The organism is Sphingobacterium bambusae, assembly GCF_033955345.1.
Lineage (GTDB): Bacteria > Bacteroidota > Bacteroidia > Sphingobacteriales > Sphingobacteriaceae > Sphingobacterium > Sphingobacterium bambusae.
On record NZ_CP138332.1, the window covers coordinates 2,363,487 to 2,421,157 of the forward strand.

Annotated in this window: 55 protein-coding genes (1 of these 55 only partly in view); 11 read left to right on the forward strand and 44 right to left on the reverse strand. The window is 44.6% G+C overall.

Annotation, left to right across the window (positions count from 1 at the left end; translation table 11 throughout):
• The 5 genes in view from SCB77_RS09750 to SCB77_RS09770 are tightly spaced (at most 53 nt apart) and all read right to left on the reverse strand, a layout consistent with a single transcriptional unit that may run on beyond the window.
• Positions 1-229, reverse strand: partial view of an acyl-CoA dehydrogenase family protein gene (locus SCB77_RS09750; protein ID WP_320186242.1) — the start only. Its footprint begins 1,550 nt before the window's first position; 229 of the gene's 1,779 nt are visible here — the first part of the coding sequence; its start codon is at positions 227-229; the stop codon falls past the left edge of the window.
• Positions 230-282: 53 nt separating this feature from the next.
• The gene (locus SCB77_RS09755) at positions 283-1,455 is read right to left on the reverse strand and encodes an acetyl-CoA C-acyltransferase (RefSeq protein ID WP_320186243.1); all 1,173 of its coding nucleotides are present in this window, start codon (positions 1,453-1,455) and stop codon (positions 283-285) included.
• A 32-nt stretch (positions 1,456-1,487) separates the two neighbouring features.
• Complete coding sequence (locus SCB77_RS09760; protein ID WP_320186244.1) at positions 1,488-1,880, reverse strand: four helix bundle protein; 393 nt, start codon at positions 1,878-1,880, stop codon at positions 1,488-1,490.
• Positions 1,881-1,915: 35 nt separating this feature from the next.
• Complete coding sequence (locus tag SCB77_RS09765) at positions 1,916-4,342, reverse strand: 3-hydroxyacyl-CoA dehydrogenase/enoyl-CoA hydratase family protein (protein WP_320186245.1); 2,427 nt, start codon at positions 4,340-4,342, stop codon at positions 1,916-1,918.
• A gap of 31 nt (positions 4,343-4,373) precedes the next feature.
• Positions 4,374-4,820 (reverse strand): MarR family winged helix-turn-helix transcriptional regulator, encoded by a 447-nt coding sequence (locus tag SCB77_RS09770; RefSeq protein WP_320186246.1) that lies wholly within the window; start codon positions 4,818-4,820, stop codon positions 4,374-4,376.
• 283 nt (positions 4,821-5,103) lie between these two features.
• Between SCB77_RS09770 and SCB77_RS09775 the strand changes: the two genes are divergently transcribed.
• Positions 5,104-6,066, forward strand: coding sequence for an isopenicillin N synthase family dioxygenase (locus SCB77_RS09775; protein WP_320186247.1), 963 nt, complete (start codon positions 5,104-5,106; stop codon positions 6,064-6,066).
• Between the two features lie 125 nt (positions 6,067-6,191).
• Here SCB77_RS09775 and SCB77_RS09780 read toward each other — a convergent pair whose 3' ends face one another.
• Positions 6,192-6,575 (reverse strand): hypothetical protein, encoded by a 384-nt coding sequence (locus SCB77_RS09780; protein ID WP_320186248.1) that lies wholly within the window; start codon positions 6,573-6,575, stop codon positions 6,192-6,194.
• 125 nt (positions 6,576-6,700) lie between these two features.
• Between SCB77_RS09780 and SCB77_RS09785 the strand changes: the two genes are divergently transcribed.
• Together SCB77_RS09785 and SCB77_RS09790 are read left to right on the forward strand one after the other, a co-directional pair.
• Positions 6,701-8,518 (forward strand): sensor histidine kinase, encoded by a 1,818-nt coding sequence (locus SCB77_RS09785; RefSeq protein ID WP_320186249.1) that lies wholly within the window; start codon positions 6,701-6,703, stop codon positions 8,516-8,518.
• A 21-nt stretch (positions 8,519-8,539) separates the two neighbouring features.
• Entirely contained in the window at positions 8,540-9,226 is a 687-nt protein-coding gene (locus SCB77_RS09790; protein ID WP_320186250.1) for a response regulator transcription factor, read from the forward strand.
• A gap of 37 nt (positions 9,227-9,263) precedes the next feature.
• On the opposite strand, the gene SCB77_RS09795 is transcribed toward SCB77_RS09790, so the two are convergent.
• The 4 genes from SCB77_RS09795 to SCB77_RS09810 form a co-directional block, all read right to left on the reverse strand.
• On the reverse strand, positions 9,264-13,826 hold the full coding sequence (locus SCB77_RS09795; RefSeq protein WP_320186251.1) for an efflux RND transporter permease subunit: 4,563 nt from the start codon (positions 13,824-13,826) through the stop codon (positions 9,264-9,266).
• Positions 13,827-13,853: 27 nt separating this feature from the next.
• Positions 13,854-14,957 carry an efflux RND transporter periplasmic adaptor subunit gene (locus tag SCB77_RS09800; RefSeq protein ID WP_320186252.1) on the reverse strand — a complete coding sequence of 368 codons (1,104 nt, stop codon included), beginning with the start codon at positions 14,955-14,957 and terminating at the stop codon, positions 13,854-13,856.
• A gap of 122 nt (positions 14,958-15,079) precedes the next feature.
• The gene (locus SCB77_RS09805) at positions 15,080-15,451 is read right to left on the reverse strand and encodes a hypothetical protein (protein ID WP_320186253.1); all 372 of its coding nucleotides are present in this window, start codon (positions 15,449-15,451) and stop codon (positions 15,080-15,082) included.
• Between the two features lie 212 nt (positions 15,452-15,663).
• Positions 15,664-15,837, reverse strand: a complete 174-nt coding sequence (locus tag SCB77_RS09810; protein ID WP_320186254.1) for a hypothetical protein — start codon at positions 15,835-15,837, stop codon at positions 15,664-15,666.
• 335 nt (positions 15,838-16,172) lie between these two features.
• Here SCB77_RS09810 and SCB77_RS09815 point away from each other — a divergent pair, with 335 nt between their 5' ends.
• Together SCB77_RS09815 and SCB77_RS09820 are read left to right on the forward strand one after the other, a co-directional pair.
• Positions 16,173-17,342 (forward strand): alpha-hydroxy acid oxidase, encoded by a 1,170-nt coding sequence (locus SCB77_RS09815; RefSeq protein WP_320186255.1) that lies wholly within the window; start codon positions 16,173-16,175, stop codon positions 17,340-17,342.
• Between the two features lie 108 nt (positions 17,343-17,450).
• Complete coding sequence (locus SCB77_RS09820; protein ID WP_320186256.1) at positions 17,451-17,876, forward strand: 6-pyruvoyl trahydropterin synthase family protein; 426 nt, start codon at positions 17,451-17,453, stop codon at positions 17,874-17,876.
• 9 nt (positions 17,877-17,885) lie between these two features.
• On the opposite strand, the gene SCB77_RS09825 is transcribed toward SCB77_RS09820, so the two are convergent.
• The 5 genes from SCB77_RS09825 to SCB77_RS09845 all read right to left on the reverse strand — a co-directional run bounded on the left by SCB77_RS09825 (position 17,886) and on the right by SCB77_RS09845 (position 22,007).
• Positions 17,886-18,650 (reverse strand): exodeoxyribonuclease III, encoded by a 765-nt coding sequence (locus tag SCB77_RS09825; protein ID WP_320186257.1) that lies wholly within the window; start codon positions 18,648-18,650, stop codon positions 17,886-17,888.
• Positions 18,650-19,414, reverse strand: a complete 765-nt coding sequence (locus tag SCB77_RS09830) for a peptidylprolyl isomerase (protein WP_320186258.1) — start codon at positions 19,412-19,414, stop codon at positions 18,650-18,652. The genes SCB77_RS09825 and SCB77_RS09830 overlap by 1 nt, the downstream gene beginning before the upstream one ends.
• A gap of 9 nt (positions 19,415-19,423) precedes the next feature.
• A complete protein-coding gene (locus tag SCB77_RS09835) occupies positions 19,424-19,771 on the reverse strand; it encodes a hypothetical protein (RefSeq protein ID WP_320186259.1) in 348 nt (115 codons plus the stop codon).
• 157 nt (positions 19,772-19,928) lie between these two features.
• Entirely contained in the window at positions 19,929-20,372 is a 444-nt protein-coding gene (locus tag SCB77_RS09840; protein WP_320186260.1) for a low molecular weight protein-tyrosine-phosphatase, read from the reverse strand.
• 84 nt (positions 20,373-20,456) lie between these two features.
• Positions 20,457-22,007 carry a Do family serine endopeptidase gene (locus SCB77_RS09845; protein ID WP_320186261.1) on the reverse strand — a complete coding sequence of 517 codons (1,551 nt, stop codon included), beginning with the start codon at positions 22,005-22,007 and terminating at the stop codon, positions 20,457-20,459.
• A gap of 218 nt (positions 22,008-22,225) precedes the next feature.
• On the opposite strand from SCB77_RS09845, the gene dapF reads away from it, so the two are divergent.
• On the forward strand, positions 22,226-23,008 hold the full coding sequence (dapF, locus tag SCB77_RS09850) for a diaminopimelate epimerase (RefSeq protein WP_320186262.1): 783 nt from the start codon (positions 22,226-22,228) through the stop codon (positions 23,006-23,008).
• 108 nt (positions 23,009-23,116) lie between these two features.
• Positions 23,117-25,993: a DEAD/DEAH box helicase gene (locus SCB77_RS09855; protein WP_320186263.1), complete on the forward strand. Its 2,877-nt coding sequence runs from the start codon at positions 23,117-23,119 to the stop codon at positions 25,991-25,993.
• Between the two features lie 32 nt (positions 25,994-26,025).
• Here SCB77_RS09855 and SCB77_RS09860 read toward each other — a convergent pair whose 3' ends face one another.
• The 28 genes from SCB77_RS09860 to SCB77_RS09995 form a co-directional block, all read right to left on the reverse strand.
• On the reverse strand, positions 26,026-27,333 hold the full coding sequence (locus tag SCB77_RS09860) for a phenylacetate--CoA ligase family protein (RefSeq protein WP_320186264.1): 1,308 nt from the start codon (positions 27,331-27,333) through the stop codon (positions 26,026-26,028).
• A gap of 144 nt (positions 27,334-27,477) precedes the next feature.
• Positions 27,478-29,007 (reverse strand): phytoene desaturase family protein, encoded by a 1,530-nt coding sequence (locus SCB77_RS09865; RefSeq protein ID WP_320186265.1) that lies wholly within the window; start codon positions 29,005-29,007, stop codon positions 27,478-27,480.
• Entirely contained in the window at positions 29,004-32,651 is a 3,648-nt protein-coding gene (locus tag SCB77_RS09870) for a 1-acyl-sn-glycerol-3-phosphate acyltransferase (protein WP_320186266.1), read from the reverse strand. The genes SCB77_RS09865 and SCB77_RS09870 overlap by 4 nt, the downstream gene beginning before the upstream one ends.
• The gene (locus SCB77_RS09875) at positions 32,651-33,832 is read right to left on the reverse strand and encodes a DUF2062 domain-containing protein (RefSeq protein WP_320186267.1); all 1,182 of its coding nucleotides are present in this window, start codon (positions 33,830-33,832) and stop codon (positions 32,651-32,653) included. Before SCB77_RS09875 ends, SCB77_RS09870 begins: the two co-directional genes overlap by 1 nt.
• Positions 33,833-33,843: 11 nt before the next feature.
• Positions 33,844-34,329, reverse strand: a complete 486-nt coding sequence (locus SCB77_RS09880; protein ID WP_320186268.1) for a hypothetical protein — start codon at positions 34,327-34,329, stop codon at positions 33,844-33,846.
• 2 nt (positions 34,330-34,331) lie between these two features.
• Positions 34,332-34,706: a hypothetical protein gene (locus SCB77_RS09885; RefSeq protein WP_320186269.1), complete on the reverse strand. Its 375-nt coding sequence runs from the start codon at positions 34,704-34,706 to the stop codon at positions 34,332-34,334.
• 9 nt (positions 34,707-34,715) lie between these two features.
• A complete protein-coding gene (locus SCB77_RS09890; RefSeq protein WP_320186270.1) occupies positions 34,716-35,339 on the reverse strand; it encodes a hypothetical protein in 624 nt (207 codons plus the stop codon).
• On the reverse strand, positions 35,317-35,943 hold the full coding sequence (locus SCB77_RS09895) for a LolA family protein (RefSeq protein ID WP_320186271.1): 627 nt from the start codon (positions 35,941-35,943) through the stop codon (positions 35,317-35,319). The genes SCB77_RS09890 and SCB77_RS09895 overlap by 23 nt, the downstream gene beginning before the upstream one ends.
• Positions 35,933-36,664 (reverse strand): polysaccharide deacetylase family protein, encoded by a 732-nt coding sequence (locus SCB77_RS09900; protein WP_320186272.1) that lies wholly within the window; start codon positions 36,662-36,664, stop codon positions 35,933-35,935. The genes SCB77_RS09895 and SCB77_RS09900 overlap by 11 nt, the downstream gene beginning before the upstream one ends.
• Positions 36,665-36,699: 35 nt before the next feature.
• Positions 36,700-37,761 (reverse strand): beta-ketoacyl synthase chain length factor, encoded by a 1,062-nt coding sequence (locus SCB77_RS09905; protein WP_320186273.1) that lies wholly within the window; start codon positions 37,759-37,761, stop codon positions 36,700-36,702.
• The gene (locus SCB77_RS09910; RefSeq protein WP_320186274.1) at positions 37,758-38,957 is read right to left on the reverse strand and encodes a beta-ketoacyl-[acyl-carrier-protein] synthase family protein; all 1,200 of its coding nucleotides are present in this window, start codon (positions 38,955-38,957) and stop codon (positions 37,758-37,760) included. The genes SCB77_RS09905 and SCB77_RS09910 overlap by 4 nt, the downstream gene beginning before the upstream one ends.
• Positions 38,957-39,214 (reverse strand): phosphopantetheine-binding protein, encoded by a 258-nt coding sequence (locus SCB77_RS09915; protein ID WP_320186275.1) that lies wholly within the window; start codon positions 39,212-39,214, stop codon positions 38,957-38,959. The genes SCB77_RS09910 and SCB77_RS09915 overlap by 1 nt, the downstream gene beginning before the upstream one ends.
• Before the next feature lie 48 nt (positions 39,215-39,262).
• On the reverse strand, positions 39,263-39,856 hold the full coding sequence (locus tag SCB77_RS09920; protein ID WP_320186276.1) for a beta-ketoacyl-[acyl-carrier-protein] synthase family protein: 594 nt from the start codon (positions 39,854-39,856) through the stop codon (positions 39,263-39,265).
• A gap of 11 nt (positions 39,857-39,867) precedes the next feature.
• Entirely contained in the window at positions 39,868-40,971 is a 1,104-nt protein-coding gene (locus SCB77_RS09925) for a beta-ketoacyl synthase N-terminal-like domain-containing protein (protein ID WP_320186277.1), read from the reverse strand.
• Positions 40,968-41,414, reverse strand: coding sequence for an acyl-CoA thioesterase (locus SCB77_RS09930; protein ID WP_320186278.1), 447 nt, complete (start codon positions 41,412-41,414; stop codon positions 40,968-40,970). The genes SCB77_RS09925 and SCB77_RS09930 overlap by 4 nt, the downstream gene beginning before the upstream one ends.
• Complete coding sequence (locus SCB77_RS09935) at positions 41,389-42,657, reverse strand: ABC transporter permease (protein ID WP_320186279.1); 1,269 nt, start codon at positions 42,655-42,657, stop codon at positions 41,389-41,391. The genes SCB77_RS09930 and SCB77_RS09935 overlap by 26 nt, the downstream gene beginning before the upstream one ends.
• A gap of 7 nt (positions 42,658-42,664) precedes the next feature.
• Complete coding sequence (locus SCB77_RS09940) at positions 42,665-43,417, reverse strand: ABC transporter ATP-binding protein (RefSeq protein WP_320186280.1); 753 nt, start codon at positions 43,415-43,417, stop codon at positions 42,665-42,667.
• Positions 43,414-44,409: a BtrH N-terminal domain-containing protein gene (locus tag SCB77_RS09945; RefSeq protein WP_320186281.1), complete on the reverse strand. Its 996-nt coding sequence runs from the start codon at positions 44,407-44,409 to the stop codon at positions 43,414-43,416. Before SCB77_RS09945 ends, SCB77_RS09940 begins: the two co-directional genes overlap by 4 nt.
• On the reverse strand, positions 44,409-44,813 hold the full coding sequence (locus SCB77_RS09950; RefSeq protein ID WP_320186282.1) for a hypothetical protein: 405 nt from the start codon (positions 44,811-44,813) through the stop codon (positions 44,409-44,411). The genes SCB77_RS09945 and SCB77_RS09950 overlap by 1 nt, the downstream gene beginning before the upstream one ends.
• A 5-nt stretch (positions 44,814-44,818) precedes the next feature.
• The gene (locus SCB77_RS09955) at positions 44,819-45,280 is read right to left on the reverse strand and encodes a hypothetical protein (protein ID WP_320186283.1); all 462 of its coding nucleotides are present in this window, start codon (positions 45,278-45,280) and stop codon (positions 44,819-44,821) included.
• Entirely contained in the window at positions 45,281-45,709 is a 429-nt protein-coding gene (locus SCB77_RS09960) for a hypothetical protein (protein WP_320186284.1), read from the reverse strand. It abuts the gene before it with no gap.
• Entirely contained in the window at positions 45,709-46,842 is a 1,134-nt protein-coding gene (locus SCB77_RS09965; protein ID WP_320186285.1) for a beta-ketoacyl-ACP synthase III, read from the reverse strand. Before SCB77_RS09965 ends, SCB77_RS09960 begins: the two co-directional genes overlap by 1 nt.
• Position 46,843: 1 nt before the next feature.
• On the reverse strand, positions 46,844-47,749 hold the full coding sequence (locus tag SCB77_RS09970) for an NADPH-dependent FMN reductase family protein (protein WP_320186286.1): 906 nt from the start codon (positions 47,747-47,749) through the stop codon (positions 46,844-46,846).
• Between the two features lie 9 nt (positions 47,750-47,758).
• Positions 47,759-48,646, reverse strand: a complete 888-nt coding sequence (locus SCB77_RS09975; RefSeq protein ID WP_320186287.1) for an LpxL/LpxP family acyltransferase — start codon at positions 48,644-48,646, stop codon at positions 47,759-47,761.
• Between the two features lie 8 nt (positions 48,647-48,654).
• Complete coding sequence (locus SCB77_RS09980; protein WP_320186288.1) at positions 48,655-48,906, reverse strand: phosphopantetheine-binding protein; 252 nt, start codon at positions 48,904-48,906, stop codon at positions 48,655-48,657.
• Positions 48,899-50,125 (reverse strand): beta-ketoacyl-[acyl-carrier-protein] synthase family protein, encoded by a 1,227-nt coding sequence (locus SCB77_RS09985; protein ID WP_320186289.1) that lies wholly within the window; start codon positions 50,123-50,125, stop codon positions 48,899-48,901. Before SCB77_RS09985 ends, SCB77_RS09980 begins: the two co-directional genes overlap by 8 nt.
• Before the next feature lie 8 nt (positions 50,126-50,133).
• Complete coding sequence (gene fabG / locus SCB77_RS09990) at positions 50,134-50,865, reverse strand: 3-oxoacyl-ACP reductase FabG (RefSeq protein WP_320186290.1); 732 nt, start codon at positions 50,863-50,865, stop codon at positions 50,134-50,136.
• Positions 50,866-50,867: 2 nt separating this feature from the next.
• Positions 50,868-52,385 (reverse strand): HAL/PAL/TAL family ammonia-lyase, encoded by a 1,518-nt coding sequence (locus SCB77_RS09995; RefSeq protein ID WP_320186291.1) that lies wholly within the window; start codon positions 52,383-52,385, stop codon positions 50,868-50,870.
• A 123-nt stretch (positions 52,386-52,508) separates the two neighbouring features.
• On the opposite strand from SCB77_RS09995, the gene SCB77_RS10000 reads away from it, so the two are divergent.
• Positions 52,509-53,768, forward strand: coding sequence for an NAD(P)/FAD-dependent oxidoreductase (locus tag SCB77_RS10000; protein WP_320186292.1), 1,260 nt, complete (start codon positions 52,509-52,511; stop codon positions 53,766-53,768).
• 56 nt (positions 53,769-53,824) lie between these two features.
• Here SCB77_RS10000 and gltX read toward each other — a convergent pair whose 3' ends face one another.
• Complete coding sequence (gltX, locus tag SCB77_RS10005; protein WP_320186293.1) at positions 53,825-55,345, reverse strand: glutamate--tRNA ligase; 1,521 nt, start codon at positions 55,343-55,345, stop codon at positions 53,825-53,827.
• Positions 55,346-55,441: 96 nt separating this feature from the next.
• On the opposite strand from gltX, the gene SCB77_RS10010 reads away from it, so the two are divergent.
• The 3 genes from SCB77_RS10010 to SCB77_RS10020 are packed head-to-tail and all read left to right on the forward strand — an operon-like array spanning position 55,442 to position 57,618.
• Entirely contained in the window at positions 55,442-56,686 is a 1,245-nt protein-coding gene (locus SCB77_RS10010) for a sensor histidine kinase (RefSeq protein ID WP_320186294.1), read from the forward strand.
• The gene (locus SCB77_RS10015) at positions 56,667-57,209 is read left to right on the forward strand and encodes a DinB family protein (protein WP_320186295.1); all 543 of its coding nucleotides are present in this window, start codon (positions 56,667-56,669) and stop codon (positions 57,207-57,209) included. The genes SCB77_RS10010 and SCB77_RS10015 overlap by 20 nt, the downstream gene beginning before the upstream one ends.
• Positions 57,190-57,618, forward strand: a complete 429-nt coding sequence (locus tag SCB77_RS10020) for a hotdog fold thioesterase (protein WP_320186296.1) — start codon at positions 57,190-57,192, stop codon at positions 57,616-57,618. Before SCB77_RS10015 ends, SCB77_RS10020 begins: the two co-directional genes overlap by 20 nt.
• Positions 57,619-57,671 lie beyond the last annotated feature (53 nt).

Consider the following 57,671-nt stretch of genomic DNA (forward strand, 5'->3'; position numbering starts at 1 on the left):
TGGACACGCCAAGCATACCCAATTCCCCCGCCTTGTTCAAGAGATCCTGCATCAAGCCCTCTTCCTGGGCATCAATGCGCTCCAATTTATTCAACACCTCGCTATCAAGAAAATCACGACATGTCTGGCGTATCATCTTTGCTTCTTCATCAAACTCTTCAGGGATAAATACGTCGGTATAGGGAGTTTCTCGAATAACAAACTCTCCTCCTTTGATTGCGTTGCTCATATTTATTTGTTTAGCTAAATTTCAATATTATTTTACGGTGACCTTGGTGTAGGTTACAAGATTTCAAAAATACCAGCTGCCCCTTGCCCGGTTCCCACACACATGGTCACCATTCCGTAGCGCTCGTTTCTTCTTTTTAAATCGTTCAACAACTGCACGGTCAACTTCGCACCGGTACAGCCTAGAGGATGCCCCAACGCGATTGCTCCACCGTTGATATTAATTTTCGATTCATCCAGCCCCAACTCCCGAATGACGGCCAACGATTGCGATGCAAAGGCCTCATTAAGCTCAAAAAGATCAATATCTTCCTTTTGTAAATTGGCCATAGCCAATGCCTTTGGAATGGCGGCGACCGGACCAATGCCCATGATACGTGGAGGAACGCCTGCAGCAGCATAGCTCACCAAGCGCGCGATAGGCTCTACCTGCAGCTCTTTCAGCATCTTCTCGGAGACCACCAACACGAAAGCGGCTCCATCAGATGTCTGGGACGAGTTTCCGGCGGTGACACAGCCGTCAGCAGCGAATACCGGACGTAACTTAGCCAAAGCCTCCGCCGAAGAATCAGCCCGCGGCCCCTCGTCTTTATCGACAATATATTCGCGGGTGGCAATCTTACTGTCTTTGATATACGTTTCTTCTACCTTAATAGGTACAATGCCGGCCTGCAAATGTCCGCTCTGCTGTGCCGCAACCGCTTTTTGATGGGAGCGTATTGCAAAAGCATCTTGATCCTCACGCGAAACGTTAAACTCCTTGGCCACCGCCTCGGCCGTCAAACCCATCCCCCAATACCAATCGGGATTCTCTTTAGCAACCACGGGGTTAGGGACAATCTTCCATCCACCGAAAGGCATGCCCGACATCACTTCGACACCTCCAGCAATGATGCAGTCTGCCATACCAGCCTTGATCTTGGCAACAGCCGTTGCAATGGTTTCCAACCCCGAAGCACAGTATCTGTTCACTGTAACACCGGGCACTTTATCCGTCTGCAATCCCATAAGGGATATCAATCTACCTATATTCAACCCTTGCTCAGCTTCAGGCATGGCGTTGCCCACAATCACATCATCGATCTTGTCGACATCCAAGCTTGGTATCGTAGACACCATGTGCTTGATCACCTCTGCGGCCAAATCGTCGGCACGCATAAAACGAAAAACTCCTCGCGGGGCCTTGCCCACCGCGGTACGATATCCTGCTATAATGTATGCTTCCATTTTTCTAGTATTTAGTATTTAGATTTTAGTACTTAGACATTGTAATTTCCTTCTTTAGTATTCGTTGCTTCCGCATTGCGTAAACTACGCTGTAGCGCATAGTTAATTTTTTGCAGCTCAGCAATTTTACCCAATAAAACATCCAAATGCTGTGCCGATAAATAACCAAGCTCTTTAGCAATGATTAACTGAGTTTCAATTTCAAAAGTAGATCCATGCGCTATAGCTAAAAATTGAACAAATTCGCGGTCTGAGTTACGTCCAGCCCCCTCTGCAATGTTAGACGGCACAGAAACTGCCGCTCTATTTATCTGGCTAATCAGATTGAAACGCTCTTTATCGGGAAAGTTAGCGGTCGTCTTATAAACATCCGAGACCATCTCCATTGCTTTTTGCCATAATTTCAATTCCTTATACTGGTGCATATCTACCTACTAAGTACTACCTACTATAATCTATTTTAATTTCTCAAAGCCTTTCCTTTAGTTAACATATGTTGTATGCGTTCCAGCGTTTTACGTTCGCCACAAAGCTCTAAAAACGCTTTCCTTTCCAGATCCAGTAAGTATTGCTCAGACACCTCCGTTGGAGCCGACAGATTACCGCCACACATCACCCATCCCAATTTTTCCGAGATCTTCTTGTCATGATCGGAGATATAGTTACCAGCGCGCATCGACGATGCGCCGACATAGACGATGCCCAATCCTTGGTTGCCGAGCACTTTGATATCCTTTCGCGGAGCCGGCTGCACATAACCTGCATCGGCAAGCTCCAAGACCTTCGCCTTAGCGTCGGCCAATAGGCGTTTTCTGTTCATCGTTATCGCGTACTTACCTTGTTGCAGATAGCCCAACTCTGCAGCTTCAACCGCCGATGTCGATACTTTCGCCTGACCAATAGTTAAGAACCGCTCTTTTAGCGTGTTCTGTACAATCTGATCGGGTTGGTAATCATCCGAAGCACGTAAGGCGAACTCCTTTGATCCACCACCACCAGGGATAACGCCAACACCAAACTCCACTAGCCCCATGTAAGTCTCTGCATGCAGCTGTACAAAGTCAGCGTGCATGGAGAATTCACAGCCGCCGCCAAGTGTAAGCTGGAATGGTGCCACGACGACAGGAATAGACGAATAACGAATCCGCATTGCGGTATTTTGGAACATCTTAACAGCCATATTAAGCTCGTCATAATCCTGTTCTACAGCCATCATGAAAATCATCCCAATATTAGCCCCGGCCGAGAAGTTCTTACCGTCATTGGTAATCACTAATCCTCGATATTCTTTTTCAGCTAGGTCGATCGCTTTGTTAAGTCCTTGGATTACCTCGCCTCCTATAGTATTCATCTTGGTGTGGAAAGCACAATTGATCACGCCGTCACCCAGATCGGTAATCGTCACGCCGGCATTCTTCCATACTGTCTTGCTCTCACCTAGATGATCAAGCACAATAAGATCGGCAGCACCCGGAATAGGTTTATAGCTTTTGGACGTGATATCGTAAAAATTCTTTACGCCATCTACGATGCTGTAAAACGATTCGAATCCCGCATCCAACATCTCCTGAACCCATGTCGCAACTGCGCCACGCTGTCCGGGTAAACGCTTTTCCTCACTTGCAATTTTAGCTATCGTCTCCCGCACCCCCAAGGCATCCCACACCTCAAAAGGCCCCAATTCCCAACCGAAGCCGGCACGCATGGCATCATCAATTCGATAAAACTCGTCGGTGATTTCTGGAACCCGATGTGATACATATTCAAACAAAGGATAATGCATTGCCCGAAAAAGGACGGCGGCCTTGTCGGTACCTTGCTCATAAACTTTCATTCGCTTCCGGATATCCTCCACCGGCTTGGTGGCTTCCAGCGTGCTAGATTTAATTTTTTCCTGCTCTTTATAACTTAACGATTTAAGATCTAGCGACAGGATCACGGAGTTCCCTTTATCGTCTTTTTCTTTTTTATAAAAGCCTTGTTTTGATTTCTCGCCCAACCATTTATTTTCTACCATCTTGCTGATATACGCAGGCAGTTGGAACACGCCTTTAGCTTCGTCGTTCGGCGCATTTTGGTCCAAACCGTTAGCAACATTGACCAACGTATCAAGTCCCACCACGTCCGCTGTACGGAAGGTAGCCGATTTAGGGTGCCCCATTGCTGGCCCCGTATATTTGTCAACCTCTTCCACGCTTAGATCTAGTTTCTCCACCAGATGTGTCAAAGCCAACATGGAATAAACGCCTATACGATTACCAATAAACGCTGGCGTATCCTTACACAGCACCACCGTTTTCCCCAACATCTTGTCACCGAAATGTGTCAGAAAATCGATCACCTCAGCCTTCGTTTCCGCTGTTGGGATAAGCTCAAAAAGCTCGAGGTACCGAGGTGGATTGAAAAAATGGGTGCCACAGAAATGCGCTTTAAAGTCCTCGCTGCGCCCCTCGGCCATAAGGTGAATGGGAATACCAGATGTATTTGATGTAATCAGGGTGCCTGCCTTGCGGTACTGTTCAACCTGATCAAAAACAGTCTTTTTGATATCCAATCGTTCAACGACCACCTCAATAACCCAGTCGCAAGCAGCGATATCTTTCATGTTATCTTCAAAGTTTCCAGTGGCAATACGGGATATATAACTCTTGCTATAGATAGGTGAAGGGTTTGTCTTCAAGGCCGTCTCCAGCGATGTATTGACAATACGGTTTCTGACCAATGCACTTTGCAAGGTTAGTCCTTTTGCTTCTTCGGCAGGCAGCAACTCACGCGGAACAATGTCCAACAGCAAGACCTCTACACCAATATTAGCAAAGTGACAAGCTATTCGTGACCCCATCACCCCGGAACCCAGAACAGCTACTTTTTTAATACTTCTATTCATGTTATCCTATTTATTTTCAGTTTATAATCTTCTACTTGTCGATCTCGACTTTCGGCGCATAGCTCGCCGCCAAGGCGTTAATCTTCTGCAGCGACTGGATTAACTGTCGCCGTTCTTTCGCGGGAAGCTGTGCATCCAAAAATTCATTAAACTCCCGCACCACATCCTTCGCTATTTTACGCTTCTCCTGACCTAGCTCGGTCAGGTAAACCTTCACTGAGCGCTTATCGGAAGCATTTACTTCTCGGTAAATAAAGCCTAGTGATTCCAAATTATTCAACACCCTGGATAGCGAAGTGGTCTTAACACCTGTTAAATTTGCAATTTGGGAAACCGGAGTTCCTTCTTTGTGGATATTGATTAATATATACCCCGCAGCCTGCGTGAACCCAAACTCAGAGGCTATCACGTTATATTTGTTGGCTACCGTCTGCCAACAGGCTTTCAAAAAATAATCAATCGTATTTTCCTGGCTCATAATCTGATCTCTATTTTGCTATGCAAGCATAACAAATCTACAGGATTAGATTGATAAAACAAACTGTTTTACCATTTTTCTTTCTTCAACTTGACAGCGCTTAGCCTTAAGTCAAAAAAAAGCCCATATCTGTTAAACAACGAATTCCAAAAAAATATTTCGATGTTGAAAACTTTTAGACACTGATTTCCTTATATTTAGAAAACAAAGAAGCTTCATTATAAACAGGAAGGAGCTTGTTGCTAGTAATATTGCATTACCTTTGTAATCTAAACATACACATATGGCATTAGTAAATATCCCCCGCTTAGATCTTTTACAATACACGGAAGGTTCTGCCGAGCAGCGCCAACAGTTTGTTCAGGATATCGGAAAAGCATTTAACGAAACTGGATTCGTGACCATCGCTAACCACGGTTTGAGCCAGGAGCTTATTGATGAGCTATACCAAGTGGTCAAGTCTTTCTTTGAGCTTCCAGATGCGGTAAAAAGAAAATATGAATACCCCGAGCTTGCAGGACAACGTGGATACACGTCGAAAGGCAAAGAGAAAGCCAAAGATGCAAATACGCCAGACCTCAAAGAGTTTTGGCAACGTGGCCAAACGATTGTTGGTGAAGAATATTCAAAAGCCGATTTTCCAGATAATATAATTGTAGAAGAATTGCCCCGTTTCAACGAGGTAACAGCAGAAGTTTACACCCGCCTGGAAAATGCCGGCCGCGATCTGCTCCAAGCAATTGCTTCTTACCTAAATCTCGAAAAAAATTACTTCGAGCAGTTCGTGATTAATGGTAACTCCATTTTACGCGCTATCCATTACTTCCCTATCGAAAATCCGGAAACTATATCGCCTGACGCAGTACGTGCTGGAGCGCATGAAGATATCAACCTAATTACCCTCTTGATCGGCGCAAGTGCCGACGGGCTGGAAGTGCTCACAAAAGAAGGCGACTGGTTCCCAATAAAAGCCAAAGGTGAGGACATTGTGGTTAACGTAGGTGATATGTTGCAACGTTTAACGAACAACAAGTTGAAATCCACAACACATCGCGTGGTCAACCCACCACGTGAGCTGATGAAGACTTCCCGTTTTTCGGTACCATTCTTTCTACATCCAAAATCGAGCATGAGCTTAGCGAGTCTAGACTCTTGCATTTCGGAAGATTACCCTAAAGTGTACGAAGATTACACGGCTGGCCAATATCTGGATGAACGCCTTCGAGAAATCGGGCTGAAGATGTAAGGTGCCTAGCAAGCTGTAAAAACTAGAATTTAATATAAAAAATCCACCGCCGATATACGGAAGGTGGATTTTTTATATCTCTCAAGCGCGCCTTGAAAAGGCTACCGATAAAGTAGCAGTTTTTACTATTTAGCGGGTATCACTTTATTGTAAAAATAGAGCGGGTTTGCTAGTAAAGAATCTGCTTTAGCTTTTTCGTATGCATCTAGCCGCGCTGTTCCTGGCATAGGCGCTAGTCCTTGTCCGGAAAGCGTCTTTACAGGAGTCGTGTATTGCACGCCCATACGAGGGCTCGCCACGGGGATAGGCACTGGATGAATCTCCACTACAAATGGTCCCTTTGTCGTATTAGTCGGATAAAACGACGTGTCGATAGGTGTGAATTTCCATGCCGTATCTGGCTTGGTAAATTGAATATTTCTAATCGTACGATCGGACAATTTGTCCGTTTGCCCATAGAGCAAGCCATTGCACAAACTAAATGCTAGTATAAAGAGGGCTGTCTTCATAATCTAATAAGCTGATTTATTGATTACTATAAATATACTTGTTTCTATTTGTTTTCTAACAAAACCCTTGTTAAATTGTGTTAAATGCACATTTAGAAGCATTTGCATCCCTATTTTTGTAACAAATGAAAAAACGGAGTATTACCCTTATAATCTGGTTGATGTCTATTGCGCTATTGGGTGTCATGGCAATGCAGTATTATTTTGTCCGGGAATCTTACAAACAAAAGTCACAACTGTTCGATGAGGCTGTCACAGCTTCACTCCTGACGGTGGCAAGCAAGATCGAAAAAAGGGAAGTTTACGATTTCGTGAAGGACCAACAAAAGATCGATCGAGAGAAATACCGTAAGGAACAAGCCAAACAGAAGAATCTGGCGACGCAACTTGCCTTGCGAAAACGCATCGAAGAGTTACGCATGCAGCAGTACGAACTTGAACAACAGTTTAAAGATGAGGAAGATCTGCTACGCTCACGCTTTCCACTTATCGCGTACATCGAAAACCCGTTTTATGAAACATATGTTAAGCGCACAAGATACAATGATCTCGTAACCATCAGAATTCTTCCCGGCGAGATCGATCGCGAGGTGCAGAACAATATGGTGGAAGTGTATGCTACAAAAAAAATACCGACTGTTCCTGCCAAAGATGATAGTACGCGCTACCTCGCTTTCTCTAACACCTACAATGTTATCAACTGGGTTGTCCGTGCATTACCGCCACGCGCCGATCTGAAAATTGCTTTTCAGATTCATGCTTTGGAAAAACAGCTACAGTTGAATACTGCGCAAAACATTATAGACAGCGTTGCTGTAATTGGCGGAAAAAACAAAGAATTGGTAACGAGCATCGCTGCAGCGGAAGAACTATCAAAGCGCCCGTTCCGGGATCGTGTGAATTTTGCCTATCTACAGCGAGAGCTGGAAATTGAATTTAGCAAGCGCGATATTCGCTCGCCTTTCAATATTGAGGTGCGTGATGACCAAAGCTTGTTGATCTATGAGACGTGGCGTAAGAAGGAAGGCGATAGAGATGTGCAAAAAGCCGTCTACAGCACACGATTGTTCGAGAACGACCTCGGTCGGTCGCCTGGGCGTGTATCGATTTATTTCCCAGACAAACCTTCCATTATCCGCGATAATATTAGCTACATGCTATTGCCCATGGCCGCGCTATTGGCTTTGCTAATCGGTGCCTTTGCCTACACATTGAGCATTATTTTCAGGCAGAAAAAGATATCGGAAATGAAAACCGATTTCATGAACAACATGACCCACGAGTTTAAAACGCCGGTGGCCACGATCATGATCGCTAGCGAATCGCTTCGCGACCCCGAGATATCGTCGGACGAGCGTCGTGTAAATCGATTGGCCAACATCATTTATGATGAAAATGTACGCTTGGGGAACCATATCGAGCGTGTGCTAAACATTGCCCGATTGGAAAAAGAAAATTTAAAAATCGAAAAAGTCAACGTGCATATCAACGAAGTCGTCAGCGGCGTGTTAGATAGTATGGCCCTCCAATTGCAGAAAGCGGATGGTGTATTGACCACCGATATCTCCGCATTGGATGATCTTGTTGTGGGTGATGAATTGCATCTATCAAACGTATTCTTTAATTTAGTTGATAACGCGATTAAATATAGCCACGAAGCACCCGACATTACGGTAAAAACCTTCAACATGAAGCACAGTATTGTAATCACTATTGCCGATAAAGGAATGGGTATGACAAAAGATCAAAAAGAGAAAATATTTGATCAATTCTATCGCATCCCTACGGGCAACATACATAATGTCAAAGGGTTTGGCTTAGGCTTAAGCTACGTAAACGATATTATTAAACGACTTAATGGCAAAATTCAGGTAAAAAGCGAAAAAGACAAAGGCACGACCTTTGAACTAACGTTCCCGCTGAAAAGCGCTAACCTGAGCTAGAAAATTAAATGTATTATCTATATGCAGAAAATATTATTAGCAGAAGACGATCCTAATTTGGGCGAGCTTCTTAAAGACTATCTGGAATTAAAAGGAAAATTCGATGTAACACTTTCTCAAGATGGCGAGGAAGCGCTCGTTGCATTTCGGAAAGATAAATATGACCTTTGCATCTTTGACGTCATGATGCCCAAAAAAGATGGTTTTTCCTTGGGCAAGGAAATTAGAAAAATGGACAAAACCGTGCCGATTATTTATGCCACAGCAAAGGGCATGATGGAAGATAAGACGCAGGCTTTTGAACTGGGCGGCGATGACTACATTACCAAACCTTTCCGTGTCGAAGAGCTGCTGTTGCGCATAAATGCATTATTGAAGCGAGTATCGAAAGATAAGGAAGAAGATATAGCTGACAAATTCGAAATTGGCGAATACTTCTTTGATTATACCAGCCAAATTATCTCTTACAAAGGACAACAGCAAAAGCTCTCCACCAAGGAAGCGGAATTATTACGTCTGCTGTGTTTGAATAAGAACGATGTACTCACGCGCGAAGAAGCGCTCGTGAAAATCTGGCACGATGACAACTATTTTACGGGAAGAAGTATGGATGTTTTTCTGAGTAAGCTCCGGAAATATCTTAAAGAAGATCCTAACGTAGAAATTGTCAATGTTCACGGAAAAGGATATAAGCTATTAGTTAGTTAACGAAAAGAGGCCTGCTAAATTAGCAGGCCTCTTTTCGTTAACGCCAACCTCCGCCTAGCGCTTTGTAGATCACAATTTCATTGAGCAACTCCTCTTTTTGTATCTCAACCTCATCGAGTTCGGCAGCCACGGCATCTTTCTGCGCCGTAATTATTTCCAAGTAGGAAATCCTACCAGCAACGAAAAGTTCATTCGCTGCATCAACCGCACTACGTAGTGCCGTAACCTGATCCTGAATATACTGTTCTCGATTTTGGATATGCTCTTGAGTATTTATCGCATTTGACACTTCATTGTAAGCTTGTAAAACACGCTTTTCGTATTCCAAGAAGCTTAATCCATATGTCGCTTTGTACGTCTCGTACTGGCTCTTCAATTGCCGCTGGTTAAATAGCGGAGCCGTAAGGCCGCCTAGCAATCCATAGGTCAGGGACTTATCAAAATCCACCAACTTGCTGAAGCTAAATGTCTGTAGTCCCATGTACGGAGACAGCACCACGGTTGGTAAAAAGGCTGCTTTCGAAGCCGTCACGTCATTCTCCGCACTGAGTAACAAGAAAGAAGCTTCCCGAATATCGGGACGACGCGCCAGCATTTGAAACGGCGCCCCCACCTCCAGCTTCTCGAACAGGCGTTTTCCACCTAAAGCATCTTCCGGACGTTCCACAGGTGTATCAAATCGTCCAACTAAATAGTTGATGTGATTTTCCAACAGTGTAATCTCTTGTTTAACTTTCTCGCGCTCGGCCTTTGAACCAGCAAGGAATGCAGCAAACTGCTGCACGCCCAACTCGGATGTACGACCGGCTTCCTTTTGTAGGATAGTCATCTCCAAGGCACGCTCGTTAAGTCTGATGTTGTTATCAAAAACTCGAATTTTAGCATCCAAACTCAAAAGCTCATAATATGCCGACGCTATATTGGTAACGAGTTCGGTTTCCACCAGTCGTCTTGCCTCATTCTCGGCCAATAAAGAGTTGAAAGCGGAATTTTTTTGGTTCCGAATTTTCCCCCACAAGTCGAGCTCCCAAGAAGCGCGTACGCCTATAAAATAATCGGGCACAGCAGGCTCCGGTATCTTTTCGTCATCGTTCAGATTTCCCGAAAAATTGGTATCATAATTACCGATGCCAGCTTCCGTATAGAATCCGTATTTACGCAACCCCGCTTCTGCAGCCAAATCTAAGCTAGGAAGCAACGCTGCTTTACGTTGTTTGAAGCTCGCCTGCGCTATTTCGATGCGCTTGATCGCCTGCTGCAAATCGTAGTTGTAAACCAAAGCCGAATCGATCAGTGTTTTGAGTGCGGGATCCGAAAAAACCTCCTGCCACGGACGATGTGCAATGGTTGACGTGTCAACCGTCGTTACCGAATCTTGCGCGAATGCTGCTGGTACTTCCGCCGGCGTCTTCTTCTCCAGCTTGCGAGGTACCGAACAAGACATCACTAGGGCAATCACAGCCAACATGGTCACTACAGGTACCGCTTTCTTTACATTGTCCTTTCGATCTTTCGAAAACAGCACATACAATCCAGGGATAACGAGAACTCCCAAGAGCGTACCGATAACCATCCCTCCCACCGAAGCAGTACCAATCGTGCGGTTACCGATTGCCCCGGCTCCAGAGGCCATCATCAGAGGAATCAACCCTGCCACAAAAGCGAACGAAGTCATCAAGATCGGACGCAAACGCGCAAAAGCGCCCTCGATAGCGGCCTGTATAACATCCATTCCCTGCTTGCGTTTCAACACGGCATACTCCACGATGAGAATAGCATTCTTTCCCAAAAGACCGATCAACATCACAAGGGCTACCTGCGCATAGATATTGTTTTCCAAACCAAACACCTTTAAAAACAGGAAGGATCCAAAGATTCCGGCTGGTAAACAGAGAATGACGGGTAAGGGTAACAGGAAGCTTTCATACTGCGCCGCAAGCAACAGATACACAAAAACAAGACAAAGAGCGAAGATGTAGATCGCTTGATCGCCAGATATAACCTGCTCACGGGTCATACCCGACCACTCAATAGCATAGCCTTGAGGCAGCTTCGCCGCCAACTGTTGCACTGTTTCTATGGCCTGTCCTGTACTGTAGCCGGGTGCCGGCTGTCCATTAATCATGGCCGAAGTAAACATGTTATATCGTGTGATCTGCTCAGGACCATATATACGTTTCATGGTAATGAAGGCCGAATAAGGAACCATTTCGCCATCTTTCGTTTTCAGAAACAGGTTCAGCACATCTTCAGGGCGTTGACGATAATGCGGGTCTGCCTGCACCATCACCTTGTACATCTGTCCAAAGCGAATAAAGTTGGTAGCATAGAAACTTCCCATTAACGTTTGCAGGGTGTTCATGGCATTTTCCACGGAAATCCCCTTCTTTGCCGCCAAATCATAGTCGATTTCTAACATATACTGTGGAAAGCTGACATCAAAACTTGATGATGCGCTTTCGATAGCATCGGTTGCTGCTAGATCTTTTAGAAAGGTCTGTAGCACCTCCGCCGTCTTGCTCAGATCTTCATTACCACTCCTATCCAACAGACGTAGTTCAAATCCAGAAGCATTACCAAAGCCGGGCACCGTTGGCGGAGGAAAGAACTCGATCTCGGCATCGGCGATATGTGCTGTCTTTGCCCTCAACTCGGTCATGATCTCTTCCAAGCCTTGGCTACGTTCGCCCCAGCTCTTCAAGTTGATCATCCCCATACCGTAGGAAGCCCCCGAAACCTCGGTTAAAATACTATATCCGGCAAGCGTAGAAACTGTTTCGACGGACTCCAGACCGCGAGAGATTTCATCAACCTCGTCCAAAGCACGTTCCGTTCGATCTACCGTTGCTCCCGGAGGTGTTGTCACACTCACATAGATCATCCCTTGGTCTTCTGTGGGTATGAATCCCGAGGGCAATACACTACTTGCCCCCCAAGTGGCGACAAAGAACAACAGCAACAGACCTACGGTAATCAAGCGTCGGCCAACTATTTTAGCCAACAAGCTCCGGTATTTACCGGCTGTCTTATCATAGGACGCGTTGAACTTTTTGAAAAACTTAGCCAACCAACTGTTGGACTCCTTTTTGTCGTGCGGTGAACGTAAAATAAGTGCGCATAAGGCTGGAGTCAACGTCAAGGCATTAATACCTGAGATCACAATCGCGGATGCCAAAGTCAGGGAAAACTGTCTGTAAAAAATACCAACAGGCCCTGACAAGAAAGCTACGGGAATAAATACGGCAGACATCACTAATGTAATTGCAATTACCGCAGCCCCAACTTCTTTAATAGCGGCCAAGGTAGCTTCCATCGGTTGCAGATGCTCTTCCTCCATCTTGGCATAAACAGCCTCGACCACTACAATACCATTATCCACCACAATACCTATTGCTAGAACCAATGCAAAAAGAGTCAATAAGTTAACAGAGAAACCTAACATCTGCATAAAGAACAATGCACCAATCAAACAAACCGGAACCGCAAGTATAGGGATAATCGTAGCGCGGAAATCCTGCAAAAAGATAAACACCACTAAAAAAACCAAAATAAAAGCTTCAATCAGGGTCTTCACAACGCTTGATATGGAAGCGTCTAGAAATCGGGAAACATCGTACCCCATAGTGTAGGTCATTCCTGGGGGGAATGTCGCCACTTTTAGTTCCTCCATCCGAGTTTTTACGCTTTCAATCACATCCTGCGCATTGGATCCGGGCAATTGCTTCAACATGATCGAAGCAGACGGACGTCCGTCGGTCTTTGACACCATTTCGTAATCCAACGATCCAAATTCAACATCGGCGACATCACGTATGCGGATGATAGATCCATCGGCATTTGCGCGAATGGGCACGTTGGCATACTCTTCCGGTTCGGAGAATTTACCAGGATAACGCAATACATATTGCTGCATGTTCACCGTTTTATCAGAACTAATTCCCGTTTGTCCGGGGGCGGCTTCAATATTTTGACGTCGAAGCGATTCTACAACCTCATCGGTAGATATCTGATAGGCGGCCAAACGATCGGGCTTTAGCCAAACGCGCATTGCATAATCGCGCATCCCCATAATCTGAGCGAAGCCCACTCCTTCGATACGTTTTAGTTCCTTTAGGATATTGATATCGGTAAAGTTGTAGATAAAGCGCTCGTCGGCGGTTTTATCCGAGGTGTAAATGTTTAGGTACATCAACATACTGTTCACCTCTTTCTCGGTGGTCACCCCGGCGCGGATAACTTCTTCGGGAAGCTCATCCAATACCGTCGTCACCCTATTTTGCACGTTGACGGCAGCAATATCGGGATCCACACCGACTTTAAAGGATACTTGGATGAGGGTTGTCCCGTTATTGGTTGTCACCGTATTCATGGAGGTCATACCTGCAACACCATTGATCGCTTTTTCCAAAGGAATAGCTACCGCGTTAGTACTCACCTCGGCATTCGCACCGGTATAGTTCGCCGTAACCACTACCGAGGGCGGGACAATATCCGGAAATTGGGTAATAGGCAAAGTAAATAGGGCCAGCAATCCCAGCAAAGTAATAAAAATAGATATTACCAAAGATAGGACAGGCCGCTTTATGTAGGTTTCAAACATAATCAAACTGTTAAAAATGTAAAACGCTTATTTTTTTATCGGACGAACTTTCATACCATCACGAAGCGCTTGTGCACCTTCGTAGACGATTTCTTGGTCCGGACGCAATCCCTCTTCTACGATGTAGTAGTGTCCGACACGTTGGCCGGCACGAAAAGGCTGCATTTTAACCGTTTCATCTTCATTTAACACATAGACATATGTTTTGTCCTGAATTTCAAAAACCGCTTTTTGAGGTACAAATTTCGTGCTTCCTGTAGAAATGGGAACGGCGATTCTTCCAGAAGCACCGTGTTTTAGTAAGCCATCGGTGTTTGGAAATCTTGCGCGCAACGAAATAGATCCAGTATTGGGTTCAAATTCGCTCTCCACGATTTGCGCAGTACCCGTATGCGGATATTCTTGTCCATTTGCCAAAATTAGTTTAACTTCTTGGTTGAAGCTGTTGCTACTAAAGTTCGAATCACTCGCCAAGGTAAGGTATTCCGATTCGGATATGTCAAAGTAAACATTCAAGGCACTTAGGTCAGATATACTTGTTATTAACGCACCCTCTTCCAGTAAGGAACCCGTCTTCAAAAGGATGCGGTCTATACGACCATTAAAAGGTGCTCGAATTAAGGTTTGGGATAATTTTGTTTTTGTTTGGTTGACCACTGCCTTTGCTTCCTCCACCTTCGACAATGCTGCTTTGTGCTGCACTCCAATCAACTCTTGTTCTGTTTTAGAGACAATATTCTTTTCAACAAGCTTCTTTGTCCGCTCTTTTTCAAGCTCTACTTTCTTAGCTTCGGCAATGGCATTATTTAACGCTGCTTCCGCCTTAGCATGGTCGGCTCGATATTCCTCGTCATTAACCTGGAAAAGCACTTGTCCTGCCTTTACGATAGCACCCTCATCTACATATACTTTCTCTAAAAATCCACTTAAGCGGGAACGTAACTCTACGTTTTTACGCGCTTGAATATCTGCGATGTATTCTTTGTAAATCGTGGTGTCCATTACGGTCAGACTCACTACAGGAACCTGGCGTTCAACGGTTTTTGCCGTATTTTCTGTGCTCTTTACGGTACAACTGCCAGCTAGCAGCGCAAATCCCATATAAGGGAGTACCAATGAAACTATTTTCATGTACTATATACTGTTTAAACATATGATAAAAGGGCATGCGACCTCATTTCATTCTTCTCTGCTTAGGCAGGATGAACGAAGATATCCCTAGATTTGGGAAACTATTGGGAAAACAGAATATATTAAAAGGGTTTTAACCGATACAGGAAAGAATAATAACCGGGAATAATCTGCCGTTTTTTGGCATCGTAAACGGGGTGTTTTTGATCTTTCGTGAGCGGCCTAAATAGAAAAAAGGCGCCCAACACCAAAACAAACAACGGGAGAATATAATCTGGATAAGGAATAGCACGATATTCCTCATAGCGAATTTCGACATCATCGGTTTCCTTATTGACGGGCAAATCGAGCACGTCGTCCAGCACAAATTCCAAAAGCGATTCTCCATTCATTAGGTAATCGTCCTCAATTTCAGGAATATTTGCGCTGGCCTCATAACCGAGAATATTGAGATAGCTCAGCAAAACAAAGTAATGAACCAATCTAAGTAACATGCTTAACAAAGCTAAGAACCTCCGCGTAAGCAGACAATGCACAATTGTAAAAAACCTGTTAAAAAAAACCGCTACTCGTCAAAAAACTGTTACATCGTGGTTGCAGCTATATTCATAGCCACAACCACGTGCCTTGCAGTACTGTTTACAAGTCTTTGCACCAAAAAGATTCGTTAATAAAAACCTCTTTTCGCTGCATTATGTGCGATGTGCTATTTTCTTCCACCAGCAATTTTGGCTATAATCCATACAACCACAGCAACCACCAATACGACTAGAATGATACCCGACCAGACCCCTGCCTTAAAAATACCGCCAATAACTTCACAACTTGTCAACATCGTGATTGCAAGAGCAAACACGGTAAAATAAGAGAATCTTTTCATAATGTGTTTTTTTTAAGAGAACAACGCTGCTGGAAAAATGTTGATCGTTAAAGGGAATTTGTTGGATAAAATAACCAAATTTACCCAAAGTTGTTCTGTCGGCATAACAGCTTTTGCCTTACGCAATAGGTTGACCATCTCTTCAGTGAGCGGTTGTTAAGGCTCCCGCGGATCTATTCCTTCGGCCTTTCGCTATAAGCGATTATATGCTAGGGATAAAAATTTAATATTGTAAGCGACATCTCAAGCAAACAGCCCAATCACCCTTATGTACAGGATGGTAATCTCGCTAATAGTGTGTATCTTCGGCTATTAAATTTTAAACCGTAATTTAAATGAGCAAGAAAATCCTATATAGATATAACGCTAAATACCCCTCTATAGCAGATTTAAAAACTAAAGCGAAATCCCGAATCCCGAAATTTGCCTTTGACTACCTACAGGGAGGCTGTAACGAAGAGCTTAACTTGGCACGAAATGAATCTGATTTCGATGACATCTTGTTAAAACCGCAATATCTACATGTCGCAGGCGACATCGATATGTCGGTAGAGCTCTTCGGACGTCGTTACAGTGCTCCTTTCGGCATTTCTCCTATTGGCCTACAAGGACTCATGTGGCCTAATGCTCCCGAGATATTAGCTAAGGCTGCCGCAAAACACGACATCCCATATACCTTAAGTACGGTTTCTACCAGCAGCATTGAACGTATCGCCGAAGTATCCGACGGGAAGGCGTGGTTTCAACTGTACCATCCAACAGAAGATAGACTACGTGATGACCTGCTCCGCCGGCTTAAGGAGGTCGAATGCCCCGTATTGGTGGTTCTAGTGGACGTCCCTTCTTTCGGACTTCGTTATAGAGAAATAAAAAGTGGATTATCCATGCCCCCAAAAATGAACATCGCCAATGTCGTACAGGCTATGTTAAGACCCCTGTGGGGAATAAAAACGCTGCAGCATGGCATCCCCTCTTTTGCTACACTGAAACCCTACATGGAAAAAGGGCTGGATCTGAGTCAACTCGGACAGTTCATGAACAAAACGTTCACTGGAAAAGTAAACATCGAGAAAGTAAAAGCAATCCGTGATATTTGGAAAGGCCCTTTGGTGCTTAAAGGAATTACTACCGAAGAGGATATGGATGCTTCCATAGCACTAGGCGTTGATGGCGTTATAGTGTCTAACCACGGTGGTCGTCAAATCGATGCCGGCGAATCATCCATTCAATCGCTCATTCATTTAGCGCAAAACCCTGCTTACAAAGATAAAATCAAGATCATGCTCGATGGCGGAATTCGCTCGGGTGTTGATCTAGGGCGAGCTTATGCCGTAGGTTCCGATTTCAATTTTATGGGTCGACCGTTTATGTATGGCGTGGGTGCCCTTGGCGATGAGGGTGCAGAACATACGATAAACTTATTCAAAGCACAGCTTTATCAAGTAATGCAACAGTTGACCTTGGAAAAGATCGATCAATTTCCGGGACGTCTAATACATCGGTAACCAAAAAGGTTCCTGGTAAAAAAGCACTTTCCTTCCACGAAAATCTGACAGTGGGGAAAGTGCTTTTTTTGATGAACATCCTCCAAAATCTATTCTTATCTTTGCAGCATGATAGTTGCTGAAAGATACCATGATATATCCTGCGGACACCGCGTTGTAGGCCATGAAGGAAAATGCCGCTACTTGCACGGGCACAATTATCGCATCCATTTTACCGTCGCCGCCGAACAACTTGACGACATTGGACGCGTAGTGGATTTCTCGGTCATCAAATCAACACTATGTCAGTGGCTGGAAGAGCACTTCGACCATAAATTTCTGATTTGGGAAAAAGACGAGCTGCTCCCCGCCTTGCAAAGCATTACAGCAGATAGCTTGGTCGTTGTGCCATTCAATCCAACGGCAGAGAATATTGCTCAATATTTGGTTGAACAAATTGGCCCAGCACAATTAAAAGATTACGCGGTGAAATTGCTTTCCTGTAAAGTAGAAGAAACTGCAAAATGCTCAGCAAGCTATACGCTATCGATTTAAAACGGTTAACTACTTAAGCTCCACCAATACCGGACAATGATCGGAATGAATTGCCGTCGGAATGATCTCCGCAGCAACCAAACGTTCTTGCAGGGGTTTGGAAATCATATTATAATCAATACGCCAGCCTAAGTTTTTGGCGCGAGCGCCGGCGCGATAGCTCCACCAGGTGTAATGATGCGGGTCCTCATGCAGATGCCTAAAAGAATCAACATAACCCGAATTGATAAAATTTTCCATCCACTCTCTCTCGGCAGGTAAAAACCCAGAGCTATTAGCATTGGACTTCGGGTTATGAATATCTATTGCGCGATGACAAATATTATAGTCGCCAGAAACTACCAAATTGGGTTTCTCAAGTAGCAAAGCGTCGCTATATGACTGAAAATCGGCCAAAAACTTGTATTTAAAATCCTGCCTCACGTCGCCCGTAGTGCCAGACGGGAAATACACGCTCATCACCGATAGGTCTTCAAAATCCACACGAATCATGCGCCCTTCGAAGTCGTAGTCTTCATGTCCGCATCCATACTCAATATGCTTCGGCGTTATCTTCGTAAAAATAGCCGTACCACTGTATCCTTTTTTCTGCGCAGGATACCAATAATGTTCGTACCCCATCTGCTCCAAAAATAATATTTCGGGAACCTGATCGGGCGTAGCCTTAATTTCCTGCAGACAGATGACATCTGGATTCACATCCTTTAACCAGCCTAACCAATCTTTTTTCAAAGCAGCCCGCAAGCCATTGACGTTATAGGTAATGATTTTCATTAGTATTTTTGAGAAGAAAAAAGATCCGCAATTTTAGTAAAAAATCCGCTTTTAGGTGCCAATCCGGCAGCCTTTCGCTCCAAGTTCAGGGCTTCCCGCTTCGGTAGCACAACCATCGACATCCGCACATTGCTGATCGGACGATCCCGCTCATCCGTTTTAACCTCAGCAATACTATCGACGGTTTCTAGGCCTTGCAAAAGCTCCCCAAAAACGGTATAGTTTCCGTCAAGGTGTGGAGTTCCTCCAATAGTCGTGTACGCTTGTCGTTGTGCTGCTGTGAGCTTCTTGCCTTTCATCCGTATCTGCTCTAATGAATCTAATCCTGCGTTGGTGAACACCCTTCCCTGCACCAAATAAAACTGTGACGCCGAAGACTGCTTGGCAGGATTATCATCCCTTGCTGCGCCAATCGTCCCTTTCTTATGAATCAAGCCTTCCTGTATTTCCGCTGGAATAGTGTAATCCGGACCACCATTTCCCAATGCTTGTTTCTCCGCAGCATGCCTTGAATCGGGATCTCCACCTTGCACCATGAAATGATCGATCACCCGATGGAAAAGCAAGCTATCGTAATAGCCTTCCCGAACGAGGCGCACAAAGTTATCTCGATGTTTTGGTGTCTCATTATACAACTTCAGCAAGCAGGTTCCCTTATCGGTCGTTATCCGCACATAATGGAAAATCGGCGTTTTCGCACCGACCTGTCCTGCCAAAAACACCACGCAACAAAGCAGGATAATTTTTCTACTAATTTGACTCATATGAGGGTTTTAAAATGTGTATGTATCTTCAAAATAATCAACAATCAACGATTTCATGATGAGCTCCTGCTCCAATAAAGTGTAGTTGGGTATAGGTTTTACCAGTTCCCAATGTGGCCAGCCCTCTGCATCTAGGCCTTTCAGTTCATAAAAGCCCATGGCGCTGAAAAGCCTGCAGGTAGCGATATGCATCAACTCCTCTTTCTCCCTTTTGGAAAAAGTTTGCGGCCCTTTGCCCAGTTCTTGAACACCTATCAGAAACAAGACGACTTTGATATCCGGTTGTTCCATATCGAACTCCCGGGCGAGTGTACGCTGCAACTCAGCCCACTTCTTATTTACCTCTGCTATTTTCATATGTTTGCTACTTGTCCTGCTGCATCCCGTATTTTCACATTCCGCATAGAAAAGTGCTTGTACCTGCAGCAGCTAACAAAAGTAGGAAATAATTAAAGACTTTCTTTTTCTGTACCGTCATAATCCAGCTAAAACGATGCAACAGCCAAAGACGGCCTTAGCCTTCTTTTTTTAATTCCTCGATGAGATCTTGACAACGATCCGCAATCATATGGTACACCGGCTCAAACTGAGTAGCATCAAAATACGGATCAGGAACAATGCCATCGAGCAAAAACATGTGCACTTTCTTTTGGTCGTCTTCATTACGTGCCAAGGCGAGCACGTCCCAATAGTTGTTCTCATCCATCACGAAAATATGGTCGTACTGATCGAAAAAATCGTAAGCAAACAATCGAGCACGCTGTGCTGAAATATCAACGCCATACTTTTTCGCGACCGCTACCGAGCGCTTATCTGGGCCCTGCCCGATATGCCAATCTCCAGTACCTGCCGATTCGATCGTCCAATCGAGCCCCTGCTCCTTGACCAAATGTGCCAATATACCATGAGCCAAAGGGGAACGACAGATATTTCCCAAACATACCATTAAAATCTTCATGCCCCTAAAATAGGGTATTCTCCGAAAAGAAAAAAGGCAGATCGCGTGAACGATCTACCTTTTCCTAATCAACCATATATTCAATTAATATTCAACCGGAAAGTTGAACTCAACTGTTCCTCCTTCAGAAACACCTGTGATACGCACGATGTTGCGTTTTGTCGCCGCCAATGCTGATTCAACATCATCAACATTGTTGACCGGCTTACCGTTGACATGGGTAACGATAAGTCCTTTTTCCACGCCAAAGTATTCAAACATCCCACCACGATGTACCTGTGTAATTACCACGCCCGAGTTTGCACCAAATTTCTTCTTCTGTGCATCGTTAGCTGGGGTAAAGCTTGCACCGAGCTTATTGAAAATCTCCGTTGCGCTCTTGCTGTTTTCGATTTCTTCGGCAGATTTCTTAGCTTCCTGTGCTTTCAAGGTGACCGTAACCTCTTTTTCTTTTCCTTCTCGTTTGTAGGTAAGTCTCAACTTATCGCCAGGACTAAGGCGTGCTACGCGTTCCTGTAAATCTGAAGATGAAAAGATTGTATTACCTTCTACCTTGGTGATGATATCACCTTTTTTGATACCCGCTGCCGCTGCCGCACCGTCTTTAACAAGATCTGCCACATACAAGCCATTCACATCATCTACATTTAACTCTTTACGAGCGGTTTCATCCATCTCGCGGAAGTTAACGCCTACGTAACCGCGTTGCACCGCACCAAACTTCTTGAAGTCGTTAACAATCTTCTTCACCAGATTTACCGGGATGGCAAATCCGTAGCCTGCATACACACCCGTAGGTGAAGCGATAGCCGCATTGATTCCGATTAGTTCTCCTTGTGCGTTAACAAGCGCACCACCACTATTTCCCTTGTTAATTACCGCATCCGTTTGGATAAATGATTCGACGGCTGTTCGTGCAATAGACTCTTGCGGCTGTCCATAGCCATAAGGAGATCCCTGTCCCTGTCCTTGATCACCCAAAATACCAATCTGACGTCCTTTTGCACTTACGATACCTGCCGTAACGGTTGATTGTAAACTCAAGGGATAGCCAACAGCTAATACCCACTCACCGATACGTACGTTGTCCGAGTCTCCAAACTTCACGAAGGGCAAATCCTTCGCATTTACTTTCACTAATGCCAAGTCAAAATCTGGATCGCGACCGATAACTTTGGCTTCCAACGTACGCTGATCCGTCAGCTGCACCTCAATCTTGTCAGCGTCTTCCACCACGTGATTATTCGTGACGATATAACCATCAGGAGACACCAAAACGCCCGAACCGGATGCCATAGCTTGGCGTGGTTGCGACCTACGCTGTTGAGGCATCCCAAAAAATTCCTCAAACATATCGAATGGTGATCCGCTACCCCCGCCACGCTGCGAGTTACGAACCGACATCGTGACCTTAATATGCACAACACCCGGCGATACTGCCGCCGCTGCCTGCGTAAAATCCGGATTCCCGGTAGATGACAAAATTTCTGCGCCCGGATTATTTGCAAAATAAACCTTTTGCTGATCTTCGAAGGTCATTTTCTCCAACTGTTTATTCTCGAAGATCTTATACCCTCCGATAGCCACCGCACCTCCGACGAAGGCTGTTAATAAACTTACTCCTATCTTCTTCATGTTACTAATTGCTATAAATCTCTATTTTAAAAAAAATCTTTAGTTTTACACTGTTGTTAAAGGTTAAGTCAAATGTAATACCATTAGAAATGCCTTGTCAACTTTTGGCAGTTAAAAAATGTTAACTAAATTGGTTATCTATAGTTTTTTAACATCATTTAACAATCGGAACAACTTTTGTAACAAGAATATTAATTTCAATCCAACTTTTCAAGTAAATGAGTGAAAAATTATTTTTTTCAAAATATCAAGGCGCAGGGAATGATTTCATTCTAGTGGACAACAGGACAGGTTTTTTCGATCGTTCCAACGTTGATTTAGTTAAAAGTCTTTGCGATCGGCGATTTGGAATCGGCGCAGACGGTCTTATGCTACTTCAAGATATAAAAAACTTTGATTTCGAGATGGTGTACTTTAATGCTGATGGCCGCGAAGGAACAATGTGCGGAAACGGAGGTCGATGTATCGTAGCCTTTGCTCGTGACCTTGGACTGATTAACGATAACACTGCCTTTTTGGCAGTAGATGGCAGCCATGAAGCCAAAATACAACGTGAACAAGTAGATTTGGGCATGATAAACGTCAGCACGACCGCCCGCGATGGTGCTGCATATATCATTAACACCGGCTCTCCTCATTATATTCAATTCGTGGAAGACCTGAAAAATCTATCCGTATATGATGCTGGCTATGCTATCCGCAATAACGACACTTATCGTGAAGCAGGCATCAATGTGAACTTTATCGAACAAGAGTCCGACGGCGGTTACTTTGTACGCACCTTCGAACGTGGCGTGGAAGATGAAACGCTAGCCTGTGGAACAGGAGCAACTGCTGCAGCCATGGCCGTCGCGCTAGCAAACGGACTTGAAGGGCATTTAGAAATTCCCATTCGCGTCCTTGGCGGACAGCTTTATATTAGCTTCCACCGAGCCGGAGACTTGTTTACCGATGTGCGCCTGAAAGGACCAGCACAGTTTGTTTTTAGCGGAAAAATCTAATTTTTTCACATTTAATCCCACTATCGGCTCACGCGAGCCGATGAAAAGACTAACTATATTACATTTTATGTATATTAGAGCCTTTTTTTAGGCGCTCTAGAAACTTGCATGCAACAAATTGACACAAAATTACCATTCAAATTAGTTTATTCGCTGGGAGAACATCCTTACTTGGGTTTCCTGATTGAGCCACATGTGGTTCAACTTAACCCAAACGGTTCTTATTCACTCAGCTACAAACGAATCTTCACCAATACCGTTGGTGATTTTGCGTCGGCCTTGCAAGATGACGATTATCAGATCATTAAACTGCTCGACGAGATCGAACAAACCAATATCATTAAGCGGTATAACAAAAAAGCGATGCGCCCTGTAGATTTCTTCGGAAAAATCTTTGATCAGAAGATCTATGATTATATCCGTCCGAAGATTGAACAAAAGATGCTGTCGGTATTGGAAAGAATAAAAGGGAAGCCGTTATTTTTGATGAGTAAAGATGGCTACCCCGCCGATCAGGAGTTAAAACTCGCCGAACAGCCGATGTCTATCCTTTTCCATTTTCGGAGAAACGAAGAAGAAACACGCTACTTTCCAACGTTGAAATATGACGGACAGCGGATAGATTTCATGTACAAAGGGGCGCAGGTAGTCGTCAACAAACAAGCTTGGCTTTTGCTAGAAAATACGCTCTATCATTTCGATCAAGAGATGGACGGCAAAAAGCTAAGCCCTTTTCTTCATAAACGATACATCGCTGTTCCACGATCCACAGAGCGGAAATATTTTGAAGCCTTCGTCACTGGCCTTGTCGAAAAGTACAATGTATATGCGGAAGGCTTTGAGATTAAGACCCACCGCGAAAATGCTTCTCCCGTACTAAAACTATTCTATGTAGCGTCTGGGGAATCATTTGTGCAGCTGTCTTTCAACTACGGCCCCTACGAATTTTCCGCCGGATCCCAACATCCTGTCACCGTTCGTTTGGAGCATCAAGAAGAAGTTGACCACTATATCTTTCACCGTATAAAACGATCGCTGGAATGGGAGCAGCGACAAGCCAACTACTTGGAAGGGCATGGCCTCGAAAAAAAGGACGCCCTATTTGGCAGCTACGTCTTGCCGGAAGGCAATGCTTCTATACTGGAGTGGCTGAACAACAGCAAAGAGCAATTGATCGAACAAGGCTTCATCATCAAACAGGCCAAGGGGGAGAAAACCATATTTATCGGAAAAACTTCTTTGGAGATAACCATTGAAGAGAGCAATGACTGGTTTGACATTCAAGCAGTGGCCTACTTCGGTCCCTATGAAATTCCATTTCTAGATCTACGAGAGCATATTCTCAACAGAAACAGAGAATTTATATTGCCGAATGGCGAGATAGCCATCATTCCTGAAGAGTGGTTTTCGCAATATGAGCATCTTTTTCAGTTTGCAACCAAGAAAGATAGCTTGAAACTCAGCAAAACACATATCGGACTTGTTTATGAACTGTCAGAAAATACGCAGGTGTCTTTTCACCGCAAGCTGGAGCAGCTTTTAAACTTCGAGCAGATCGAGGATGCAGCACTTCCTGAGGCATTTCAAGGAGAGTTGCGCCCCTATCAACGAGCAGGCTACAATTGGTTTCACTTTCTCCAGCGTTACAAATTCGGGGGATGCCTAGCTGACGATATGGGTCTCGGAAAAACCGTGCAAACCTTAGCGCTGCTGCAACAGCAAAAAGAAGAATTGAAAGGTAGTGATCATGCAAAGGTATCTCTACTGATTCTCCCTACCTCACTGATTTACAACTGGCAAAAAGAAGCCGAAAAATTTGCACCGCAACTCCGGATACTACTCCATACGGGTAGTAACCGATTAAAAGATCCATACGGATTCACACATTTCGACTTGGTTATCACCACCTATGGCATCGCACGTAGCGACGAGGAGATGTTGGCAAAATCATTCTTCAACTATATTATTTTGGATGAAAGCCAACACATAAAAAATCCGACATCCAAATCATTCAGAGCCATTAAAGGTTTAAAAAGTCGACATAAGTTGGCCCTCAGTGGTACTCCTATAGAAAACTCGGTGGCCGATATTTGGTCGCAGATGCATTTTTCCAATCCCGGTTTACTTGGTTCTTACAGCTATTTCCAAAAAGAGTTCGTAACGCCCATTGAGAAAAAGAAAGATGAAGACAAAGCTGCTCGACTGCAGGCCATCATTAAACCCTTCATCCTACGCCGCACGAAAGATCAGGTAGCAAAAGAACTTCCGCCAAAAACCGAGCAGACCATCTATTGCGAAATGTTGGACGAACAAGCAGAGCTCTACGAAAGCACAAAGTCGGAATACAGAAATGCCATCTTGGACAACGCCTTAAAACAACAAGGAAAGGGAAACCAAATCATCCTTCTTCAAGGCTTAACCAAGTTAAGGCAGATAGCCAATCATCCGCTCATGTTGGATCAACAGCGGGACATGCCCTCGGGCAAGTTCGATGCTGTCATCGAGATGATAGATTCCGTATCTTCGGAAGGCCATAAAGTGCTTATTTTTTCGCAGTTTGTGAAACATTTGCAACTGTTTAAATCCTACTTTGAAAGAAAAGGAAAAGCTTATGCTTATCTGGATGGAAGCACTCGCGATCGTGCAGAAGCCGTTTCCACATTCAAGGAAAAAGCAGACATCAACCTGTTCCTTATCTCTATAAAAGCAGGGGGTGTAGGATTAAATCTAACCGAAGCTGATTATGTTTTCATCTTGGATCCATGGTGGAACCCAGCCGTTGAGCAGCAAGCTATCGATCGATCGCACCGCATTGGACAGACGAAGAACGTTTTCATCTACAAATTCATTAGCAAGGATACCGTTGAAGAAAAGATCTTGGCATTACAAAATAGAAAACGTGCCATATCTTCCGCGTTGATCACCACCGAGGAAAGCTTTGTGAAATCGCTATCCACTGAAGATATACAAGAACTACTGCGTTAGAAAGCTACTTACTTTCTTTAAAAAGTAACGAACTAACCCGTAGAAGCGCGCTTATCGATAAAGGTGATGGGCTTTCTGCTTAATGGGTTGAAGATAATCTTTTGCAGCTCTTCCGTGGACCTCCATTCTATACGAGGGCTAACGCGCAGCTTTGCTCGGAAATGATCCTTTACTTCAGCTAACATTTCTTCCGACTGCTCCTTGGCACTTATATAAACTACAATTTCATCTGTTCCGATATCGTTATCAAATATCTCGATGACGTGATGTTCAATATTCGCAAATCCTGCCAGCAGATCGTGCATCGCCGGCGGATACAATGTTGTCCCCTTGTATTTCACCATATGTTGCTTGCGTCCCTCTACTGGACCTATGCGGTAGGTATGTCGACCGCAGGCGCAAGGCTCACTGTGACGCCGAACAATATCTCCCGTCTTAAAGCGCAACAAAGGAACACCCTGCACGCCAAGTGTGGTAATCACAAGTTCTCCACTTTGCCCGTCGGCAACGGGCTGTTCGAGCTCATCCAACACTTCTGTAATGATGAGATCCTCATGCACATGCCCCCCTTGAAAGAAGGCACATTCGGTAAAGGCAGCTCCCATTTCCGTTGACGCATACGTAGAATGCAGCCGAATAGGCCATTTCTCCCTGATACGCGAGGTCAACAACGAATCCTGAAATTGCTGATCGCGAAGTGACTCTCCGATACAAAGTACCGTCTCCACGCCCGAGTTGCGGTAGTCTATCCCATGTTGCTCGGCATATTCAATCATCTTTAACAAAAATGAAGGCACCGCAATTAAAAAGCGCGGTTTATATTGCAATATAGCATCCCATTGCATCTGCGGCACACCAGATCCGACACGCAGGATAGCAGCTCCCATTTTTCGTAAGCCTAGAAAATAAGCTAGTCCCGCCATAAAACGACGGTCCATCGTGGTCATCAGCTGCACAAGATCGCCTTTTTTTATGCCGATGGTTTCGAAGGAACGCATCTCATTGTATGCTAAACGTTCCAAGTCAGCCTCCGTAAGACCAAAGGATACCGGCCTACCTAAGGTGCCCGACGTAGAACAGTAATCTACAATTTCAGAACGTTCTACACAGAAAAACTCTTCGTTATGTTGTTGAATATCGTCCTTACTCGTTGTGGGGATTACAGACAAGTCCTCGATAGTAGAAATGGCATGCACATCAATGCCATGTTTAGCGAACAATCGACTATAATACGGTGACTTTTCCTGTAGGTAGTGTAACTGACGACGTAAAAGCTCTTCTTGATATGCTTTGATCTCTTTCGCGGTCTGTCTCTCCATTACCAATTTTTGTTCCATCATTATTTACCATTTTCTCTTAGGGACTTTGTCTAACGCTTATACTCCTAAGCTTTCTAGATCAAAAAGAAAGCATGAAGATATAAAATTATTCACATATTAATCCCCTTTTGCGACAGCCATGTCTTTTTCGGTTCCTAGATATGTTTAATCGTTATCCTGAGCAGCCTTAATCTTTTCCAAAAGCGTTGGCTTGCCAACAATTTCCGCACAGGTTGCAATAGCGCCTACCGTCACGCCCAAAATACCGTGCATATAGATTCCATGTCCCGTTAAAAACAGGTTTTCCACTTTCGTTTTTGGTGATATAAACGTTTTCAGTGGGTCTTCGACGTCTTTTACGTGGCCGTATAAATTTCCTTCATGCATACCAATGTAATCCCGGTACGATAATGGTGTCGAAACATGGACATGCATCGTCGCTTCGCCTAATCCGGGAATGAACTTCGTTGCTTTTTCCAAAAGTAAATGGGCTCTATCGGCTTTAAAGCAACTATACTCCTCGCCTCTTGATCCCGGCTTTACCACGGTATTGTGTGTATCTCCCCAAGGTGCAACTTCCTCAAAATGCATATAGCTGAGCAGCGTCAGCGTATCTGCATAGCCCGGGTTTTGTGGATCGGCAGTCATCGATAGCATAAACATACTAGGCCAATCTTCGAGCGAATACCGAGCGGCGCCCCATACAGATGCTATACTATCGTGATAATACAGATTGCTCGCTTCGTAAGGAATACTATTGGGCTTAAGCACAACGTGTACACTACAAGCCGATGTCGTCACGGGCAGCTGTTGCACACGATCGAAGAACGGCTTCCTGAAGTATTCACGACCGACCAACTTCAGCGCGCGCTTGGGATCAATATTCATGACAAACAAGTCCGCAACAAATTGCTTCCCACTACTTGTACCGACCTGTGCTATTTTTCCAGCCTCCATAGTCACCGATCGTACTTCTTCACGCTTGAATGCCACTCCCCCAAGTCTTCGTAATTCCTTAATCAACGCTTTACTGATCTGACTTCCTCCACGCGGACAGCGATAAGCACCCAGCAAATATGAATTCAGCGCCAACGCATGCACATAAAACGGAGTCTTATCGTCTTCGCCTGCATACAGAAAATTATTGCCTACCAATACCGCGCGCAACTTCTCATCTGCTGTCAAATCAGCGAAATATGCTTTTACACTGCGGTGCAAGACTTCCGTTTTATACCCATCGCCATCTTCTACATAATACAGCGGAAAGGCATGGCAAACATAGTCGAGATCTTCTACATATTGTTGCAGCGCCTTTCGTTCTTTTGGAAAATAGGGCAATAAATAATCGACAAATGCAGAGTATCCCTGTGCAATAGGAAAAACAGCTTCTTGATCGCCAAAGGTGATACGATCGAACACCGTGGGCATGCGCTCCACATCCAATTGCTGCATGATGCCCAAATAGGAAAAATACTGATACAGGTTCTGCCCTTTCCCCAATCCGCCGATATAATGCACACCGGTGTCGAAGAGCTTTTTGTGACGCGCAAAAGTCTGCAAGTTACCACCAAATTGGTTGTTTTTTTCGAGTACACATACCCGCATGCCTTCTTTGGCCAATGTGACGGCAGTAACGAGCCCCCCAAGACCGCTACCAACGATTACTACATCATATTTGCTGGAATCAGGGCTCATCTTACATAGCGTATAACAAATTCAGAGAGCCTAACGGCCTTCCAGCCATCCCTATCCAGAAGGGGCTCTTCCTTAAAGGTATATATTTCTTGAAAAAAACTCAACTTTTCTACCTGAAAATCTGAAAGCAGAAGTGTAGGATGAACAACAAGCACATTATCTGCTGCATCCATCGTTTCCGTAAAGTTTACCTGCCTATGCTTCCGCCAATAAATACTCTCGGCAACTGCACGCTTTTCAGCATCCGCAATTATCCCAACCACCTTACGTTGTCCTTTTTGAAGGGACAAGAGGTAGTCAAATTCGCCATAGCTATCCGACAAATGATTTATTTTTACAGCTGCTGCAATTACATCCCTAAGGCTGTGGTAGTGCGTTGCATAGGCGTTGATATGACGTTTCACGGCATCTACGATCTCTTCATCCTTGAATAGATAAGCCAGCACGATCTTTTTTGAGAAGTAATGTACTCCTTCAAACTTATGCCGCAGCTTTTCGTAGTTCGATCGGTAATGTTGTGTAATTTGTTTGGTTCTGCTACCGTAATCCACACCAAAATTCGTATCGTTAGCGCCGATACGTTCTCCAATCACAGGGTTTAAAGCACCTCCAAAAATCAGAATATCTCCCTTGGGAAGTACATCGCCATTACCGAGAAGATAAACAGGCACCACATCAAGGTCAAATTCCTGCGCCAAGAAAAATGCTCCTTTATGGAAGCGCTTTACGACATTGTCATAAGAGCGCGTACCTTCCGGGAAGACGATCAACGAATATCCGTTTTTTACTTTCTCGCGTAAAACATCCACACCATTATCCAGTCCTTTACTAACAGGATAAAAGCCCAAGGCCTTTACCGCCCTCCCAAAAATAGGTGAATTCCAAACCCAATCGTTTACCAAAAAAATGCCTTTTGGTACCAGCATCCCCATAGATAGTGTGTCCAAGAAAGAGCTGTGGTTCGCGATGACGACTGCCGGTCGATCAAAGGTTTCCCTGTACTCGTTCCAGTTCTTATGCTTTGTACGCGGATCCATACACAATACAGACTTCATAAAAAGAGCCATCATACGTCTGAAGATATGATCTTTTCGAGCACGACTTATCGGTAAAATCATCAACGCTGTTCTACAGAGGAAAGATAAGATAATAGTTCCCAAGCCGTAATACAGAAAAAAGAGCATCGAAAAAAAGGCGATACTGACCGTGAACGGAGATTTCCCTTGCTTGGCCCTATTGGAAATAAAAAAACGGAACAAAATCGGGTAGAATACAAAAGTGATGATGACGGCGGCAAAAACACCAATAAGTGATACCGAAGCAATAGAAAGTAGAGCCGGATGTTTAGCAAAAACGAGTGCCCCGATTGCCAGAACCGTGGTGAGCACCGCCAACAAGATAGAGGTTCTGTAGGTCTGCAATTCGTCCTCTCCTGTGCTGTATTGCTTCTGTAAAGCCGCTGTCATGAAAATACTGAAGTCTACGCCATGGCCAAAAACCAACGTACACACAATCGCGCTAAAAATATTGAACTCCAATCCAAGCAATCCCATCAGTCCTGTTGTCACAAGTCCGGTCAGAGCAATCGGAACTGCGCTAAGCAGGACCAATTCCACACGACGGAAGAAAACCCACAGGATGAGCAGCACTGCAAAAAAGGAATAGCCCACCAGTCTATTAAAATCGTCGCGAAGCTGACCTAAGAAGTGCTCATTCAAATGTTGACGATCGATCACCAAAACGTCATTGGTTTTATCGATCTGTTTCAAAAACTGATCACGTTTCTCCGGTGCTACTTTTACCAACGTGGAAATTGTATAAAAACTATCGCGTGATGCTAGGAAGTCGGCGGTAGACAAGAGTTTGGCTCCCATGATCTCTTCCATCCCCATCGGTGTATGCTGTTGCGCGATGCGCTCATAAAACATATCGTGCGTATGCGGCGAGAATCCATATTTTTCTCCTTCAGACACCAACTTTTCGCGAAGGTCATTTCTTCTTTTTATATTCCAAAATTTATCCCACCGCTGGAGATACGATGCCTGCGCCTCACTGGATAATGGAAACATCGTTAAACCCGTGTAGTGAATAATCTGATTGCTTGCCTTGGCACGCTCCAACGAAGCGAATAAGCTATCAGCCTTTCGAGCAGCCTCGTCAAAACTCTCGCCCGAAGAAACCAAGTACAGCGACTTTGATGAAGTGTTTAACAAGGTATCTAGCTTCACCTCTGTTTCACGCAACGCTTTCGGCACAAAATTTAAAGAGGCGAGGTTATTATTATACCCTACCCGACCACTGGTGAAACAGCTGATCAGCAGTAACAAGACACACATTGCTATTAGTGGTTTACTCCGTTCAAAAGAAAACCCAGCGATTTTGTCGATCAATGAATTGTATCGTATAGCCTCCCTAGGACGATACAGGTGCGGTATTAGAAGCAGTGTGAATACCGAGGATGAAAATATACAAATGGAAGCGAAAATTCCCAAATCGATCAATGCCGATGAATGTACAAAAAGAAGACATAGAAAGGCTACGGCGTTCGTTGCACCACTCATCAAAAGCGGCCTTGTCAACTCCTTATACAAGGCACGCACGTCTCCCGACTTTTTGAAATGCGTCAGTACATGCAGGGAATAATCTATTGTGATACCAAGCAACACCGCCGCAACACTCAACGATATGGCCGAAATGATAGGCTTATACAAATAAAGACAAGCGAGAGAAAGTGCGACGGCAAAAATGGTTGGGATAAATACCAACACGGGTATATAAATGCGTTTGTAGAAAAGCACGAGCAAGACCATCAATATAGACATCGACAGCAATACCGTCGTGGAGATATCCGTTTTTATCTGCTTGGCGTTGGCAACCGCCACAAAGGTTGAACCATAGTAGGATAGTGATTGTCCAAGAAACTGCTTTTCTAGCTTTTCACGGATAGTTTCCAAATGGTCTACAAACCTCGTGTTGTGTTCCGTATCCGCGCCTCGAAAAATTGGATCCACAAAAAGAAGTATCTTACTACTATCGCTACTCGCAACAAAACCATCCATCAGGATAAATTGATCACCTATACCTTGCTGTCTAATCTTTTCTAAGCCCAAAAATCCGAGACCCAAAGGATCTTTTTGTATAAATCGGCTCGTAACGAAGCCAGTTGGCGACAAAAGTGTACGGTAATTCTGTGCCATGCGTACGGCGATGGAATCTGGGGAGAACCTCTTTTCCATCTCCGCATAGGCTGTGGAATCTAGAAAAAATGGCAAGTTTCGGTATACAAAGTTGTAACTGTCTTCGAGATCCTGCTGCCCTACCTGTCCAGAAATACCCTTTACAAAAACGGTATCTCTTGCTAGTGAATCGACAAAAGCCGTGGCCATCGCCGACAACCTTTGAGGCGATACAGTATCCGTTTTCTCTAAAAGTACCGTGATCTTGTCCGCGAAGTTCATCTGTTTAATGGCGCGGGAAAGCTCATCAGCATCATCGTTTTTTGGAATGATCTGTGTAATATCTTCTTCAAATCGGATCTTGCTGGCTAAAAAACCGCAGCCTACCAAAAAGGCCAGTGCGATCGAACACGATAGCAACTTGTACCGTTGCACCAACAGATAAATATGGTAGAACATTCTTTCCATTATCGTGTTGATACGCCCCTTTGCTGATTAATCTTCAAAAAAAAGTAACTGGAGAAACCAATCAACAACGACATCACAGCAGCTAAGAGCAAACTTCCGACAACATACTGCCACACATGTGATTTTATAGTATCCAACGAGATCCGGTCGAGTTCGAGCGAAGCATTGGAAGGATACAACAATCCTCCGACAAGCAGAGAGGCATAGATAACAAAAGGAATCAGTGGCGCGAAGCTGATATTGGAGAAGGCAAAAGCCAATACTTTGTTCAATCGCAAGAAAACCGCCAATGTGATGGTAAGGGCTGTCTGAAATCCCCAAACGGGGGCAATCCCCATGAATACGCCGAGTCCAATGGATAATGCTTTCTTCTCTGGAGAGTCTTCACTGCCGAGAATGTTTTGCTTAATGAAATCTACTAGATTTTTTTTTTTAAAGTTGCGAAAGAAATTGCGCGGCAAAATATAGAAGAACGTTAGCAATACCAATACCGTATTTAAAATGCTTATACGAGTAAAGTCCTTGAAAGGACGAAAATGAGATACCCGTTCCGTGGGGTCATACAGCACACGGATCGGAATATTTGCGACATGTACACCAGCCCATGCGGCGCGCACAATAATTTCTATTTCGAATTCGAACTTACGCGTATAAAACTTTTTGCCAATCGCTGCCAGCGGATACGCACGAAATCCCGATTGTGTATCGGTCAGCCTCACGCCCGTTTCAAACCAGAACCAAAAATTAGAAAACCGGTTTCCAAAGCTACTTTTACGCGGGACGGAATCATGCGTCATGTTACGACTGCCGATCAACAATACGGGCTCCGTAGATTCCGCAAGATGACGTACAAACGACGGAATATCATCCGCATAGTGCTGCCCATCGGAATCTATGGTTATGGCATAGCTGAAATTACGAGATCGGGCGCGTTTAATTCCTGCGCGGAGCGCCAATCCTTTTCCGCCGTTCTTTTCGCGCGTAATAACATCCAAGGTCGGATATCCCGCCAAAATTTGAGCGGTTCCATCTGTTGCTCCGTCATTCACCACGATAATATCCTCGGTGTAGCTTAAGACAGCATCCAAGACACGCTTTAACGTCTTCTCGTTATTATAGGTGGGAACGATCACCACAATCCCCAATCGCTTCATTTCCGCCGCAGTTGTTTGGTGCTCCATATTCCCCTTGTTTATTGGTTTAACGTACGCTGTTCTTCAGCCGTAAAAAGATGAGACTGCTTCACATAACGTTTCACTAATGATTTTACGGCCGTAGGCTGTGCCGAAGTGTTCGACAATATCATCTGCTTATCTTCGGCAATATTCATCTTGTATTTCAGTATCTTTGGCGAATTTTCCTGAATCGCCAAACGTATCAAGCGAACCTCCACTTGTTTGGGTGACAATTTGATAGCTCGCTCCAACAGGGCAATTCCTTGCGACACCATATCCTTTTTTGCCGACCGCTCGTTCAGGTAGCGCGCACGCAATGTTAGAGCCGCACCCTTATAGGCGAGCAAAACGGGATCATCTTTTTGATAGTCCTTCAACAGTTTGTAAAGACTTTCCGTCGCTTCTTTCGAAGCCTTGGCTTCTTCAAATTGCTTGCGTACGGAATCGAGCTCGATTCCCCAAGAAGAAAACAGGGTCAAAAATACAAGCAATAAACCTTTCATAACTACTTAATTTTATAGACGTTCGTCAATTTCAATGCCACAGTATCACCAAAAGTAGTCACATTTTTAACTTTAATAGTTTGTTCATCTCCAGGCTGCAACTCAAGCAGCAAGGTTAACACGGGGTTTATTTCGGGATTTATGAGCGCCATAAATTTCACATTAGACGACCGTGTCATAAAAAGGGAATGCGTAGTGATCTGCTCTGTCAAGTCTTTAACAATCTGCATCATGCATACTCCGGGAGTTACGGGGTTATCTGGAAAATGTCCTTTAAATATAGCGTGTTTTGGATTCAAGCGGATGCCAACGACATATTTGTTATCCGTTTGTTTGTCAAAATGCTCAATAGTGTAAAAATCTTTTAATAAACTCATTCTAATAGGTTATAGTACCGACTGCTTCTTGTCCAAGTTTAACTGCATCACCAGCGGATATTTTTTATGTTCTATCATTACCTTTTTTGGTAATTTACCCTGCACATCATCAAAAGAAATAAGGAACCGTTCTTTCCCACTTTTGGCGACGGCAATACGGGCAAGATGCCGCTCTTCCATGCTGTAGAAACGGTCATCAACCGTATACACCGGATAATGTTGTTTATCCATAAAAATCAATGCCTGCTGTGCATAGCGACGTTCTGTCAGTGCTCTAAATATATGTACTACCTCTTTGACCAACATTTTCTTGTTCAAATCTGCCATAGCAGTATGAAGCACATATCGATCTGGAAAAACACTCACATCCAACAAGGTTTGTCCAAAATCACTGAGTAGCGCAACACGGTGCACATCGGGTGCTACTGTGCGGATCACGAGGTTACCGTTAACATCCTTGCCAAAAGCCTGTACCTGCGAGCGGTAAACATAGGTATGCGTGCTGTCCACGTAATAGCTATTCAGTTCCTGTTGGTGCGATTCCCGAATACCTACCGCATTCGGATACTGATAGGACCGACAACTCCCAAGGAATAAGACAACAAACGTGCTATAAATTAAAAACCGAGTCATTGATCTGTGCATTAACTTTTCTATTCTTTAAAACAAATCGTGTATAGTCGTTCGAGGGTTCGACCAAGGTCACCTCTTCTACCTGCGTATCGCTGCTTGAAAAAACGAGTATAATTTCCTTGATATACTTTTTCGTATCGTTCAACTTGGGCAATAACTTCAATAAGTTGACTTCCCCTTTCTTGAAATAAGAAACCGTAAACTCTTTCTCGTCATACACCGATCCACGCATACTCGACGACACCAAACGGCTAATTTTTTCAAACTGTTTGCTATTGCCTATGTCCATGCTCGTCTTCTTCCCTTGGTCATCGATGAAAATTTTATTGTTCCGGAAAACCATTTTGTACTGAAAAGGAGCGGTGTAAGACCAGCTGAAACGATCGGGCTGTTTGAGGTATATCTTTCCCGATGAGGTTATCGGTTGCTTGACAAAACTCATATGCTTATACTGCACAAAATCGGCAGACAGCGTCTTGATCTGTGCAGATCGCTTTAGCGATTGCTGAAAGGCCGTCACTTCGCCCGTGGTCATTTTTCGTGTTTGCGCATTACTTAAAAAAGGAAGCATAAACAACAACATGTAAAGTATCTTAAGCTTCATATGCTTGCAAATTTAACAAATCATCGACAGAAACACAGACATAACCTTCAGCTTTCAACATAGGCAATATCTTCCGAAGCACGTTCACCGTCCGCTGTGTGGTGTCGTGCAACAGAATAATGTCTCCAGATTGCAGCTTCCGTAGCACCCGACGGAGGATGCGATCTTCATCTTTGATAACCGTATCCAACGAACGATTGCTCCATCCGATAGTCTGTAATCCTAGTCTTTGGACTGCCTTGGCGACCGAAGGATTAGTGACCCCAAATGGAGGACGAAAGAAAGTTGGCCGTCGGTCTACTGTCGCCGAGATGATGTTGTTGCATGTTTCCAGCTCCGCTATGACCTGCTCCGTCGATAAGAACCCAAAATTGGTAGTATGGGAAAAGGTATGATTAGCTATTGTATGTCCATCGCTAAGGATCCGATTGGCAATGTCAGGAAAATGCTGCACCTCTTTGCCAATGCAGAAAAACGTCGCCTTAAAGTCAAAGTCGCGCAGCAGATCGAGAACCGGCGGCGTAAAGACAGACGGGCCATCGTCAAATGTCAGGGCAACCTGTTTAGCCGCAGGGTTTTTCTTACGATAAAAAACCCGCAGGAAATAACCTAATCGAATATCAAATGCGCCCCAAGTAGTAAAGCCTAGAAGGATCAAAAGACTAGTTACGAAAAAGAGCCAAGAACCACTAAATATGGCATAAGCAAAAGCTAGCGCCATCAGTATAAGGTTGCAAGGCAGTACCCACTTGTGCCTTAGCATGCCTGAATTAAAATCAAGGCGTGGTCTTTCCCTTTTAGCTGGTTATATACGAGAATGGTTTGCGGTTGTTGTACAGCGTGGTTTTCTCTCCAGTGTAAGGAATTCGGAACGCGTTGGTTACGCAGTATCGAAGCAGCCACGGCAAGCCCAAAAGCCGAACAGGAATCATACTGTCCAGATAGATGTTTATAGTAAAGTGGAGAAGCATGCGGCAGAATCTCTTCTACAGTTGCGTAATAGCTATCTTCTTGCAAATCGCCATTGTAGCCCAAGAGCAACGTATCTACATCGCTAGCATGCAACGCATTGGCGGTCAAAAAGTCCCTAATAAAAGTAGAGAGGCCGCTGTCTCCCAAACGATGCTGTATGGTAACGTCCACGAGTTTCGCGTAAGTGCTTGCACTTCTTTGCGTGTCCAGCGAGAAAAAAGTAGCTCCCTCGCCATAATTAACGCCTGGGGTGATACTCGTCTTTACAGTTTCTTTCGTATCTGATGCTTTAATCTCCTCTACCAGCTGCAGTAGGCGATAAGTATGATCGGATACCTCATCAACACCTCCCACTAATAGCTGATTTTCTTCTGCTTGTTGAAGCTGGAGCAGCGCGTCGAGCAGTGCCGACTCAAAAGATATGGAGCGGTTTACATAAGTAAAGTTATACCCTTTGCACTGCAAGCGTAAAGCGATCTGCGCAGCTACGGTGTTATGTGTAGATTGGATAAAGGATGTGGGGGTAAGAAATTCCTCATCATTATCCAAGATATTGCGAAGAAATTTCTCTGAATCTTCCGAGCAACCTAAACCTGTCCCCGTAATAATCGCATCAGGCAGGGATACTTGGGCTTCGTCCAACGCTTGCTGTGCCGCATAAATCCCCATTTTGATCCCGCGGGACATGCGACGAATCATAGCGGGGGGGATAAGCTCTTTGTAAGCAGGCTGCTGGGCATAATTAATTGCTTGGCACAACTCTTCTGCTTCGTTTAACAACTCCGAACGCCAAATACCTTGCGCTGTTACCGCTCCGATTCCATTAATGAATACGCTGTTTTTCATACTTTCGAAAATATCAGGGTTGAACAGTTGCCACCAAAACCGAAGGAGTTGGATAATACATGGGATAGCGGTCGGTAGACGGTTGTTGTCTGCGGAATAAGGTCAAGCTCTTCCATTTGCCGCTGAAAATGTAAATTAGGAAACACCACGCCATGCCGAAGGGCCAAAATGCAGAAAACAGCCTCAATAGCCGCCGCAGCTGCCAATGTATGTCCAGTAAAGGCTTTTGTAGAACTAAATAGCGGCATTCTATCTGAAAAGATACGTGTCAAAGCGCGCCCTTCAGAGAGATCGTTGTTGGGGGTTGCCGTGCCGTGCGCATTGACATAATCAATCGCTGCTGGATCTAACCCAGCAATATCCAACGCTTTGCTCATCGCTAAAAAAGCGCCTTCACCATTTTCAGACGATGCCGTCTGATGAAAGGCGTCGTTCGCATTCCCGTATCCTTGTAGATAGGCTAACGGCTGACGTCCTTCCTCCTGCAAAGCGCTTGCAGATTCTAGCACCAAATACGCTGCGGCTTCTCCCAAGTTGAGTCCACGGCGCTCATTGTCAAAAGGCTGACAGTAATCATCAGTCAATATCATCAACGTCTTGAATCCGTTGATCGTGAATTTGCTGAGCGCATCCGTTCCACCCACAATAACGCGATCCAAACGCCCCGATTTGATCAGCCGAGCCCCCATCATGATCGCATTAGCTGCCGACGAGCATGCCGTGCTAATCGTAGTGACAATTCCTTCCAAGCCGAGACACTCGGCAATTTTATGGGAAGAATCGCCTGCATCATGTGTACTGATATAGGGGTACAAAGTAGGATCGGTGAGGTATTCATAGAAATAACGCTCTGTATAATCCATACCGCCTACACTAGTGGAGGAAATCAATCCTGTGCGTAGCGAATTGATATCATCTATTCCCGCACTTGCCACAGCTGCTTTAGCCGCATAGGCGCCCAACAATGCTGTGCGTGTAAAATTATGTGGCTCAGTAATGTCCAAGGCTGCAGCTAAGTCTTCATTGGAGCGTTTGATTTCTCCCACGAGGATATGTTCGCGATGCTTGGTGTCGAAATTCTGCACGCGTGAAATACCATGTCTCCCTTCCAACAGCGCTTGAAGATTTTCATCAACGGTATTTCCTATCGATGAAATGATACCTATTCCCGTAACTGCAATACCCGTATGAACCATTACTTCGTCCTGTTTTCGGCAATGTATGCCGCCATGCTTTCTATAGACTGAAAAATAGTCTTTCCTTGCTTAGGATCAGACAACTTAATTCCATATTCTTTGTCCATCAAAACGATCAGCTCCAAGGCATCGATAGAATCCAACCCCAGCCCGTCTCCAAATAAAGGATCGCTATCGTTGATATCGGCAACAGTGATATCTTCGAGATTCAGCACTTCAATGATCTTCCCTTTTAATTCTTCTTTTAACTCTGCCATTTCTAGTATATAATAAGTTCTTTTTTATTCGTTCACAAAAATAATACATTAACCCTCAAGGGTTCGAAATAATGAAGAAATGTTTTCTTCCGTGTGCTGTTTTTCTCCCTCAGGTGAAACAATATACAAAACCGCCTCATATTTTTCCTGAAAAAAATCGATCCACCCACATAGCACACGCTTCGCTTTTCCAGAAACCAACAGATAATCTGCATAGGTAGACACCATCGTTACAGGAAACTGATCAGCAACAAAAAAAACATTTTCGGTCTGCAATTGATGCCGGATACTGATTTCCCCAGCGCATATATTAGCTAGCGTGTAAACGAACGTTGCTGGGCTCGGAAAGAAATGATCACTATCCTGAATACTTTCTTGATGCTTCACATCCGTATCCAAACTTCCAGATTTGTTGACCAACACCAATGCTAACCCATCGGTTGGCTCGCCGTCCAAGATATATTCTGCAGCTAGCGTAGCTAATTTGCTCAGCGAATCCATTTTAAAAAACTTCGGATAGGCCGCATTTCGTTGTTTAAAGGCCTCTTTTGCAAAGGCTGAAAAATCGTCTTCCGTCGAAACAAACTGTTCTTCAGTATCCACAACGATCCGTTGCTTCGCAACGACACAATATTTATGCATGTAGCTCCCCATCATCTCTTTTCTATTAAGATGGCTGCGTTGCTTCCCCCAAAACCGGATGCAGTCTTCAATAATCTCTGAATTGGCGCCGATGTCCATTCGCTGACCACCTGCAATGCTTCTGTTGTTCCGAGTTTTTGAAATCCTAATGTGGGGATCGACAGTCCCTGTTCCATGGCTTGAAGAGAAATAACAGTTTCCAACAGTCCAGCAGCACCTAGCGTATGTCCAAAGTACCCCTTCAAACTATTTACAGGAACATGTCCAAGTCCTGATCGGTTGAATGCAATAGCTTCCATTTCATCGTTATAAAGCGTTGCTGTTCCATGAGCGGATATAAAATCAATATCGCTCGCAGAAACTCTGGCCTCCTCCATGGTTCGCCGAACACTTTGATACAATCCCTCTCCGGTTCGCGAGGGCCCAGAGATATGGTTGGCATCGTTGATAGCAGCATCTCCGGTCACTTGGAATGGCCCCGCTTCAAGGGATAGGTATACACATGCAGCGGCATCTCCTAAAGATACGCCAGCCCTGTTTTGATCAAAAGGTCTACAGGGGAAAGGACTCATCGCTTGAAAAGCCTGAAACCCCGAAAGCACAAACTCACTCGCTTCATCGCCCGCCAAAACAAAGGCATCATCATACAGCCCCATTTGTATTAACCGCTTGGCGACAGTGATTGCCAAAACGCCTGAAACACAAGCATGCGAAACAATGATAGGTTCGGTAACTATATGCAGTTTTCGCGCTATTTTTCGCGCTAACACCGTTAACATGGCCTGTGCTGCATCGCTTTCTGCTAAATAACCAATCTCACCTTTCGTGGTTGCCAGTACAAAGGCTGTGCGCGGACCCGGTTTATGCTTTTTTACGATCGGCTCCGCCGCTTTTAACAACATACCTTCGAGCGTCGTCTCATGATCCGCCTCGTTCCCCACTTCTGCTACTGTATAGGGAACTTTCGCAACGAAAACATCCCGTACTAAGCCAACATCCTGCTGTAGAATGGCGCTTTTGCCAGCCAACAGCTGCTGCCAGTTTTCTTCAACATTGCTACCCAAGGGCGTAACGCAATTACGTTCATGGATGTACACTGGCTTCCAAGTAATCAAAGCAGACCTACCTTTCGCTTCCAGTTCAACATAAATTCCGGAATGCCCAATACGAGGTTATTATCTTTATCGAGAAAGACTTGCACCGTTTCTCCTTGACAGACCAACTGATCAGCATCGTTATATATCCTGAATCGGAAAATCATCTTCGCCGCGGGAGTATCCACAAAAGAGGTTACAATACGGGCATTGTCGCCATAGCGCAGCGGAAGCTTATGCTCACAACGAGATTGAACGATCGGCGTGGTATACCCTGATCGCTGTACCGTTAAATAATCGATGTGGTGCGCCTTACCAAAGGCTTCCCGCCCCTGCTCAAAATAAAGTATATAATGTCCGTGCCAAACAATGCCCAAGGAGTCGACCTCACTAAACCGAACAGGTATGGTAACAGTTTCTGTTAATTCCGTTTCTTCGCTAAATGGTCTTCTTCTTTTTGTCATAGATGATGGCGATGCTTAGGGTCAGGATAAAAAACAAAAATAGTAAAATAATAGCAGGAAGAATAGCCGTAAGTCCGGCATGTCTTAACAACACATCATAAAAAGCACTTAATCCCCAGTTCATCGGCGATAAGACTGATAGTTTCTGCATGATATTGGGCATCAAGAACACGGGCACCCAAACGCCACCAAATGCGGCCAGCACAACCGTTAATGTAGCTCCAAAAGGAGCGGACTGCTCTTGTGTACTGGCTATGGTGCCTATTAGTATGCCCAAACCTATGGCGGCCAATCCGCTGAAAATAGCAATCAGGCTCAGTAAGGGAAAATAACCCTGCACCTGAAATTGATGAAGACCTAAATAGGGGAAAAGATAAACCCCAACGAGCAGCATCAGGTAAAACTGAATAAGACTAACGATCAGGTACCCCACGGTCTTGCCCAGCAGGAATGTGGCGTAGGAAGTCGGACTGGTGCTGATGCGCACCATAGTACCCTGTGATTTTTCTTTGACGATATTAATCGATAGCGGCACCACGATAAAAAAGATAGCGAATAAAGCCCAAGCAGGAACATTGTGCTGAGCGGCATTCGGAATCACCGTCTTTCCATTCTCGTTGTCATCAACCTCTTTAAACGAAATGAACTGCTGCTCGGTAAAGTTGTTATCTTGTTGTTCGCCAAGCTCGGACTGGAAGGTACTATATATTGTCTGCGTTTCGATGTTGGATACAAGCTTGTCGATAGACATCTTTACGGCCGTTTTAAATGCGGCTTGTGTTGCGGGATCAAAATAGAGTTTAATTTCTTTTGCTGCGACAGGGGCTACGGCAATCCTTCTCGTTGTATCCCCACTAAAATCAAACTCCGCCAATATCTTATCGACATTCTGCTTCACATGTACATTAAGATCTTTACTTAGATCTTTGGGCAGCACAATGGCGAGCTGATAGGCGCCCTGATGAACCAAGGCTTTAGCTTCACTTTCCGAGATTGGTTTCCCCCCGAGTTGACTGATAAGCTCAAGCGATCCATCCTTAGCAAAGCTTTGTTTAATACGCAGTGAAATGCTGTCCTGATCATGATCAACAAGCAATACCTGCATCCGCGTCCCCAACAAAGAATCGAAGGAGCCACTTTGGACCATTGTCACTGCAACAAGGAGCAGCATGGGCATGACAAAGAGGATGACGATACCGCCAATATCACGGGATAGCAACAACAACTCTTTTTTTATAGACATCAACAGTTTAGACATCCCTAAATCCTTTCCCTGTTAGATTGATAAAGACATCCTCCAAATTGTGTGCCTGAGGTACAGATGCAATAAGTGCTTCCGGAGCTCCTATACGCCATAGTTGGCCCGATTCGATGATGCCCACGCGCGTACAAAATTCCTGTGCTTCCTGCAGGTGGTGCGAAGTGTATACGATGGTTGTTCCCTGTTCATTGAGCGCCTGCAAGTAATCTATAATGGCTTTTTTTGAATGTACATCAACACCTACAGTGGGTTCATCCAAAAAAAGTACTGCTGGCCTATGTAAAACGGCAGCCAATAAATTGACTCGTCTCTTCATCCCTCCAGAAAATGTTTCGACACGCTTGTCCTGATGCTTATCGAGGCCAAGACTGGCCAATGCTGCGTCTGCCTTTTCTTCCAATGACTTGCCTTTAAGGCCGTACATGCTACCAAAGTAGCATAAGTTCTCCTTGGCCGTCAACGAGGGATATAACGCGAAATCTTGCGGCACAACACCGATAGCAGCTCTAAGTTGCCGTGCTGAATTACTGTATGAATAACCGTGAACGGTAAATGCACCAGCACTCGGCTTTACCAGCCCACAAAGCATCGAAATTAATGTTGTCTTACCTGCTCCATTAGGGCCAAGCAAACCAAAAATTTCTCCCTGAGAAATCGTAAGATTCAAATTTTCAACAGCAAACGACTGCGATCCTTTGTATTTTTTCGAAAGCGAGTCTATATGTATGACAGTCTTACTCACACCGATTTTTTCAACTTCTTAAAAAACTGCTCTTCCAAATCGGCTAAACGCAATAAGTCATCTGCCAGTTTATTGTATACGTCATCTTGGTTACTCCGTTTCTTATATACACGGGATGCATCCACCGCGAAATCTCGCCAAAGGTCGCCAATGGCTGTCATCTCCTTGGAAAGGGCAATCAGCGCGTTATTATTGATCTTTTGCCCAGCTTCCTGTAAAAATGCCGAATAAATATAACGGAAACCTCCACCGCCTGTACCGATCTCCTCTTGCATACGCACCATCTGTGCCAGGTAATAGTTGGCTTTTTTTACCCCTACTTTCTTTGGCCATTTTCGAATAGCCCTCGATACCATGCGCATCCCCCGCACACCTACAATGGGCACCGGCGCCAACATATCATTGCAGGTTTTACGAATAGCTTTGACAATAGCACCTTCCCAATCAATCTGTTCCGGAATATGAATCGGGTAATAAATGTGTCCTTTTGGCGCCAATACACCTTTTGCAAAACGAACTTTCTCCAATTCGCTTTCGGTCAAGCGATGTACCACTTCCATGGTAGGGTCGCTGATTAGGTATTCTCCCCCATCCTTCCCATACACAACAAGGTTGTGGGCGTTAAAATGGAAACGATAATCTTCAGGAAAATATGGAAGATGATAAACACCTACCTGCAGGCCACAGGGAATGTTATTTTCCAAATTTTGGTCCAGCACCTCTTGCGCCTTTCTTTTATCGGAGAACTTTTGCCGCTTTATCTTCAAGCCCAGCCTTTTTGCCAATCGATTGAATATCCATCCCGGCGCCGGTCTATAACTTAAGCCTGGAGCGTGGTTCACCTTCAAAAAGGGTAGATACACGTAAAAAAGACCTGATCCTATCCCAAATACCATCGGTTCACTAATTGGCAACCCTCTGTTTTTCAATAGGTTTGAGGCCACACCATTCTCACAATGTGCCGTAATATGATGTTCAAAATCTAATTGCATTAATCTCCTGTATAATTTCGTAATTGGTCGATGCTGATCTCAAATGTGTCGGCATATTTTGCCAAGGTACGTTCATTGAGTCGCCGGAAAACGTTAGGCTTGCTATGCCTTTTCACACGCCATTTCCACATCCCGGTGTAATCAGCTACCAGTTGCCAATCCATCCTTCGCAGTTCCATAAAATAAACGATGGGACTCACTTTATTGTTCCGCACATCTGTTCGAGCCTGCTCAATGCGCTCCTGCAGCTCCTGCATGGTGTGATCCTGTACGACATTCTTGGCATCCCATCCTGTGCTCAACTCGGTCGTATAATCGCCATTCTCGTCCACGGCATAGTATAGCTCGCGTGATCCCTTCTCAAAAACACGTCCATTATCCTGAGGTACTTCTGATTTTTTCATAACAACTACTGTTTTTTAAGGAACAAATTGATTTCTGCAGAGGAAAGTAGCTCACCATCGTGCTTGGCTTGCACCAGCATCGTACAAATTGAGTAGTCATCAGCATCGAACTTCGAGGTCAGTGTGGACTCCGTCAAAATCTGCTGCCCTACTTTGGGTAACATGATAACAGTCATCTGTTTCACGCCCGAAATAAAGCCTATAATTCTTTTATCTGATTGCGGATCATAATCTTCAGCATAAAAACGCTGCCCCACAATGGAGGAGCATGTTTGTGCCATATTTTCCATTAGTCCGACTTCCTGCAAGGTGTCGCCTTCTACAAAAATATTATCTGGCGTGATAAGAAAACTGCAAAGCACATGTTCGGCCGAGATATCTAAAATAGCGTCTACCATCAACATAGGCCTCCTATGAGGAAGAAAATGCTCGATATCTATGCTTGTATTATATACTTGTTCGCTCATTTATTTATCCGCTATGACAGTTTTCATCTGCGCTTTGGCAATGATTTCACCCTCTAATTTAGTAATAATTTCTACTAAAGTGACACCCATAAACTCCTGGATAATACGGATCTCCGTAAAAACCTCCTGATCGACATTCGGCAAAGCGAAAATTTCCACCTGCTGCATGGAACCAATATACCCTGTAGGCGCAGGCTCCCCTTTTAAAAAATACCCAAAACCGGTGTGTAACGCCACAGATTGCGCCATGTGTTCCAACAGGCCACTCTCCTGCAACTCCTCGCCCTCAACAAAAAGAATATCGTTGTTTACCAAAAGTGAAGCAACAAGATGATCGCCCCCATACGAAACCAAGGACGACACCATCACCATGGGCGCTCTTTGGGGAATGAGCCCCAACAACTGCTCAGCAACGATGGGTAAATTCATCAGCACACTGTTAGATAAGCATAGGCGTAAGTAAAGCGCGCACTCTCTGGCACGCAAAGCATAATACGCTGCCCCTTTTGTAGGCGTCCACTATGGAACAACTCCTCCAACATCAGATACACTGAACCGGCACCGACATTACCTACATCACGCAAATTCATATACCATTTCTCGCGCGTAATCTCGATACCTGCTTCGGCGAAACCCTGATAGAGCCCATCAACAAAATAATGGGAAGAAACATGTGGCAAGAGATAGTCAATATCATCAGGTGTTACGGCATGCTTATCCATCGCCATCTTCATACTTTCCACACCTTTTACCAAAATATGTTTGTCCAATAGCTTCGTATCTTGCTTAACGGCAAACACAGATTTTGAAAGCCATTCTTCCGAAGGAAAGTCTGAAAATGCTTTCAACTCACCATCCGCAGTTTTTTCTGCTCCGGCATACATACATACCTCGAGTTCATGCGCGTAAGAATAGCCTTCCATCCACTCAATCTTCAAGGATAAATTACCTCGTTGCACATCTTCCAACAAGAAAGCACCGGCACCATCGGAGAGCATCCATCTTAGAAAATCTTTGTTAAAACCTATTATAGGTTGTTCCTCGAGCTGCTTCAGGTTTTCCACTTCCTTATTAAAGTGGTCGGCCAGCATCCAAGATGACATGCGCTCAGATCCCGCGCATACTGCATTTTTCGTGTTGCCCGATTTCACCGACAGGTAGCCAAATTTAAGCGCATTCATTCCAGCACAACAATTTCCCGCCGCAGAATTTACTTCTAAATTTCTGTTCCCCAACATACCGTGTACCATAACCGCATGAGAGGGCATTAGATAATCTGGAGACGAAGTTCCGCAGGAAAGTAGCTCCACATCGGTGGAACGAAAATCATCATCAAAAAGAGCACGTACCGCTTCAGCAGTCAACGCAGCATTGGTATGTGTAGGCTCGCCGGAAGGCGTAAGTGCATAGTAACGTGTTTTTATTCCGTTATTACGCAACACAATACGACGCGCTTTCGATTCTTTATCATTAATCTTACCCAAATAACCTTCCATCTCCTCGTTATTGATGGGATCGTTAGGTAAAAATTTTGCTATTCTATTTATATAAACTTCGCTCATGTTAGATTCCTTCGTAATGCTGTCGTTCCTTTCTGTATTTAACAAAATACAAAAGAGGGTAAAGCAATAATTCTATCAGATAGACGATAGGGGATATCCCATAGATCGCAAACACGACATAGTACTTAAATATATTGACTAAGCGCTTGCGCTTACTGGGGTTGCGTAGAATAAGGGACGACCATATTTTAAACATCCGATTCCCTTTCTGATCCATTGACACTAGAAAAAAACGATAGTCAATGGCACCATGCATTACCAACTCTTTCTGTAGACCTTCAAAAATACCCTTTTTTAGGTAAGGTAGAATAATTTTTCCGTATTTATCAGCAGTTTCTATCTCTTCATCGGATACACCAGGCTTCGGAAAGATCCCATAAGGTCTTCGTTTCACACCCGAAAACATCCAATCAACGATCGTCACCACAGAGACCAAATTATGATGCCTATCGGTTAACGCAATATTTCCGACAAGCTCCGCACCGACCTCTTGCAGTAGTACCTTCAGTTTGTCCTGCGCTAGGGCCCACATATTACGGCTGCCACTTACGGACACCACCGGCTTACCGTCCAATAGTTTATTCGCAAAGGCGCTCTTCAGAAATGAATTGATGGGTATAGAGGGCGTCAAGTACCAAACCTGATAATGTAAAACAATCAGATCATAGCTCTTCTCCAAAATGTGGGGAGCGGGCGGATGAATTTCCGCCGGTACTTGCTTGAATGTTTCGGGAAAGGTATTAAAGAAGGCTTCTGAGGTCCAGGGAAAGGGGAAGCTCTGCAGCATCTTAATTTCATAGAAATCAACTTCCACTTCCGTATCCTCTACAAATGGTTTTGCTATAGAAGCAGCAATCTGCTCCAACTGTCCCGATTGGGAGAAGTAAATAAAAAGTATCCTTTTCATGTGCGCCATTTACTTGTCCTGCCGTGCTCGCCAAAAATCGAAAAAGTTAAACCATTGCAGGGGGTATCGTTTGAGTATATTCTCCACACTTTCGGTATATGCTACAAGATACGAATCCACATCACGACGCTTAACCTGCTGGGCACGGCGTGCATAGAGGTGGTAATGCAGATTTTTTTCTTTCATAACGTACACGAAGATGACCGGAACAGCAAGCCTTGAGGCAATATGAAAAGGGCCTGCCGGAAACGTCGTCTTTTCTCCTAGCAAATTTCCTTCCAGTGTTTTTGATCCTTCGAAATAACGGTCGCCGGTAAAGCAGATCAACTCGTTATTAGACAACGCATCATTGATTTCAAACACGTGGGATAGATCATCCTTGATCTTGATATACTTTATCGAAGAGCCCCCAGAAATCCGTTCAATATATTCCTTGATGATCGTACGTTCTTGATCGACAGTGACTAGGTTGATCTGAAAATTCAAATCTATGTCAGCAAAGAATTTTTCTGCGATTTCGAAATTACCGACATGAGCCGAAATCAATATCCCTCCGCGTTGATCAGCCAACGCTTCTTTTAAGGTATCTATGCCATCGAATTCGTAGGTGAAACGATCTCGCAACCCAGCCGAGATGGCAACTTTATCAATGATGGTTTGCCCAAAAACATAGTAAACACTATAAACAGCAAAAAATGCCCTCCACGCCGAGTATTGCTGCCGCTCACGTAGATAATAGTAAATAGCTTTAAAGCTTTTGGGATTGAAAAGGAAGTAATAAAAAGAGACAAAGACCAAGAGCAAATAAGCTGCCCTTACACCGACCTTTTTTATAAGAAATACAAATATTTTATAGCCAAGGAGTGTCCCTTTAGATTTTCCGTCCCATTGGCTCATCGTTATGTTTAGTTTTTAGCAGCGATTTTACGTTCTACCACGTCGTAAAAATCCTGAAACGTCACCATTTCTGCAAAATCTGCCTCAACCAATTTAACACCAAAATTAGACTCCATGATAACCACCAAATCGACATAATCCAAGCTATCAAGGTCAAGCGATTCTTTCAAAGATGCATCTGGACTGATAACCTCCTCGTCTACCTCAAACTCCTCGATCAATATTTCGTTTATCTTTTGATGTATGCTCACCTTATTCATTATTAAATTTCTTGACTACCAAAGCGGAATTGGTTCCTCCAAATCCGAAAGAGTTAGACAAATATATATCAAATTCTTGTTTTATTGTGCTGGAAACAAAATTTAATTCTTTAATATCCTCATCAGGTTCTTCCAGATTGATCGTCGGCGCGATAAAACCATGTTGCATCATCAATGTCGAGTAGACAATTTCCGATGAGCCAGCCATCCAGCATTCATGACCCGTCATCGACTTCGTTGAACTCACATAGGGACGATTTCCGAAAACCTCCAATATTGCTTTTGCCTCATTCGCGTCGCCAATGGGCGTCGATGTTGCGTGCGCATTTATGTAATCCACTTCTTCCGGCTTTACACCCGCCTGTTTCAAGGCTCGTCGCATGGCCTTTGCAGGACCTTCGATGTTTGGTGTCGATATATGCCCCCCGTTGGAAGAGAACCCGTAGCCCATGACCTCCGCAATGATGGGCGCTCCTCTTTCGATCGCAGACTCGTAGCTTTCCAATATGACGGTGGCGGCTCCTCCACTCGGCACCAACCCGGTACGTTTCTTGTCAAACGGACGAGATGCTGCTGCTGGATGATCGATATCTGTCGCAAACACGCCTAGTCCATCGAAACTAGCCATGGCATACGGATTGATTTCTTGCGCACCACCACAGATAATAAGATCCTGAAGTCCCTGTTGGATAAACATAAAACCAAGCCCAATCGCATGCGAACCACTGGCACATGCCGCGCTGATCGTCATGTTCACACCAGAAAGACCGAAAATAGTCGCCAAGTTCATGGTTACGGTGGAATTCATCGACTTGAAAATTGCGCCGGAACCAATTAGTTGTGTATCTTTCTTCTCCCGAGCAATATCCGTTGCATCAATAATCGCCTTGGACACACTATCATTCCCGTAAAGGATCCCCACTTCCCGTTGCTGAAAATCATCCTCGCTGATACCGGCGTTGCGCAAGGCTTCCGTAGTAGCCATATACGCATACTCAGATTCCTCGCCCATACTAATTCGCTGACGACGACTTAACACCTTTTTCAAATCCGGCGCAGGCACCATTCCCGTCAAAGGAGATTTAAACCCGAAATCAAACCGGTCAGCATCAACGACAATCCCGGACTTTCCTTCGAAAAGCGATTGTCTGACTTCCTCCAAGTTGGTTCCGATACAGGAGTAAATCCCCATACCTGTGATCACGACCCGTTTACGCATACCTTCGCTTATGAATAGATTCCACCATTAATATTAATCACTTCGCCGGTAATATAGGCCGCCTTTTTCGAGGCCAAGAAACACACTACATCCGCCACTTCCTCTGCCTCTCCAAAACGGTTTAACGGAATCATCTTCACCAACTCCTGCTCATCCATATCTTTCGTCATCTCCGTCCGGATAAAGCCCGGGGCAACGGCATTAACCGTAATATTACGCTTGGCAACTTCCTGCGCCAATGCCTTCGTCGCTCCCACCACACCCGCCTTAGCGGCAGAGTAATTAACTTGTCCAGCCGTACCTTTAACACCAGACACCGACACAATGTTAATTATACGCCCATAGCGTTTACGTAACAACTTTTGCATAAAAAAGTTTGTCACATTGTAAAATCCCTGCAGCGAAGTATGGAGCACCGACGACCAGTCCTCGGGAGTCATCCACATAAAAAGGCCATCACGAGCTATGCCTGCATTGTTCACGATCACTTCCACAACCGCATCGGGATGCTGTTCCGTCCAAGCAGTTAATACGTCCAATACCGCTTTGCCATCGCCGACATCAAATTTCAGCATGTCTCCTGTGCCGCCCTCCGCCTCTATCAAGGCCAAGGTTTCTCTCGCAGCAACTTCATTGCCCTGATAGTTGATCAGGACATGATAGCCCAATTCGACAGCCAACTTTCTACATATGGCTCGTCCTATACCTCGTGATCCGCCTGTTACTAATGCACTCTTCATAATTACCGCATCAAATACTCTTTCACCTGCTGTATTGCGGGATAGAGCGGTTTGTCATCCGAAAAAGCGGGAATAATCTTCCTGATATCGTCATAGACCGCTTTCGTCTTTGAAGATACAAAATTCTGATAATTTAAAATATCTACAGCCTGCGCAATAGAAATCATCTGTATAGCCAACACCTCGAATGCGTTGACTACAACTTTATGTGCTATTACAGCGGCATTGGTCCCCATACTTACGATATCTTGATTGTCGTTATTGTTGGGAATACTATGGATATACATCGAGGTAGATAGCGTTTGATTCTCTGCGGTAGTCGATGTCGCGGTAAATTGAGCACCTTGCATCCCAAAATTAAAGCCTAGTTTCCCCATATTAACGAAAGGAGGCAATATCTCGTTGATCTTCGTATTCATTAGATAATTCAGTTGTCGTTCGGACAACATTGTCAAGCGGGTGATGGCCAACTTAAGCTTATCCATTTCGAGCGAAATGTAGTCGCCATGGAAGTTCCCTCCATGATAAACATTCTTATCTTCCACCGAAATAATGGGATTATCGCTTACCGAGTTAAGTTCGTCTTCCAAGATTTTCCCTACTTGTGTGATCGTTTCCAATACAGGACCCAAAATCTGGGGCACACAGCGTAAAGAATAGTATTCTTGCACCTTCTCCTTAAAAATCTCTTCTTGGTTATTGCCGGAATAGAGATCCTCTTCTCGCTTTTTGATGAGCATACTGTCCTGCAGGTGCTCCCGCATGCGCGCGGCAATTTCCTGCTGTCCGTGGTGCAACTTTACGCCATTCAGCGTCTCTGAATAATGATCATCGTGAGCTTTCACCAATTCGTTCATGGTACAGGAGAGCCAAATAGACCAATCCAAGAGCTTGCGTGCATGAAAATAGTTGACTAAACCCACACCTGTCATAACCGAGGTACCGTTGATCAAGGAAAGCCCTTCACGTACCACCACCTTGATCGGCTCGAGGCCCAATTCCGAAAATACATCTGCCGTTGGCCGACGTACACCCTGATAAAGCACCTCTCCTTCACCGATAAGAACCAAAGCTAGGTGAGCCAACTGCACCAAGTCGCCACTAGCACCGACACCACCATGTGCAAAAATCACGGGAGTCACCCCTTTATTAATAAAGTCCTGCAACAGGTCGACCACGCTTCTATGTACGCCGCTCTTTCCTTTAGAAATATTCGTCAGACGCGTCAACATCGCCGCTTTCACCTGCAACGGAGCTAGTAAATCTCCTGTTCCGGCTGCATGGCTACGAATCAAGTTGTACTGCAGCTGATGCGTATCTTCATCCTTTATGCGGTATTGTGCCATCGGTCCGAAACCAGTATTTACGCCATAAATCACCTTATTGGCGGCGAACTCTTTCAAAAACAAATGGCTTTTTTCTATAATATCGATTACCTCAGGCTGTACATCAAGCGGTTGTCCATCAAACAACACTTCATATATCTGGGATAACGTGAGCTTTTTATCAACTGAAATCATCTATTTACTCGTTGTTTTCTAATTTTAGATTAAGGTCAAAAAAGCACAAATATAACTCTTACATTTGTGTCATATTTAGACACCTGCAAAAGTAATATATTTTAGTAGTAATCCGTTACGCATATGAATATCGAAGAAGTAGATATTTTAATTATTGGCGCTGGCCCCTCCGGATCTGTTGCGGCGGGATATCTCCAACAGCGAGATATACGTATTAAAGTTATTGAGAAATCCAATTTCCCAAGGCTGGTTGTTGGCGAGAGCCTCATCCCGCGGGTGATGGATCATTTCGATGAGGCAGGATTGCTCCCGGCCCTGCAATCGCAAAACTTTCAGAAGAAGCCCGGCGCACGTTTTATCCGAGGCGAAGTGATCAGCATTTTTGATTTCAGCAACAAATTTGGGGAAGGTTGGGATTACACTTGGCAAATACCACGCGCAGACTTCGATTTGGTCATGGCACAAGAGCTACAAAGAAAAGGAGTGGATATAGCCTTTGAGACGGCTTTAGTTGATATCACGTTTGATGGCAGCACATCGCTATCAACGCTTGAGGATAAATACGGAAATCGTTCGCAGGTACGCGCTAAGTTTGTCATTGATGCCAGCGGATATGGACGTGTATTGCCGAGGTTATTGCAACTGGATAAACCCTCGCAGCTGAATCCACATTCGGCGATATTCTCGCATGTGGAAGACATCAACCGACCGGAAGGCATAGAGGGTACGCAAATATCCTTCGACGTATTGAACACCGAGGTTTGGCTATGGGTTATTCCGTTCTCCAATGGACGCACAAGCCTTGGCATTGTTGCTGATACGGCTTTCATCGAGCAGCTGAAGGGTGATGCCGGTACAACGGAAGCACTCAAAAAAGCGATATCATTATCTGATTTTTACGTAAAGCGCTTCGCCAATACCACTTTTGAGTTTGAACCCGTACACCTCAAAAATTATTCGGCAGCGGTAACCAAAATGTATGGTGATGGATTTGCACTCACTGGAAATAGCTCAGAATTTTTGGATCCTGTTTTTTCATCTGGTGTTTGTTTCGCTACCGAATCGGGCATTCTGGCGGCAAAGCTTGCGTTTCGGCAGCTGCAGGGGGAATCCATAGATTGGCAAGTTGATTTTGCTGACTACATGCAACGAGGAATCGATGTATTTACCACCTACGTTAAAGAGTGGTACACTGGAAATCTGCAGACCTTGTTTTTCCATCGCCCAGAAAACCAAGATGTCAAACGGAAAATATGTGCCGTCTTAGCGGGTTATGTTTGGAACGAAGAAAATCCTTTTGTCAAGAAGCATGACCGTGTGATTCGTACGATGGCCTACATGCTAGAAAACAACCAAACATTTTCACACGAGCATATCGACTAACAAATGTAATGGATTTCGAGGAGTCGAAATCCACTACATTTTAGTATAAAGTTAAGCTATTCAAAATGTGGTAACGCTGCATGAATTCGCGCAACGGTCTCATTTTTTCCTAGACAGGAAACGATCTGAAAGACATCCGGTCCAAATTTACCCCCTACAAGCATAATACGGAACGGCATCATGAGCTCACCAACCTTCATCCCCGAAGCTGCAATCTCCTCCTTAAAAAAAACCTCTAAAGATGATGCTTGCCAATCCTCAAAATCGTCGAATTTCAGCGCCACTTGTTGGAAGAAGGCTGTCTTTTCAGCACTCCACTTTGGTTTCACTGCAGCGACATCAAACGTAGAAGGGCGCTCGATAAAAAATGAGGCTTGACCCCAAAAGTCTGAAACAAACGTCAATCTTTCTTTTACCAAGGTTAAGATCTCCAACAGGTAATCATCAGCGATAGCAACCGCAACATGTTCTTCAACGAGCTGTTTTACCTGTGGCAAAAGCGCTGCATTGCTTGCTCGCTTTATCCACTCGTGGTTGAACCATTTGGCTTTCTCAAAATCAAACTTGGCTCCGGCCTTGCTAATTCGTTCCACGGAAAATTTTGCGATCAACTCCTCCTCGGTGAAAAGCTCCTGCTCTGTTCCATCATTCCAGCCCAACAACGCCAACATGTTGACGAAAGCCTGCGGTAAAAACCCCATTTCTCGAAACCCTTTGGTAACATCGCCGCTCTTAGGGTCTGCCCAGTTCATAGCATAAACGGGGAATCCTAAACGATCACCATCCCTTTTACTCAGTTTGCCATTGCCATCGGGTTTTAAGATCAGCGGCAGATGCGCCCATGACGGCATCGTGTCTTTCCAGCCTAAATATTCCCATAACAAGATGTGTACCGGCGCCGACGGCAACCATTCCTCACCACGAAACACGTGGGAGATATCCATATTTTTATCGTCGACAACGACCGCAAGGTGGTATGTGGGCATTCCATCCGCTTTCAGCAAAACCTTATCATCTACCAAGCTAGTTTCAAATGAAACACGTCCACGAATCATATCTTCGAAAGATACCGTTTCGTCGACGGGCATCTTGATCCGGATCGTATGGGCGACGCCATCGGCCAACAAAGCAACCGTTTCTGCGGCAGGCAAACTCAACGAGTTGCGCAATCCCAATCGGTTTTCATGTGAATAGCGAAAATTTGGATGGACTTTCCGTTGTTCTTCCAGTTCCTCTGCCGTGTCGAAAGCATAATATGCAAAGCCAGCCGCAACCAGCTGTTCCGCATACTGTCGATACGAAGGCTTACGCTCGCTTTGACGATAGGGGCCATAGCTTCCCGGATTGTTCGGGCTCTCATCGGCTTTAATGCCACACCAATCTAAACATTCTGTTATATAATCTTCCGCACCAGGCACAAAGCGTGTCTGATCGGTATCTTCGATCCGCAAAATAAAATCGCCCCCATGGTGGCGCGCAAAAAGATAATTAAACAAGGCCGTGCGTACACCTCCCAGGTGTAGTCCGCCCGTCGGGCTCGGCGCAAAGCGCACCCTAACTTTTCTCTGCAAACTCATAACCGCAAAACTACGAATTTATCACGGAAACGCCGTACCTCACACATTGATGCCTATCTTTTTACGAATGTCAAAAAAATGCCTATTTTGTAGACCATGATGATAAACAAGGACCGTCTCTATCAATACGACACCAAGCAGCGCTGGAAAGTATCCCTGTTCCTATTTGCCGCACTCATTGCTGGCGCCTCCTTATTTTACACCAACTACCTTGTAAAAAGTCTTTCCAAATCGGAGCGCACCAAGGCCGAGGTATGGGCAATGAGCACACGCAGCATCATCACTATGCCCGATGTGGACGACCAATTCATCAGTTTTGTATACGCTGTTCGAGATAGTCTTTCCATTCCCGCGATCATTACCAACGAAAAGGGAGGCATCATCTTTTGGCGCGATCTGGATTCAACAAAAACAAACATCAAAGAACATGCAGATTCAGCGAACGACAATATACATTACGACCCGATTTATTTTGAGAAACAGCTCGCCACCATGAAGCGAAACCATGCCCCTATCGCGTTACATCTCGATACTGGAGAAATTTGGTCGGTATACTATCGCGATTCAGATGCTTTACGTCAGCTTCGCATATTTCCGTACCTGCAACTTTCTCTCATTGCCTTGTTTCTCATTATTGCTTATACCGTCTTCAATTCCATTAAAAAAACCGAGCAAAATCTCGTTTGGGTAGGTATGGCCAAGGAAGCAGCACATCAATTGGGAACGCCTATTTCCTCCCTTATGGGCTGGCTGGAGTTGGTACGCACCAAGTTCGACGCCGAAAATGACAGCATCCTTAACGAGATGGAACGCGATGTGAAACGCTTAGAGATCGTTGCCGATCGCTTCTCGAAAATAGGATCAATCCCCACACTGACCAGTCAAGTGGTTTATCCGGTTATCCAAGAATTTATACACTATTTTCGGGTACGCACCAGTGAGAAAATATCCTTTGAACTAACGGGAGACAACACGGTGGAAGCGAAACTAAATGTGCAGCTTTTCGACTGGATCATCGAGAATTTACTGAAAAATGCAGTCAATGCAATCGATTCCGAAGGAAAAATAGTTGTCAACATCATAGATAACATTGCAAAAGAGGAAATTTTTATAGACATTAGCGATACCGGAAGAGGAATTCCAAAGTCAAATTTTGACACCATCTTTCAACCGGGTTTTACAACCCGAAAACGAGGCTGGGGACTTGGTCTTAGTTTGACCAAGCGTATGGTAGATTACCATCAAGGACAGATATTTGTAAAGGAATCAGAAATAGGCAAAGGAACAACATTTAGAATCATACTTAAAAGCAATCTTCGATATGAACCCACTCAAGTCTGACGAATATCCAGCTATTTATACCGATTACATCGAAAATGTCGTTGGCCCTGTGCTAGAAGAATTGCAGGAACAATTGACCAGCTTCCCCGAATTTATCCAAGGCATCACGGAAGATCGTGGCGACTTTAGCTATGCGGAAGGAAAGTGGACAGTTAAAGAAGTTCTTTGCCATATTTTGGATACTGAGCGGGTGATGGCCTACAGAGCCCTGCGTTTTGCCCGCAACGACATGACAGAATTGGCGCCATTCGAGCAAGATGAATTTGTACAGAATGGACGTCATAATGAACGTTCATTATCCAGTATCGCAGAAGAATTTACCTACCTGCGGAAAGCTAATCTTTTGCTGTTTGACACTTTCAACGAGACGGAGTTGGCACGAAAGGGAATGGCATCTGGCCGTTTGATAACCGTAAAAGCATTTTTGTATGTCATCGCGGGACATCTTACGCATCATCGCATTATCCTAAAAGAGCGGTATTTAAGCAACGAAAACATCGAGCATGCCGAACATCTGGTTTAAAGAGCATTCACTGGAAGAAGTGAATAGTATTTTCCAAACATTCATGACCGGGTACTTAGACATCAAGGCTATAGAAATCCGCGAGGATGCTCTTGTTGTCAGCATGCCGGTTACGGATAAGGTAAGGCAGCCCTTCGGAATCCTACATGGTGGAGCATCAGTCGTGCTAGCGGAATCGGCAGGGAGTGTAGCCTCCAACCTGGTGATCGATGCTGAGCAGTACGCTGGTGTAGGGATGGAAGTAAATGCCAACCACCTTAAATCGGTGCACGGAGGAACGCTAATCGCAATTTGTTCTCCTCTTCATCTGGGCCAAAAAAGCCATGTTTGGGACATCAAGATAAGTGATGAGAGTGATCGGCTGATTTGCGTATCTCGATTGACAGTCGCCATCATTGAAAAAAAATAACATTTTTTTAAAACAATATCCACATCTACATTGTATTATATACAAATACCATT

Excerpts from the sequence above, each read along its gene's own strand:
- SCB77_RS09755 (WP_320186243.1), bottom strand. The coding sequence starts at position 1,455 with ATGGAAGCATACATTATAGCAGGATATCGTACCGCGGTGGGCAAGGCC.
- SCB77_RS09760 (WP_320186244.1), bottom strand. The coding sequence starts at position 1,880 with ATGCACCAGTATAAGGAATTGAAATTATGGCAAAAAGCAATGGAGATG.
- SCB77_RS09765 (WP_320186245.1), bottom strand. The coding sequence starts at position 4,342 with ATGAATAGAAGTATTAAAAAAGTAGCTGTTCTGGGTTCCGGGGTGATG.
- SCB77_RS09770 (WP_320186246.1), bottom strand. The coding sequence starts at position 4,820 with ATGAGCCAGGAAAATACGATTGATTATTTTTTGAAAGCCTGTTGGCAG.
- SCB77_RS09775 (WP_320186247.1), top strand. The coding sequence starts at position 5,104 with ATGGCATTAGTAAATATCCCCCGCTTAGATCTTTTACAATACACGGAA.
- SCB77_RS09780 (WP_320186248.1), bottom strand. The coding sequence starts at position 6,575 with ATGAAGACAGCCCTCTTTATACTAGCATTTAGTTTGTGCAATGGCTTG.
- SCB77_RS09785 (WP_320186249.1), top strand. The coding sequence starts at position 6,701 with ATGAAAAAACGGAGTATTACCCTTATAATCTGGTTGATGTCTATTGCG.
- SCB77_RS09790 (WP_320186250.1), top strand. The coding sequence starts at position 8,540 with ATGCAGAAAATATTATTAGCAGAAGACGATCCTAATTTGGGCGAGCTT.
- SCB77_RS09795 (WP_320186251.1), bottom strand. The coding sequence starts at position 13,826 with ATGTTTGAAACCTACATAAAGCGGCCTGTCCTATCTTTGGTAATATCT.
- SCB77_RS09800 (WP_320186252.1), bottom strand. The coding sequence starts at position 14,957 with ATGAAAATAGTTTCATTGGTACTCCCTTATATGGGATTTGCGCTGCTA.
- SCB77_RS09805 (WP_320186253.1), bottom strand. The coding sequence starts at position 15,451 with ATGTTACTTAGATTGGTTCATTACTTTGTTTTGCTGAGCTATCTCAAT.
- SCB77_RS09810 (WP_320186254.1), bottom strand. The coding sequence starts at position 15,837 with ATGAAAAGATTCTCTTATTTTACCGTGTTTGCTCTTGCAATCACGATG.
- SCB77_RS09815 (WP_320186255.1), top strand. The coding sequence starts at position 16,173 with ATGAGCAAGAAAATCCTATATAGATATAACGCTAAATACCCCTCTATA.
- SCB77_RS09820 (WP_320186256.1), top strand. The coding sequence starts at position 17,451 with ATGATAGTTGCTGAAAGATACCATGATATATCCTGCGGACACCGCGTT.
- SCB77_RS09825 (WP_320186257.1), bottom strand. The coding sequence starts at position 18,650 with ATGAAAATCATTACCTATAACGTCAATGGCTTGCGGGCTGCTTTGAAA.
- SCB77_RS09830 (WP_320186258.1), bottom strand. The coding sequence starts at position 19,414 with ATGAGTCAAATTAGTAGAAAAATTATCCTGCTTTGTTGCGTGGTGTTT.
- SCB77_RS09835 (WP_320186259.1), bottom strand. The coding sequence starts at position 19,771 with ATGAAAATAGCAGAGGTAAATAAGAAGTGGGCTGAGTTGCAGCGTACA.
- SCB77_RS09840 (WP_320186260.1), bottom strand. The coding sequence starts at position 20,372 with ATGAAGATTTTAATGGTATGTTTGGGAAATATCTGTCGTTCCCCTTTG.
- SCB77_RS09845 (WP_320186261.1), bottom strand. The coding sequence starts at position 22,007 with ATGAAGAAGATAGGAGTAAGTTTATTAACAGCCTTCGTCGGAGGTGCG.
- dapF (WP_320186262.1), top strand. The coding sequence starts at position 22,226 with ATGAGTGAAAAATTATTTTTTTCAAAATATCAAGGCGCAGGGAATGAT.
- SCB77_RS09855 (WP_320186263.1), top strand. The coding sequence starts at position 23,117 with ATGCAACAAATTGACACAAAATTACCATTCAAATTAGTTTATTCGCTG.
- SCB77_RS09860 (WP_320186264.1), bottom strand. The coding sequence starts at position 27,333 with ATGATGGAACAAAAATTGGTAATGGAGAGACAGACCGCGAAAGAGATC.
- SCB77_RS09865 (WP_320186265.1), bottom strand. The coding sequence starts at position 29,007 with ATGAGCCCTGATTCCAGCAAATATGATGTAGTAATCGTTGGTAGCGGT.
- SCB77_RS09870 (WP_320186266.1), bottom strand. The coding sequence starts at position 32,651 with ATGGAAAGAATGTTCTACCATATTTATCTGTTGGTGCAACGGTACAAG.
- SCB77_RS09875 (WP_320186267.1), bottom strand. The coding sequence starts at position 33,832 with ATGGAGCACCAAACAACTGCGGCGGAAATGAAGCGATTGGGGATTGTG.
- SCB77_RS09880 (WP_320186268.1), bottom strand. The coding sequence starts at position 34,329 with ATGAAAGGTTTATTGCTTGTATTTTTGACCCTGTTTTCTTCTTGGGGA.
- SCB77_RS09885 (WP_320186269.1), bottom strand. The coding sequence starts at position 34,706 with ATGAGTTTATTAAAAGATTTTTACACTATTGAGCATTTTGACAAACAA.
- SCB77_RS09890 (WP_320186270.1), bottom strand. The coding sequence starts at position 35,339 with ATGACTCGGTTTTTAATTTATAGCACGTTTGTTGTCTTATTCCTTGGG.
- SCB77_RS09895 (WP_320186271.1), bottom strand. The coding sequence starts at position 35,943 with ATGAAGCTTAAGATACTTTACATGTTGTTGTTTATGCTTCCTTTTTTA.
- SCB77_RS09900 (WP_320186272.1), bottom strand. The coding sequence starts at position 36,664 with ATGGCGCTAGCTTTTGCTTATGCCATATTTAGTGGTTCTTGGCTCTTT.
- SCB77_RS09905 (WP_320186273.1), bottom strand. The coding sequence starts at position 37,761 with ATGAAAAACAGCGTATTCATTAATGGAATCGGAGCGGTAACAGCGCAA.
- SCB77_RS09910 (WP_320186274.1), bottom strand. The coding sequence starts at position 38,957 with ATGGTTCATACGGGTATTGCAGTTACGGGAATAGGTATCATTTCATCG.
- SCB77_RS09915 (WP_320186275.1), bottom strand. The coding sequence starts at position 39,214 with ATGGCAGAGTTAAAAGAAGAATTAAAAGGGAAGATCATTGAAGTGCTG.
- SCB77_RS09920 (WP_320186276.1), bottom strand. The coding sequence starts at position 39,856 with ATGCATAAATATTGTGTCGTTGCGAAGCAACGGATCGTTGTGGATACT.
- SCB77_RS09930 (WP_320186278.1), bottom strand. The coding sequence starts at position 41,414 with ATGACAAAAAGAAGAAGACCATTTAGCGAAGAAACGGAATTAACAGAA.
- SCB77_RS09935 (WP_320186279.1), bottom strand. The coding sequence starts at position 42,657 with ATGTCTATAAAAAAAGAGTTGTTGTTGCTATCCCGTGATATTGGCGGT.
- SCB77_RS09945 (WP_320186281.1), bottom strand. The coding sequence starts at position 44,409 with ATGCAATTAGATTTTGAACATCATATTACGGCACATTGTGAGAATGGT.
- SCB77_RS09950 (WP_320186282.1), bottom strand. The coding sequence starts at position 44,813 with ATGAAAAAATCAGAAGTACCTCAGGATAATGGACGTGTTTTTGAGAAG.
- SCB77_RS09955 (WP_320186283.1), bottom strand. The coding sequence starts at position 45,280 with ATGAGCGAACAAGTATATAATACAAGCATAGATATCGAGCATTTTCTT.
- SCB77_RS09960 (WP_320186284.1), bottom strand. The coding sequence starts at position 45,709 with ATGAATTTACCCATCGTTGCTGAGCAGTTGTTGGGGCTCATTCCCCAA.
- SCB77_RS09965 (WP_320186285.1), bottom strand. The coding sequence starts at position 46,842 with ATGAGCGAAGTTTATATAAATAGAATAGCAAAATTTTTACCTAACGAT.
- SCB77_RS09970 (WP_320186286.1), bottom strand. The coding sequence starts at position 47,749 with ATGAAAAGGATACTTTTTATTTACTTCTCCCAATCGGGACAGTTGGAG.
- SCB77_RS09975 (WP_320186287.1), bottom strand. The coding sequence starts at position 48,646 with ATGAGCCAATGGGACGGAAAATCTAAAGGGACACTCCTTGGCTATAAA.
- SCB77_RS09980 (WP_320186288.1), bottom strand. The coding sequence starts at position 48,906 with ATGAATAAGGTGAGCATACATCAAAAGATAAACGAAATATTGATCGAG.
- SCB77_RS09985 (WP_320186289.1), bottom strand. The coding sequence starts at position 50,125 with ATGCGTAAACGGGTCGTGATCACAGGTATGGGGATTTACTCCTGTATC.
- fabG (WP_320186290.1), bottom strand. The coding sequence starts at position 50,865 with ATGAAGAGTGCATTAGTAACAGGCGGATCACGAGGTATAGGACGAGCC.
- SCB77_RS09995 (WP_320186291.1), bottom strand. The coding sequence starts at position 52,385 with ATGATTTCAGTTGATAAAAAGCTCACGTTATCCCAGATATATGAAGTG.
- SCB77_RS10000 (WP_320186292.1), top strand. The coding sequence starts at position 52,509 with ATGAATATCGAAGAAGTAGATATTTTAATTATTGGCGCTGGCCCCTCC.
- gltX (WP_320186293.1), bottom strand. The coding sequence starts at position 55,345 with ATGAGTTTGCAGAGAAAAGTTAGGGTGCGCTTTGCGCCGAGCCCGACG.
- SCB77_RS10010 (WP_320186294.1), top strand. The coding sequence starts at position 55,442 with ATGATGATAAACAAGGACCGTCTCTATCAATACGACACCAAGCAGCGC.
- SCB77_RS10015 (WP_320186295.1), top strand. The coding sequence starts at position 56,667 with ATGAACCCACTCAAGTCTGACGAATATCCAGCTATTTATACCGATTAC.
- SCB77_RS10020 (WP_320186296.1), top strand. The coding sequence starts at position 57,190 with ATGCCGAACATCTGGTTTAAAGAGCATTCACTGGAAGAAGTGAATAGT.